This is a genomic window from Verrucomicrobiota bacterium (assembly GCA_021413925.1).
Lineage (GTDB): Bacteria > Verrucomicrobiota > Verrucomicrobiia > Chthoniobacterales > UBA6821 > UBA6821.
The window spans coordinates 1-57,671 of sequence record JAIOPL010000032.1 but is presented as its reverse complement, the minus strand read 5'-3'; the positions used below and the strand labels follow the sequence as shown (position 1 = coordinate 57,671).

Below are 57,671 nucleotides of genomic sequence, written 5' to 3'. Positions count from 1 at the left end.
TCCAACCCCTAAGCTACCGTTGATAAAAGGTCCTGCAAAAACTGAAGCACCACCATTGATATAGCCCCAATTACCAGAGATAGACATATCAAGACCTTGCCCTGTGCCAGCTGAAGCAAATAAACCAAAACCGTCTTGACTTGAATAAACCCCCAGTTCAAATGTTGCTCCACCAAATGGAATAATGCTAATATTAATTCCAAAGAATGTTGTTATATTATTTATTCCGCACTCCCCCATGGGATCAACCCAATTCACCGGATCATTCCCCACATATCGGTAGATATTAATATCCCCTGCCTCAAATCCGATCGGATCAGTCTGGAGGAATCTCCCCAACGTCGCGCTATAGACTCGATTGCGATAATCATAGAGCCCGATCTCGCTGAGGTACTCACGGCCTGTGAAGAGGAAGCGGTTGCCCACTCCTGACACCGTCAGCACATTCCCACCAGCATCGGTGATGGTCGCTGTCCCATACACATCATAGGTGTAGCGTTCCTGCACGGCCCCCGTGCTATCAGTGATGGTCGTCACGTTTTGGTTCCCATCCTGGATATAGTACACCGCACCAGTAGGAGAGATTTTAGCCAATATGTCATCACTCTGCGGCCCATGGATGTAGCGGGCTAACTCATTGCCTGCGCCGTCATAATCCTCAATGAGGTTCCATCCATCGTAGGCATAGGAAGTTGTGACTCCATTGATGGTGCGACTCACGACTCGATTGCGTGCATCGTAGCTCACGCTCATAGTGTTGGTACCGCTCCGTGCTGAAGTCAATCTGTTCTGCGCATCGTAGGTGTAGGTATTGCCATTCTGATCGCTCGTGAGGTTGCCATTGGCATCGGAACTCACCAGGAGTCCACCAATCTGGTTGTACTGGTTACACGCATTGGCCAAGTAGGGGATGACGATAGAGTTTCCTCCTGCGGTCGTGGTGACGGTGGTTCGATTACCTAGGGCATCATAGGCATAGGTAGTCCTTGCCCCACTGGCATAGTTCACTCCGGTGAGCTGGCTGATCGGGTCATAGGCGTAGCTATCGCGCTTAGCACCCTGGGGCGTGCTTTCTGAGCGGGTGGTGCGGCAACCGAGGCTATCAAGGCTGTAGCTGTAGGATGCTACCGGTGAGGAGAGCCCAGTGAGTCGGCTGGCCGTGTCATAGGTTGCGGTGGTGGTGATCCCATTTTCCAGGGTCCTACTCACGCGCTTCCCATTCCCATCGTACCGGAAGGTTGCCATGCTGGTTCCCTCCACGACGATGCTGGCAGGGAGGTTGCGGCCACTGTAGCCAAGCCCAATCTGTGAGCCGCTTGGATAGGTCTTCCCCGTTCGGTTGCCATCAGGATCGTAGCTGTAGGAGAGGGTATGGGGAGTTTGTCCGGTGACGGATTGGGTTTCACTCAGGAGTTCGTTGGCTGAGTCGTAGCTGTAGCTAATCACCGAGGCGGCATTGCTGAGGCTCAGGAGTCTGCCTGCCACGTCATAGCTCTTGGAGACCCCCTGCGTCCCATCACTCCAAGAGTAGCCGGTATTCCGATTGCGGGCGTCGTAGCTATAGGAGCAGACCTGTCCCGCCCGAGTTGTGTACGTGCTCAAGTTGCCAACGCCGTCGTAGGCCCATTGCTCGATTGTTCCGTCGGGGTAGCTCATGCTTAAGCGGCGGTTGAGGCTGTCGTAGGTGTAGGCATAAGTGCCTCCCTTCGCATCGGTCGTGGAGAGGAGATTGCCGCCACCATCATAGGCAAACACGGTGGTATTGCCTGCTTGATCAGTCGTGCTGGTCAGGCGGTTCATGGTGTCGTAGGTGCTGGAGCTCGTTTTACCATCGGGACGGGTTGAGGAGACAAGATTCCCCTCGGCATCATAGGCATAGGAGGTGGTATTGCCGAGCGGGTCCTTGGCACTTATGCGGCGGTTGCGGTTATCGTAGGTGTAGGTCCAGGCTTTCCCTGTCCCATCCACCATGCGGATGAGGTTATTGACGTTATCGTAGCTGTAACTCGTCGTCGCGGCATCGGCACTTCCTGCCCCCTCGGTCTTGCTGGTCAGGTTCCAGGCTCGGTCATACTGGAAGATGGTCTTCTTGCCACTGGGTAGGGTGACGGAGAGGGGCTTGTTTTCGATGCTGTCGGGCTGATACGCAATCGTTGTGACGCGTCCGAGGGGATCGGTGACGCTCGTGAGCCTGCGGAACTCATCATAGGTGTAGTTCCAGGTAGCACCCCGTTCGTTGCTCTCGCTCTGGACATCACCGTAGAGGGTGTAGGTGAACGATTTGCTGGAGCCGTCGGGGTTGACGCTATTGGTCATCAGGCCCCGTTCGTTGTAGGCCATGGTGGTGGTGTGGCCGAGGGCATCGGTGACCCGGTTCAAGCGGTCGGACGTGTCGTAGCCGTAGGAGGTGACATTGCCGAGAGGATCGGCCTTGGAAAGGCGAAGTCCCCGCGCATCATAGGCGAAGCTCTCGGTGCCACCACTCCGCAGGGTGTGGGTGAGAGGCTGGCCAAGGTTGTTATACGAGAAGGCCTCGCTGCTGCCGTCAGGGTAGCTGATTGCTGTCACGCGATTGCTCGCATCCCGCGCATAGGAGGTGACGTGTCCCAAGTTATCGGTATGGGAGAGAAGGGATTCTTGGGCATTGTAGCTCCATCTTTCCGTCGATCCATCGGGGTAGGTTTTGGTCAGCGGATTCCCCTGCTGTGTCCACGAGAACGAGGTGACGCGTCCGAGGGCATCCTTGCTCGTCGCCATATATCCCTGAGGAGTATAGGTGTAGTAGGTCATGCGGCCATTGGCATCGCTCTCCTGCACAATCGCCGCACCTCCAGGAAGGCCTGAATTGTAATACTGGGTCTCAACGCCACCATTGGCATAGGTGACCGAGGGCTGATGAAGATTGCCATTGAGGAGACTGATCGCGAGGATGGTTCCTCCCGTGACAGCATTCACTTGGGACTGGACAGCTCCTGCAACAGATCCTGTGGTGCTGCTCTGATAGATGGTTTTGTAACGAGGCTGGCGGAGATCATACCGGGGGTCATTCCAGTCTCTCACCAAGGGGCGCATCCCAGGAAATACCTGCGTGAGTCCATAGGTAGCTTTCGTTCCATCGCCATAAATGGCGGCTGTGAGGGAAGGAAAGGTGTAGGGAAGCGTGGGATCGACAAAGGGGGTGTATTGGTAGTTCACCGAACGCCCATCACTACTGGTGACTGAGGAGATGGCCTGCACGGTGTAGGGAGCCTGATTAGAACCAACAACCTTAGCCTGAGAGCCTCCAAATCCGGCTTTGGCGATGGCCGCTGGCTGAAGGAGATTTTCTTTGCCTGCCACAATGAGGTAGCGAATCCGACCGATCTTGCGAGCGGTGCCCAGATCGAGTCCTACGAACCCTCCTGAGGGGGAGGAGGAGACCCATCCGGTACTAGGATTGCCGCTAAAGGCGAGATCGGCGTGCAGGGGGTCAGAGCTAATGATGCTACCAGTAAGCAGGTTCCCTGTGCCTGCTTCGTAAAATTCCAGCCCCGCAATCTGACCATACGACCCATCAGCCTCGATAAGGCGAATATATCGTGCGGCAGTTGTACTCGTTACAGCGACTTCTTGCCAATTTGCAGCGGAGGGTGGCGTAGGAAGTAATGAGGGCAATAAGGTGGCAAAGGTTGACGAGCTGAGCTGAGATCCGGAGAAAGGCTTATAGGCAATGTTAAAGGAACGTCCCGCTGGCTCCGTGATGCTGGTGAGCTGGCGATTGGCATTATAAGCCAAGGACGTGGTATTGCCTGCCGCATCCTTCATTGCCGTCATGAGGCAATAGAAGGAGCTGCCAGATGTGATTTTCTGAAAGATGCAGCGCGTCGAGTCCTTGCGATCCAGTTCAAATCCGGTGGAAGTCTGGATGAGAGTGTCGGTGACTTGCTGCGTCGGCTGCCAAACTCCAGGTGCTGTCTGGACAAAGGTATATTGCGCTCCATCAGGATAGATGAGGATGAGCTGACTCCGTCCCTTTGCATCAGGAGACGTGGGCGCCAGCTCCCATTGCCAGGAATGTCTCCAATAATGGGCCATGCCAAAAAGACTTGCCCCTCCCACGGCTCTCGAATTGCTGTAGCGACTCCAGCGCATCGGGATGCCACCTACAGCTCCCCAGAGGGTGAGGTCATCAATGTGCTTATATTCATTGCCGGTGTAGGGAATGACAGGATCTCCCTTTTTAGCATCGGGGTTGGGTGGATTTATGTCTGAGGGATTATTGGGTGCCGGATTAGGATTTCCAGTTCCTCCTCCACCACCCTTATTACCATTACCGCAGGGTGATTGGCACCATGCACTGGAGGCAATCAAGGTGGAGAGGAGGAGGCTCGCGGTGAGGTATCGTAGGGTGTTCATATCAAGGATCGTGAGTGATGGATTTGTGTAGGTGGCTGTTTTAGTGGCGGTAACCCTGGCGGTCTTAAGAAGTTGTGGGAAAACGAGGAGGGAACGATACGGGAAAATGTTTTCCCAAAATTATGGGGTCTTGCTCACGACTTGCGGAGCGGGGCCGCCCCAGAGCTCGAGTCGTTTTTCTTCGAAACCTCGTCTCAGGGTGATGTGATAGATCCCTCCTTCCTGAGTACTCGTGAAATTGAATCGGAGGGTGCGCTTGTCATCCAGAGTCGCTTGGATGACTGTCTTTGATCCATTGATTTGGCCCCCATCCTCACTCTGAACAGTAATCGTGTCTCCAGCCATGGCTTCCGGATAGGAGACTGTAATTGGAGCAGTGGCTCCGAGTCCGATAGGAACTCTTGGAAATAATCCCAAGTCGTTGGGGGTGAGCCTTACGACACCTTGTCCGCCCGCGCCTACGACCGCACTCATCCGATCACTACCCTGCTCCTTACTAGCAGCAGCGGGTGACTCGAAGGGTTCTAATTTGTTGTCGGGCGACTGTTGAGCGTCCAACCCGGAGGCATTTCCTGACTCACTCAGAGCAGCACTGGTAGTTGCTATGGTTCCGGCAGATCGAAGGAGCGGATCAGGCAGCGGTCCCGCATGGAAATCATTTGCTCTGACTTGTGATGCCGAATTGTTCGCCTGCGCGATGAGGTTGGAGTGAGTGGACCCTGTATTTCCAGCACTACTCGCATTCGTTGGAGTCATACCCACAGAATGATTCGCCCCTTCCCTTTCCCCTCCCGTGGCGATCATGATCGCGAGCGCTACCATCAAAACGATCACCCCAACTCCCAGAACGATGAACGTTGCTGGCTTGTAGATCATTTGCATGAGCGGCGAGCGATTCATAAAGGGCGGACACTGACCCATCACCCCCGTATATTGCCAAACATGTTTTGCAACAATTTTGACACAATCAGACAAACACAAAGAGCTGCTGTAAGATTATATCGCCTTACTTTATTGCTCGTTATCGTTACCCGAATGTAGGGCTAGTTATCTCCAGGAGCAGATGATCGAATCCCTCTGCCAAGGTGAACCGGTGTATTTCCATACATCTTCGAGTGACCGTAGAGCCTAACAATACTACCTCCTCAGAAAGAGGGGGCAATAAGACGGGTCAGCACGTTCGCTATCCCACAGAGCAGGATGAGTGGAACGACGCCCACTTTCTTAGCCTGCAGCAAAAGGAAGGAGATCAGGGCCAGCATGAGGGGAAGCACCGCTAACTGACCGGCAGGCAGAAAGAGGGCCTCTGAAAACCAGAGTGCAAGGCAGGTGATCACGGCCGTCACCACGGCTCCTATCGCAGCCAGTGCCCCCGCCATGCGGGGATTCCGCGCAATCCCCTCAAGATGAGGAGCCAGCGAAAAAATCCAGAGAAAGCTAGGTAAAAAAAGCGACCAGACAGCCACGAGACTTCCCAAAGTGGCGGCAAGTAGAGGCGCTAGAATGCCAGGGGACTTGTAGCAGCCCAGGAAAGCCACGAACTGCAGGGCGATCAGCAGGGGGCCTGGAGTTGTCTCGGCAAGACCGAGCCCGTCCAACATCTCCCCAGAGGAAAGCCATCCCCAATCACTCGAGGCGTGCAGCGAGACATAGGAGAGGGCTGCGTAGGCTCCCCCGAAACTCAGTACCGCAACCTTGCCGAAAAAAAGTCCAACCTGAAACGGCATCGCCTTGGAGCCCAGCCAGAAAAACAGTCCGAGTATTGGAACCAGCCAAATCGCCAGGATGCTCAGTGCCATGCTTAGAGACGAAAGGCAGGAGCTTATCCAACTCCTCGACCTCGATGGGGATTTCTCGGGGGATTCTTCCAGCGCTGAAGGTTTTTTCAGCATCAGCCCTCCGATCAAACCGAATCCCAACACCACAACGGGATAAGGAATGTGTGCCAGAAAGAGAGCAAAGGAAATCATGGCTATCAGCGCAAGAGGCCAACTAGTGACTGTCCGACGTCCGATCTTGAGCAATGCGGAGGCAACGATCGCCACCACAGCAGGCTTCAAGCCATCAAAAAAGAAATGTAGCAATGGCCAGTCGCGGCCTGTCACGTAGAGCAGGCTTAGCACCCAGAGCAGCAGGACCGCAGGCAGTAGAAAGAGTACGCCGGCGGCTATCCCTCCCCGGATCCCGTGAAGACGCCATCCGAGATAGGTGGCGAGTTGTTGGGCCTCCGGGCCGGGCAGAAGCATGCAGAATTGAAGAGCCCTCAGGAACTCGGCCTCTTTGATCCATCCCCTTTTCTCGACCACCTCGGCCTGGAGGATCGCGATCTGACCCGAGGGTCCCCCGAAACCGATACAGCCGATCTTCAGCCAAAGACGCACGGCTTCACTGAAGTTGGGCTTGATTGGATCGGCAACACCCATGACTACTTTCTCTTACCCTTGATTGAATAGCGGCAGCTCCGCCGTCGCATCGGGGGCTCCCGGCATCTTGCGACGGGTTCCAGCCAGGGTCGGACGTCCCTCAGCGTTCAGTTCCGCCTTCTCCAGGTTTGTCAGGATTTCCCGGGCCCGTTCGATCACCGTGGAGGGAAGACCCGCCAAGCGCGCCACCTGGATGCCGTAGCTCCGGTCGGCTGCTCCCTGGATGATTTTTCTCAGGAAAACGATCCGGTCATTTTGCTCGCGGACAGCGACATTGAAATTCCGGACGCCCGAGCGTGTGCGGGCCAGGTCGGGAAGTTCATGGTAGTGGGTCGCAAAGAAAGTGCGGCATCCCGTGATGTCATGCAGGTACTCGGCGACACTCCAGGCAATCGAGAGACCGTCGAAGGTGGCCGTACCCCGCCCAATCTCATCCAGCAGGACAAGACTGCGGGATGTGGCGTTGTGGAGGATATTAGCCGTCTCGCTCATCTCGACCATGAAGGTCGAGTGTCCCTTGGAGAGATCGTCGCTCGCGCCCACACGGGTGAAGATCCGGTCGGTCACGCCGATGCGGGCCGAAGCTGCGGGAATCCAACTTCCCAGCTGGGCCATGACAGTGAGGAGGCCGACCTGCCGGAGGTAGGTCGATTTACCGGCCATGTTCGGTCCGGTGATGATACCCATGCGGTGGTTGGCGGCATCGAGATCGGTATCGTTAGGCACGAAGGCCTCGCCACCGGCGCGCTGGTCCAGCACAGGGTGACGCCCCTCGCGAATCTCCAGCACGGTCGAATCATCGACAATGGGACGGGCATATCCGAAAAGCCGCGCCGTCTCTGCCAGCGAACAAAGGGTGTCCAGCGCACCCGCCGACGCGCCAGTCTCCTGAAGGGGTCGCACCTGCTCTAGGACGGCAGAGCGGAGGCGTTGGAAGATTTCGATCTCGAGGGCCTTAGCACGTTCTTCAGCACCAAGAATCTTACCCTCCATCTCCTTGAGCGCGGGGGTGATGAATCGTTCCCCAGCAGCGGTGGTCTGCTTACGGGTGTAGTCGTCGGGGACACTGCCTAGATTCGCCGTGGTGATCTCGATGAAGTAGCCAAAGACGGCGTTGAACCGCACTTTCAACGATTTGATCCCGGTGCGCTGAATCTCCGTTTCCTGCAACGCGGCGATCCAGTCCTTACCCTCGGTGGAAGCATTCCGAAGTTCATCCAGTCCTGCGTCGAATCCAGAACGGATCATTCCTCCCTCGCGGATTGTGGGTGGAGGCTCATCGACAATCGCGGATTGAAGGAAAGCGGTAAGTTCCGGAAGCGGATGCAGATTCTCACTGAGTTGGCTAAGCAGGCCTCCTCCGCACGCGGCGAGCGTTTCCCTGAGGGCAGGTAATGATCCCAACGATGAGGAAAGGGTGGCCAGGTCGCGTGCGTTACCCGAATTCTGGCTGAGACGGGAGATAGAGCGCTCTATGTCACGGATGCCACCGAGGCGGTCGCGCAGGTCTCCCAACTTCATCGGTGCGGAGATCAGAAATCCTATCGCATCTTGCCTCCCGTTGATTGCTGCCGGATCGATCAGCGGGCGCAGGACCCAGTCCCGCAGAGTACGGGCTCCCATGGGGGTGATTGTCCTGTCTAGGGCTCCGAGAAGAGTCATCCCTCGTCCGGCCCTAGAGGAGACCAGCTCCAGATGTCCCTGCGTGGAGGCATCCAGCAGCAGATGCTCGGCCTGCCGATAGGCCCTGAGTGAACGGAGATGCCCGGCATCGCGGCGAAGCGTGCGCGTGAGGTAGTGAAGCAGAGCGCCGGCGGCGGTGACTCCGATGGGCACATCATTCACCCCGAAGCCATCGAGCGAATGGACCTTGAAATGGGAAAGTAGCAGCTCCTTGGAGGCCATGGGATCGAAGAGATAAGCCTCCACCTCCTCAGGCTCGGGAAAACCAAAAGGCAGACCGTTCTGCAAATCTCGGAACAACTCTTTTCTTCCCTCAGGAACCAAGATCTCAGCCGGGGCCATCCGGACCACTTCGTCGAGCACTTCCTCGGCGGACGAAAGCTCCGTGATGCGGAACTCACCCGTACTCAGGTCCGCGCAGGCAAGACCGAAGATTCCTCCCTCCTTGGCCGGCGGTAGGATGGCAGCAGTGAAATTGTGGCTTTTCTCCTCAAGACCGGCATCTTCCAGAGTGCCGGGACTCAGAATCCGCGTGATCTCGCGGCGGACCAGCTTGCCGGGCTGAACCTCTCCCACCTGCTCGCAGAAAGCGACACGGCGACCGGCGGCAAGCAGCTTCTCCATGTAGCCGCGTGCGGCATGGTACGGTACTCCGCACATCGGCACGTCGCCACGCTTGGTGAGAGCGACATTCAGGATCGCCGAGGCCTCCTTGGCATCGTCGAAGAACATCTCGTAAAAATCACCGAGACGGAAAAGCAGAAAGGTGCCCGGCGGCAGGTCACGCCGCAAAGCGTGATACTGCTTCATCATCGGCGTTCCCTCGGCGGCCATAAATTAGGTGATTAGGCTGAAGACTGAAGGCTGTTAGCAGAGAACCTATAAGGGGATCATCCTACGACTAGGAGTTAAGGAAAGCAGTCAGGGGACTGGTCGGGATGGCGTGCTCGGCAGCCATGGGCAATCCGGCAGCTACCGCCTCGGCGGCACCCTCGATCGCCATCCGGAAAGCACGGGCCATGCGGACGGGATCGCCCGCGACAGCGATCGCGGTATTCACCAGCACGGCATCAGCCCCAAGCTCCAAGGCCTCGGCGGCATGGCTGGGAGCGCCGATCCCCGCATCGACGATCACAGGCACAATCGCCTGCTCGATGATAATGGAGAGTTGATGGCGCGTCTCAAGGCCCCGGTTGCTCCCGATCGGCGAACCGAGCGGCATGACCGTCGCGGCTCCCGCTTCCTGAAGTCGTTTTGCCAAGACCGGATCGGCATTGATATAGGGCAGAACCGTGAACCCTTCGGCCACCAGCATCTCGGTCGCCTTCAGTGTCTCGATGGGATCGGGAAGCAGGTAGCGGGGGTCCGGATGGATCTCGAGCTTCACCCACTTCGGCAGACCTGCGGCGGCGGAGAGGCGGGCCAGACGAAGCGCTTCCTCGGCGGTGTTGGCACCGCTGGTGTTGGGAAGCAGCAGATATTTCTCCGGATCAATGAACTCCAGAATATTGGCGAAAGGATCACCCTTGCCGGAGAGGTCGGCACGGCGGAGCGCCACGGTGACAATCTGGGTGCCGCTGGAGGCCAAAGCCTCACGCATGGTGGCTCCCGAGGAAAACTTTCCGGTTCCGAGAAAAAGCCGCGATGAGAATTCGCGGCCGGCAATGATCAGTGGCGATGCGGCAGACATCCCCTAATGCTATTGGTGAAGAGGCAAACCGTGCAAGAAAGCCCTGCCTTTCTTGTCTGTTAGAAAGGATTTATCACGCGGAGACGCGGAGTTCGCGGAGAAAAAAGATGGCGAATTCGGGGGTATCAAAAAACAGAGTATTTTAGTTCTCTAAAGAACCACTCTGCGAACTCCGCGTCTCCGCGTGAGATAAGAAGCAGATTCTACGTGCGTCAGGAAGCGTTGAGCGTTTCCCTCAGGCCACCGAGGACCCGATCGCGACGAGCGCCTCGTCCCGCGTGGCGCAGACGGGATATGCCGTCTGAAACTGGGCGATATCAAAGATCCTTTGAACAGCTGGCTGGAGGGCGCAGACGGCCAAGCCTCCGCCGACACGCTGCAACTGACGCCCTAGCAGGAAGAACTCACGGAATCCCGCGCTACTCACGTACTCAAGCCCGGCGAGGTCGAAAACCACGCCTTTGGAACCGCTCGATTCGATCTCTTTGGCCACCGATTCCTTGATCATGTTCTGCTCCGTTGCGTCGAGGCGCCCCTTGAGTGTCACGACAAGGATGGGGCCGGTTTTTTCGAATTGGATGTTCATGATCTTCAAGCAACTCAAAATGCTCTGGGGGACGCCCGTCAAGTCTCGTTCTCACAACATATCCGCAAGCCTCGGGAAGCGCACTTCCTCATCCTCTTGGCATTATCCCTAGGATGAACTATCGCTTGCATAGGACTCAGACACCCATGCCCTCTCTGAAACATTATCTGACACCCCGATCGATCGGGCAGCGATTCGCCCTGACCATCGGGGCGGGAGCAGGCGTGATCCTGATCGTTCTGGCGGTGGCCAACTATATTAGCGGACGAGAACTGCTACTCCGGCAAACCTCCCAGGAGGCACTCCGGGCCGTGAACGACGAGATCAACGCGATGGATGATCTCGTCGAGAAGATGGCGATGTATCCCGAGATCATCGCCGCCAGCGAGCTGGCCGGGACGAATAACGAGGGAGTCAACGTTCCCTGGCTTTCCTCGCTGCTGAAACACTCACCCATGTCGGCAATCTACGGACTCTATATGGCTAGGGATGCCAAGGACTGGCGGGATCCCGACTCCGACATTTGGGTCGACCGCAAGAGTTGGCCCAATCTCTCCCGCCTCAAGTACGACTTCCATGATGAGAATCAGGACTGGTACCGGGGAGCTAAGGAGGCCAAAGACCTCCATGTGACTCAGCCCTATTTCGATGCGGGGGGCTCCGACATCGACATGATCAGCATTACCAAACCCGTTTACTCGGACCAGGGAACATTTCTGGGCGTTGCGGGCGTGGATGTGGCTCTGGATGAAATGAGGAAGATCGTCCGGAAAATCCATATCAGGAATTATGAGAGCGAACTTGCGCTCGGACAGGATGAAGGAAAGGTCACATCGTTCCCGAAGAGTCCGACTACGGGGCCGCAGGAACTGCGTGAAACGGCGTATCTCATCTCCCAAAGCGGAGCGATCATCGTGAGTCCCGAAGCATCGCGGGACAAACCAGTGCCGAAGCCTGGTGAACAGGATCCGGCTAAGGCATTGGAAGAGCTGCTCAGCAACGGACTTGTCACCAGCGTTCCCGGCATCCAGAAGATCCTTGCCTCCGACAGCGGATGGCAGCACCTCAAGGATGGAAGCAACAAGGTTATCTACTGGGCCAAGGGTAGGACCACAGGATGGAAACTGGTGCTGGAAGTGCCTTACGAACTCATCGTGGCTCCGGCCAGAACATTGGCCGAACAGTCGGCAATCATCGGTGGGGCGGGGCTTTTCCTGTTGATTGGCGTCGTCTTTTTCACGGCACGCAGGGTTTCGGGGCCCATTACCGCGCTTCAGACCGTGGCAACCTCCTTTGAGAAAGGAAGCTATGCCGGCGGCGCGGGGATCCTGGAACAGATCGAAAAACGCCCCGATGAGCTGGGTCGGTTTGCCAAAAGCTTCTCCGCCATGGCACAGGAAATCCGCCTGAGGGAAGAGCGACTCTCGGAATGGAATGCCAACCTCGAGCAGACAGTGAAGGACCGCACTGCGGCCCTCGCCACAGCCATGGAGAAGGTAGAGAAGGCCAATGCCTCCATGGAGGCGGAACTCGCGGAGGCGGCTGCGTACTCCCGCGCAGTGCTGCCCGGGAAACTGACCTCGCCGGTTTCCGCCGACTGGGTGTTCATCTCCTCCTCTCAACTTGGGGGGGATTCCTTTGGCTATCACTGGATCGACGACGACACGTTCTCCCTTTATCTGCTCGATGTCTGCGGGCACGGTGTCGGCGCCGCGTTGCTCTCCATCAGCGTGATGAACGTGCTGCGCACTTCCTCCCTTGTTGACACGAACTTCCGTGATCCGGCCAACGTCTTGGGCAACCTGAACGCAGCCTTCCCGATGGAGCAGCACAATGACATGTATTTTACAGCCTGGTATGGCGTCTACACCCTCTCCACCAACAACCTGAGCTTTGCCTGCGGAGGTCACCCCCCCGCGGTGCTGATCGCGCCGGATGGCACCGTTCGTCATCTCTCTGCCAAGGGCGCGGTCGTGGGAGCCTTCCCCATGCCCACCTACGAGACGGCTTCGACCACGGTTGTGCCAGGCTCCAGACTCTATCTTTTCAGCGACGGTACCTACGAGATCGACCGACCCGACTCCTCAATGATGACCCACGAGGAGTTCTCACTGATCCTGAAAGATCCCGTCAAGAGTGGAGCCTCCAAACTGGAAGCCATCGTGACAGAGGTGCGACGCCAGCAGGAGAAGGAAGCCTTCGCGGATGATTTCTCGCTGGTGGAGTTCCGTTTTCCGGGCGAGCAACTCCCGTCCCATGGAGTCCTAAAATTAAAGGCCGACCTAGGGGAAGTGGCGCACCTCCATCCCTTCCTTACCTCTTACTGTGAGCACGAGGGAACCCCTATGGAGCAGGTCTTTGACTTCGAGGTCATCCTGGAGGAGCTCGTCACCAATGTCATCAAATACGGCGGCGTTGATGCAGGGCAAGAGTGCTGCCTCATCGAACTCCTGCGCGAAGGGAACCAAATCACCATCCGCTTCAGTGACCGGGGCAATCCGTTCAACTCGCTTGCCCGGGACGAAGTCGATACTGATAAACCGATCGAAGAACGCGAGATCGGAGGGCTGGGCATCCACTTTATCAAGAAACTCACTGATACCCAGAGCTATGAGTACAAGGATGGAAAGAACGTCCTGACGCTCACCAAAAAATTCACCACTCCCGCTGATTTCGACGTCTGATCGCTCGAGAGGATAGCGGAGCGAGGCTTTTTAGCGGTTTAGGCTGTAGGCTTTTAGAAAACAGCCGAGGGAATGATTCGCGCAGAGGCGCAAAGACGCAGAGATCTGAAGGAATCAGAAAATTACCATATCTTCTAATCCAGCGGACTCCTCACCGCGAGGCCCGGCTTATTGAGGACATGGGTATAAATCATCGTCGCCACATCGTCGCGCAGAGCCTGATCCCACTTCCTCGGTTTCACAAAATCAATGAACTTCCTCACCCAGTTGCGAAAAAAGTCATGCTTCCCCGCAACGATGCCTCGGGAGAGCAGGCCTTGTGAAAATCTGGCCCACCTCTCATCCCACTGCGCATCGGATTTGGGAGAACTCTGTGGCCCCCTGGAATTCAACGAGTTATCAATCATTTTTTATATTAACACATGTGTTCCATTATTGCAATATAATGACATGTCATTCTAAAATACGTTAGCTTACAAAAAACTCTCACTCGCAACCTAAACCACATAATAACTATGAAAAACCGCCAAACAATCAAACATGCATTACTTGCTCTATTAACAGCTGTCACTCTCAGTGGATGCGCATTTTCGTCCGGAGTCAAAGTCACGGAAACAAAAAATGAAAGTCGACTTCATCTCAGATTTGCCAACTCCAAAGCTGCATCCAATTTTTATCAATCATTTTTCGAGAATGTTGATAAGACGAGTCCAAGCAAAAGTCTGAATGCATTTCTTAAATTTAATTTTGGAACAGAAAGTAATGTTAGCGACAACGTCAAACTCAATGATGCATTCCGTTCTGCTGACAAGAACAGGAGCGGAGTGGTATCAGAGGAAGAGGCCATTGCATACGTTCAGTCGCTTAGTAACAAATAGCTAACAAGACGATTGAGCTAACGATCCACAGCGCCGGTAGTTCGCTGAGTTCAAGCGTGGATCAATCACGCCCATGCCAGCGCGACACGCCGCCCACAGTGGATCGCGGCTCATCTTGACGTTAGGCCGCCAGAAAAACATCGTCCTTGACACGACTCTGGAGTCTGTTCATGATCATGTACATATGACTGCAATTACATACACCGCAGCGAGAGAAAATCTCGCCTCCACAATGGACAGAGTATGCGATGATCATGACCCCGTAATCATTACACGCAATCGCGACCAAGCCGTTGTCATGCTTTCTCTTGATGACTACGAATCACTACAGGAAACCGCCTATCTGCTTCGGTCACCAGCCAACGCGAAGCGTTTGCTTGCTTCGATTGAGAGTCTGAACTCTGGAAAGACAGTGAGAAAGAACATCAAAGACCTAGTGGAGGCATGAATCTTGTTTTCTCTCCCCAAGCTTGGGAGGATTACCAGCACTGGTTGCAAACGGATAAGAAAATGATCAGACGAATCAACGAACTGATCAAGGACACTCTCCGAAGCCATTACGATGGGATTGGGAAACCTGAACCTTTGAAGCACACCCTTGCGGGTTTCTGGTCTCGCCGAATCACGGATGAGCATCGTCTGGTTTACCGAATTGCTGCGAAGAATGTTGAAATCGCACAACTCAGATTCCACTACGCAAAATAATGCGAACAGGGCGATGGACCTAATCACCCTCCCTTCGGCACTTTTGTCATGGGGAACGTTAGACATCCTCTTCTGCAAAGGCTTGGAAGATCGGATGGAGAGCAAGGCGTGAGAGCGAAGCGGTAGTAGTTCTACCGCGAGTGAGCAACAACGCTGCTATCCGCCGATACCCCAAGCCTTAAGCGATGCAGCAGGCGCCGTCGTGGTACCCCTGTTGCAAATGCTGAGCGTAATCAGCGCCCCCTCTTGCCTCGATGGAAGCGATGAACTTGTTCCGCTGCTCGAGGGTCATCGGGCTGGCGACCAATGCGGCGGCAACAGCCTGCTGCGCGAAGGCCATGGAATCGATTCCGATGCACTGGGTGGTAACTTCAGAGTAACTGAGCGCGTAATTGATGACGTCGTTGATCGTGACCAGCCCATGCAGATTCGCCCGCTTGCTTCCGCCGAATCCCTTCATGCCAATTGCAGCGATCCCCTTCTCCTTCATCAAGGGCAGGACGATCTTGTCAAAGTCCTTTGCTTGGAGCGTGTTTCCCAAGACGGAAACCGGAAGGAGTGATGCGTCCCACTGGTAACCGCTCTCGATCATGCGGATATGAGCCTTGGGGCTGGAGTGACCAGTGAAACCGACATAGCGCACCATGCCCTTGCGCTTGGCCTCATCAAGGGCCTCCAGGATCCCGTCCTTGCCGAGATGAAAATCAACGTCTGCGTCCTGGATCTCGTGGATCATCCAGAGATCGATGTAGTCGGTCTTGAGCCTTTTCATCTGGGCTTGGAGCATCTGAAGGGCCTTCTCCTTATCGGTTCCGGTGAAGGGAATGTCGTATTTCTTGGCGTGATGGATGCAGGCCTTTGTCATGATAAAGGCCTTCTCGCGCCAGCCTCCCGATAGGGCCTGACCCATCCAATCCTCGGCGCGTCCGTTGTGATACTCCCAGGCGTTGTCGAAGAAATTGACCCCTTGGTCGATCGCGTAGTGAGCGATGTTGGTCGCCTCCTGAACCGTCGGGGCAAGGGCGAGCGTATGGCCACCAAAGCCGATGCAGCTGAGGGTTTCCTGGTGACGTCCGAACTGGCGGCGCGGCACGGTGCCGGCAGGAACGGTATCAGCATTGACTGAAGAAACGCGGAGAGCTTGTGCCGCAGGCAGGAGGCCAAGCATTCCAAGGAAGGAGCGACGGGTGAGGGACATAAATGAAGGATGAAACTTGAAATCGGAAACTTGAAACCTGAGTGGGCAATAGAGTTCCCTGTCTTTTTTCAGGTCTCAGGTCTCAGGTTTCATCCCTCTCCGCCACCTCTTCCTCGTACCCCCGGCTGTAGCGGACGAAGACTGAAAACGACGTCGCGTAGGCGATCCAGAAGCCAGGGAATCCATCGAGGAAGCCGAGTCTCAGGAAATAGGCCCTGATGAAACGCCAGAGCGGACGCAGGAGATTGGCCGCAAGCGACCAATGCTTTCCCACCGCGGATTGGCGCTGCGCAAACTCGTTGGCAAAGGGACCTATCTTGTCGAGATAGCTCTGAATGGTCGGATAGGAATCATGGAGCAGATCACCCTTCAGGTGCTTCACGGCCCCCTCCACCAGCACGGTGTCATGGGCAGCATTTCCACCCATACTGGCCTTGTCACGTCGGACAAGACGAAGCTTGGTGTCGGGATACCAGTCTCCGTGCATGATCCAGCGACCGAGAAAGCAGACCTTGCGGTTGAACCGGCATCCGTGAAACCAGTCGACATCACCGCTGGCGAAGAACGCGCCGATCGACTGTCTCAGCTCCTCTGAGAGTTCCTCATCACAGTCGAGAATCAACACCCACGGCTGGGTGCAGTTATCCAGCGCCACCTGCTTCTGGGCGCTATGGCCGAGCCACTCCTGATGGATGACATGGGCCTTCTCCGCCTCGGCGATGGCCAAGGTCCCATCAGTAGAACCGCTATCCACAACCACGATCTCACGCACGAGCCCCCGGGCGCTCACGAGGCATTTGAGGAGGCGGGACTCCTCATTGCAAGCTGTCACAGCAAGGGAAATCGGAGGGATCTGGAAGGGATCGGTCATACGGAGCGTTCGGATTCTTTGGCCGCTTCCCAGAGCGCGTTCATTTCATCGAAAGTGAGCTCCTTGAACTCCCTGTCAGCCGGCACGGCCAGCTCCATAGTGCGGAATCGCTTCTCGAACTTACCTGTTGCAGCCTGAAGAGCGGATTCGGCATCGATCGAGAGAGCACGTGCGAGATTCACTACGGCAAAGAGAAGATCACCCACCTCTTCGGAGAGACGCCTTGCGACAGCAGGTTCCTTACGCAGAGGCATCTCGGCCTCCACCTCCAGGATTTCCTCGCGAATCTTCTCCACGACGTCCTCGGGACGCTCCCAATCGAAGCCGAGTCTGGCTGCCTTTTTCTGAATTTTCTGTGCACGGACGAGGGCGGGGAAGGCACGCGCCACGCCGTCGAGCAGCGAGGCATCCACTGTCGCATCGAGTCCCTTCGCCCTCCGTTCTGCCCGCTTAATCTCCTCCCATTGACCCAGCACGGCATTGCTTGTCTCCACGGAAGCATCGCCGAAAACATGGGGATGGCGCCGGACAAGCTTCTCGGCCGCCGTGGAGGCGATGGAGTCAGCGGTGAATCCCCCCTGCTCTGCGGCGATCTCGGCCTGCATGAGGATATTGATCAGCAGATCACCCAGTTCCTCCTCCAAATCGCAAGAATGCTCACGCTCGATGGCATCGACGACCTCGTAGGCCTCTTCGATCAACGAGGAGCGAAGAGACGAAGGCGTCTGCTCACGATCCCAAGGACATCCGCCGGGAGCCCGCAAGCGCGTGATGATTTCCCTGAGCTGATCGAGTGCCTGGCTCATCGCAAAGAAGGAAGGAGCGTTACTTGGAGTTCCTGCCGCCACGCTGCAGGATCGCCTGCCTTGCCTGTTCGAGCGAGGCACGCTCGATTGCAGTCAGACTGTTCATTCCCTTCCGGCTAATCTTCTCCAAGAGACGGTCCATCTCGAGTTCGGGATCGACGCGCGTCGCTCCTTCGGAGGGGGATGGCTGTCCCGTAGCCCCGCGATTCCCGGCAACTGAAGCGCGGAGACCGCCCGGCATGGCCGAGAACTTGGACTTGGGAGACTTGAGTCCGGGAAGCGACCATTGAAATCCATAACCGAACAGCGGTTCCTCGAATCCCGCGCGGCGCATCAGCATGACTGCCAGAATACTGGAAGAAATCAGCACAAGAACCTGCGGCGGCTGATGATCTGCCAGACGTTGAAGCGAGGAGATGGCGAGCAGCCCGAGAAAGACCCACCGGGCGGCCAACCCGAAGAAGAACTGGGCGCCGGGATGCATGGCCACAAAGGCAGCGAAGACCGCAAAGTTCACCTCCTGCGCCCCCGCAAACGTCTGCGGGATCCCCCCATAGCCAAAGGCCTGAAGAAGCAAAGGGCCGAGCAGGATCAGACCCCCGTAAAGAATCCCGAAACGCTTCCATCCAAGTCCATTCTCCACCTCGCGACCGAAGTAATAGAGCATGACCATCTCCAAGAGGAACCAGACCGAGGGAGAGGCCACGAACGCATAGGTTGCGAGCCTCCAGATCTGGCCGTGTGCGACTGCTGTGCTGCTGTAAATGAACAGATCCATCAACGCACCGTGACCCGAGGCAATCAGGAGCGAGGCCGTGATCATGGCGGCGCTATGAAGGGCCACCAGCAAGGTGATCAGGCGCACGGGAAATTCCCCAAGGTAAAAGAGGGGTTCGTTCTCCCCGGCAAGAATCGCTACGGACATGCCATAAAGTAAAACCAGTGGCACACAGCGACAAGCAGGAAGACTCGGGGGCTGAGTGAGGCCCTAGCCCTCCTCAGTCCAGGTGCCTGGAGACCTCAATCCTGAGCGCTCTGAGCGAGAGGTAGATATCGGCGAGCAGGAAGCTCATCGAACCAAGGAGACTCATCAGATTCAGGAAAAACAGCACGATAACCAAACGCTCCAGATGCATCCCTCCAAAACTCTTGAAGTAGAGGAAGAGAATCATCAGGCAGGAGAGGAAAATACTGCCGACCAGCAAACTTACTGAGTAGCGCAGTAGCGAGGCCCGCCTCACAAGAATCACCAACTGACATCGCATCTCACTTCTGGCGGTCTCGTTATTGAGGTTGTGATCCAGCTCCTTGACGGTCAGGCGCGAGCGGTCAATGGCCCTTCCAAGGCGATTGGTAACAGAGAGTAGCAGCAGACCGACCGCCGAGATAAGCACTGCAGGCGATACCGAAAGCTGCATGAGCTTGGAGAGTGATTCGACATTGAAATCATCCATGAACGAACACGAGTTTACGGGACATTCTTGCCCTTGTCTCCCAAATATCCGAAACTGTCATCATGAGTATGACAAAAGGAAATGCTGACTCACTGGGAAATCTCGAACCTTCAATTCCTGAGGTGATGAGATGGGTGAAGGAGATCGCCGCCCTAACACAACCCGATGCGATTTTCTGGTGCGATGGTTCCGAGGCGGAGGACAAGCTCATGAGAGAACGCATCGTCGAATCGGGGGCTGGCCTCTGGCTCAACGCTGATAAGCGACCGAACTCCCTGCTTGTCCGTAGCGATCCCCGCGATGTGGCCCGCGTTGAGGAACGCACCTTCATTTGCTGCAAGTCGAAGAAGGATGCGGGTCCGACAAACAACTGGCGCGAACCCTCCATCATGAAGGCCAAGTTGAACGGACTTCTCCAGGGGTGCATGAAGGGCAGGACCCTCTATGTGATCCCTTTCAGCATGGGACCCGTCGGCTCTCCGATCGCCCAGTACGGCATCGAGATCTCGGACAGTCCCTATGTCGTCGCTAATATGCGCACCATGACCCGTATGGGATCGAAGGTGTACGATGAGATCGCCAAGACCGGCACTTTCGTCAAGTGCCTGCACTCCGTCGGTTCGCCGCTCATCGCTGGGAAACAGGATGTCGCGTGGCCCTGCGATCCCGAGAATACCTACGTCACTCACTTCCCTGAGGAGCGACTGATTATCAGCTACGGCTCCGGCTACGGCGGGAATGCCCTGCTTGGGAAAAAGTGCTTCGCACTTCGTATCGCCTCGGCCATGGGACGTGACGAAGGGTGGATGGCCGAGCACATGCTCATCCTCGGCGTTAAAGATCCCAAGGGAGAAAAGACCTATGTCACCGCGGCCTTCCCGAGCGCCTGTGGCAAGACGAACTTCGCCATGATCATCCCTCCCAAGCACCTGAAGGAAGAGGGCTGGGAAGTCTCCTGCGTCGGCGACGACATTGCTTGGATCAAGCCGGGACCCGACGGCTGGCTCCGTGCTATCAATCCCGAGGCCGGTTTCTTCGGCGTCGCCCCCGGCACCTCCTACGAGAGCAATCCGATGGCCATGGACTCTATCAAGAAGAACACCATCTTCACGAATGTCGCCCTGACAGACGACGGCGATATCTGGTGGGAAGGCATGACTAAGGAACCCCCTGCCCATCTTATCGACTGGAAGGGCAAGGATTGGAGCCCCGGTCAGAACGATGCGGAGGGTAAACCCGTCCTCTCGAGCCATCCGAACAGCCGCTTCACAGCCCCTGCGCGCAACTGCCCCATCATCGATCCCGATTGGGAGAATCCGGAGGGGGTAAAGATCAGCGCCATGATCTTCGGAGGCCGACGCGCCACGACGATGCCGCTTATTTTCCAAGCCTTCAACTGGGTCCACGGCGTCTACCTCGGCGCAACGGTGGGCTCGGAGATGACTGCCGCAGCGGCGGGAACGATCGGCCAGGTGCGGCGTGACCCGATGGCGATGCTTCCCTTCTGCGGTTACGACATGGGGGATTACTTCGCTCATTGGCTGGAGATGCGCCGCCTCGTGAAGCACGTCCCCCGTGTCTTCCATGTGAACTGGTTTCGCAAGAGCACCGAGGGGAAATTTCTCTGGCCCGGCTTCGGTGACAACATGCGTGTCCTCAAATGGATCGTCCAGCGTTGCCAGCGCGGCGCCCATGCCCTAGAGACCTCGATCGGTTGGGTTCCGGAATATGCAGATCTCGACATGACGGGGTTGGAGGGCGTGATCACGCCGGAAGCCTTCGAGGAACTCCAGAAGATCGATCCTGCCGAGTGGCACCGCGAGCTGGTCCTTCAGGATGAGCTTTTCATGAAACTCTATAGCCACCTGCCTAAGGAACTCGTCTTCCAGCGCGAACTCCTGATCTCACGATTGTAAAACCGCAAAGCTTAAGGGTTCTCCCGCAGCCGTAACGCAGGCCAATTGGCCGAGGCCGGGCAAGCAATCGCAGGGGCGCAGAGATTTTTACGAAAATTACAAGCAGGCCGAATTTCTAATCAGGAATCTTCTCGCGAATGTTTGTACTTTGATTGTTTTTCCTCCGCGTCTCTGCGCCTCTGCGGGAGTTTATTCCTGATCCAATCCACTTCAGAGGGATGGAGTAACCTTCACCAGCTCGGCGAAGACTGAGCCGATAAAGACATCGACCTCGGCCCGTAGGGGCAGTCGGCGGTTGTCATCCGACATCCAGACGCGGCCGGAGCGGAATTTCTTATGCCGGGCCAGGTGGCCGATATTCGGGCCCATCGTCTCGATGGTCTGGATACGGAGATCGAAGCGGATCGCCTTCACCTCCCTACCCATGACTTTGATCCTGTCATGCCCGGTCACCGTGAGATCCACCAGATAAGGATTCCGGTCAGGAAAGGTGGTCAGGCGGAGATGATCCTTGGTGTTGAGGGGTTGACTGCGGACAAAGAGCATTGCGGCGAAGAGATCACGGATTCCGGGGAGTGGCGTGTGCAACCAAGGCTTCGATTCAGTCGTGAAGCGGTGACACGCAAAGACTGCTCCCGGAGTGAAGAGGGCGTCACTCACCATCATCTGCTCTGCAATCGACTCGTCCATGTGGAACCAGGAGGGAACCTGGCCGTTGATTCCTGCCTCCCCCTGGTAATTGGCATGATAATTCCACAGCTTCCGCACCCATTCATTGGGGCCGCCGCTGGCCACGATCCGGCGTCTAGAGGAATTAGTGGGATTAGAATTCCCCGAGTGATCGGTGCCAACAACACGGACGCTAGCCCCTCCTGCGGAAACCCCTTCCCAACCGAAACGATAGGTCGCCTCAAACGGATCGATCGGGGCAAAGGGAACGCTCGCTACGGGCGTGAGGCTGGCATCCCAGGCTGCATAGGGATCAGTAGTGGCGGCCTGGAGAGAAACTCCGCACTTACCCGCGACAAGAAGAAGCAGAACGAGGCCTATGAGGATCCCTTGGAGGATGAAAGCAGGGGGGTGGCGGCGTTGGAAGGGATCCATCCTTGGAGGGCTCCGGGACCAGAGCCAGTAGAAACATACCACCATGCTCCGTTCCGGGATAGGATGCTGATGAGGCACCCCGGGTCGAGTTTCCCAGATTCCGTAGCGCTATCAGCAGGGGTGGCCCGCAGGGTGGGGGCCGTCTTTGCGGTGATGACTGCCGAATTACGGGCCGTCCTGCGTGGATCGACAAGGGTTCCCAGCACGGAAGCTCCATGTCCGAAAAGAATCAGGAGCAGAGAGAGGAGGATCAGCCCCTTCCTCCGGCTAGCTTGGAAAAGAAGAACGATCAGACCAAGCGCCCCGATCCAGCCGATCACCGCACCCGTCACGACCATGGTCTCGGGGTGGATGGACTGCATCGTACGCTCCCTCCATCCGGTCGGCACGGGAATGCCTAGCAACCCAAGGGTCTTGGAAAGCTCCACTCGGGCCGGCGCAAGAGCCGGATCCAGCAGCAGGGTCCGGCGGAAGGAAAGGGAAGCGGCGACCGTATCACCTGTCTGCATTTCGGCCAGGCCCCGATTGTACCAGATCTCAGCCGATCCCGAGGTCTTGAAATCCGGATAGGTCAGCAGCGTCTTGTAGGTGGAGAGGGCCTCATCTGCATGACCAGAGGCAAGGTTGGCATTGGCTGAAGCGAATTCCTCCGGCAGTCCGGCGTGCAGAGAAACCACTACAGGCACTGCCAAGAGAAGACTAAGTGCAAGGATTCGGGGAAAAATGCGTTTCATCACGGGGCTTTGGTGGTGGTGAGTTCCAACGATTCCAGAAGTTTCCTGTGCTCGATCGCCGGAAGAGGAAGCGAACCGCCGGAGCCGTACTTCAGCACATCACGGCGCTCTGTCAGTCCCGAGATCAAGGCATCCCGTTTTTCCGAAGGGGGAACCACCAGTTCCGCATACTCGAGAGCCGCCTCATAGAAGGATCCCGCATCGACGGTTCCCCCAGTAAGAAGTGAGCGGAGTTGGGCAATATGTTTTCGACGACGGGAGGCTAGCGTACCCCCCTGGGATTGGATCTTCCAATAGGCCAGAATCGCGGCCAACGCCGCTGTGGCCACAAGCATGGCGAGCGTCGCGATCAGGAATTCGCTTCGTTGCATCGGTGTGGTCCAAGAACGCAGGTTGATTCCCAATAGCGGCTGACCTTCCTTCGGCGGCATGTTCTTGGTGGGGTTCTGCCCCGGGGAAGGAACAGGGGTTGGCGATAATGTCGTAGAACCAGAGATAGCAGGAGAGGCCCCCCCGGGAGAGGCCACCAGAGGAAGCGACTTGGAGGTCAGGGTGACATACTTGGCCGTGGTGGGATCGAAGTACGAGAACTCGCATCCCGGCGACTCTTTCTGAGGTTGCTGGGCGATGAGCGTGAAGTCGAAGGACTTCACCCCCGTGTAGGAGAGCTCGTCGGAGCTGTCAAATTTGTCACTCGGCGGATAGCTCCTCCAACCCTCGGCATGAGTCAGGACAGGTGCGCCCATCCCCTTGAAATTCCCACGCCCTCCGATTTTCACGACAAGATTGGCAGGATCACCCGCGGCGGGATGGGGGTTGCTGACGATCGAGTCGATGTCAAACTGGCCCACCGCGCCGGCGAAGGATTCGGGCCGGCCTTCTTTGGGCAAAGGAAGAACCTCGAGATGCAGGCCGAATGTCTTGACGGTCACCTGCTTCTGCTGGCTGACACCCGCCCGACCTCCCATCAACTGCCGAAAGACGGGGTCATCAAATCCGGGGGGTAGCGCGCCAGCCATCTCGATCTCGCAATCGAGCTTGGCGGGGGCGACATCCAGAGAACCGGGCTTCACCGCGGAGAGCAGGGAATGGAACGTCAGGACATTGTACGTGATCCCGTCACGGTCCTCGCGGGTTTGCTTCGGGTCGGGGAAACGCTCCACAAGAATTCCTTCGCATCCGAAGTCTACCCGTCCACGCACCTGCACGGGATATCGGGCGTCGAAATAATAGCGAATTTCAACGGGCGTCATCTCGCCGGCATAGAGCGTCTTCTTGGGGCAGTTGATCTCGCCGAAGGCAAGCCGTCCCTCGTCAGGGCGCTGCTGAACCGGACGAGCCCGCTGCTGCTGAAATCCAGGCATCGGAATCCCCGGGGGCTGGGTTCCTTGGGCAGACTGGGGAGACCCAGCAGATGGATCGACAGACTGGGCCTTGGCATCATCGACCTTGAAAGAAAGCTCCGGAGTTCGGAACTGGCGTCCATCGGCCGTTATTGAGGCGCCGGGGATAATGAAACTCCCCGTACGAAGGGGCATCACGATGTAGCTGTAAACGACGGATGAGAAGACCTTGAAGTTCACCATCTGAACCTGGGTTGATTGACCCGTGAGACGGATCTGGAGTCCGTCCGCCTGAATCTGCTGGGGCACATCGGCCTGCTGGGCTCCGGAGACCTTGATCTGAAGCTCCGCCATCTCCCCCTGGCTGATCTGTGCACGGGAAAGCACGGAACTCACCGAGACATCCGCCGCGTTGAGACGCGCGGAGAACAAGGCCTCCGTAAGCAGAAGCAGTGTGACTGCAGCGCGGCTGATAAATCGGAAAGGCTTCATGGACGATCTCATGGCAGTGCCGTTGCTTGTGCTCATGCTACCAATCGCGCAGCGGTTGTTCCACCGCTCGATTTTGCTGGTTGCTCAGCTGGTGCGCCTCCTCGTCCTGTACAGAGCGCAGAAGGGCCCGAGCCTGATTCGGGCTCATCTTGCCATCTTTCCCTTCCTCGGCGGCTGAAGCCTCGGCAGCTTGCTTCTCCTGCTCGGTTTTTTTCTGCTCCTGTGGGGAAGATCCATTTGTGCCCTGCTCTTTTCCGGGAGAGGAAGCAGGGGCTGGAGTAGGAGTAGGAGTCGCTTGCGCCCCATGCCCCGCCTGCTTTTCGTTACCCGGTTGTTGGGACTGGCCTGACTGTTGCTGGGAAGAAGGAGTCGGCGTGGGAGTGGGCTGACCCTGGTCTTTCTGCTGATCCTTGCCGCCGTTGGACTGATCATTCTTCTGCTGCTGATCTTTCTGATCCTGACCTTTGCCTTGGTCGTTCTTGGAGTCCTTAGGGTTGTTGGAGTCTTTTGAGTCCTGGGGCTTGTTCTGATCGTTGTTTTTTTGATCCTGATTCTGCTGATCCTTCTTATCGTCTTTACCGTCCCCTGTGGACTGATCGCTCTTCTGATCCTTCTGATCTTTTTTATCGCCCTGACCTCCCCCTTCACCCTGAGACTGGTCGCTCTTTTTCTTATCCTTGTCCTTATCCTGATCCTTCTGGTCTTTATCGTTTTTCTTTTCCTGCTGCTTCGGAGGAGGTTGCTGCCGGTTAAGATCGACGATTAGTTTGCGGACAATATCGCGGTTTTCCTTGGCCCTGGCATCAGAGGAATGATCCTTCAGCACTGTCTCGTAATGCTGCAGGGCGTTATTCCAGTCGGAAAGCTTGGCCTCTTTTCCATCGGCGCTTTCACCGGATCGGACCAGTGAATTCGCGAGATTGTAGGTCGCGGCATCCCGGATCTTAGGAACCGTGGAGGTCATTGCGGCTGAGAAATACTCGGCAGCCTTCTTGAAATCACCCGCCTTGTAGGCGGCGGCTCCGGCATCGAAACGGATTTCCGGGGTGGTTGCCCCTGATTGCAGGCGTTGTTCGAAATCCTTGAGTGCCCCCTGGTAGTTGCCCTGCTGATAGTCACTGATACCCGATGAGGCGGCCTCGACTCTTGTGCTTCCCTGCAGGAAAAGGCCCAGCATCATGAGAACTCCGGCCATCGGTAGCGCTTTGTGCCTGCGACCTTCGCCAAGAATGGACCAGAGGGAGAGCAAGAACAGGGCCGCTCCAACCGGCCAGGCATAGCGCTCGATCGGCTTGTGGGCGCTCAACACGCCAGTCTCCTGCTGGTCCATGGGGACGATCCCTTTCTCGTAGATGATCGAGGCGGCATCCTGACCATAAGGAAGAGAAAAGCCTCCTGTTTCTTTCGCGATCGCGGTGAGCCGTGGCGCATCCAGCTTGGAATTCACAGGACGCCCGTTCTCATCCCGGACAAAATCATTCCGCCCTTCCTCCGTCTTGATCGGGATCAGCGATCCCGCAGCCGAACCAAATCCGATCGTGAAGATCCGGACCCCCGCGGCCTCCGCTTCCTTGGCTGCTTCGACACCGCTCTCATCCAGCTCCTCTCCATCCGTCATCAGCACGAGTGCCCGACTCATCGTCTCCCCCTTGCCGAAGGCTGCGATCGCGAGCCTGATCGCCGAAGCGATATCGGTGCCTCCCTTCGGGATCGTGTTCGTATCGAGATCGTCGATGGAGGTCAGGACAGCCCCCTTGTCTAGGGTTAGGGGGGCCTGAAGGAAGGAGGTTCCCGCAAAGGCGATCAGCCCCACCCGATCACCCCTCAGCAAGTTGAGGAGATCCTGCGAGATCAGCTTGGCACGGCCGAGCCTAGTCGGAGCAGTGTCCGTGGAGAGCATGCTGCGGGAGGTGTCGATAGCGATGATGACGTCGCGACCGCGGGATTTTATCTCCTGATCGATGGATCCGTAGCGCGGCTTTGCTATTCCCGTGATCGCACAGGCGATCGCAAGGAGCAGCGAGGCGATCCGGAGGTTGCGCTTGAAGGGACTCACCTGACCGGCAAGCGACTGCTGCAAGCGAGGCGCCAGGATTCTGGCCAGCAGAGCCTCCCTCTTGCGACCCGCATCAATGAAAACCCAGAGCACGGGAGCCAGCAGTAGGAAAGCCCAGAACCATTCGGGTGATGCGAATGTCAACCTGTCATCGAGCGCCGTCAGAAGAAAAGGATACATGGGAAGAGATGAAAATGCGCGCGTTAGGGCAGGCGGCGCCAGATGGTCTGCGAGAGAACGGCCTCGGCGATCAGAAGGCAGGCGGCGATCAGAAGGAAAAGCGTGAAGTAATCGTGGTAGTCGGAGCTCTTCTCGACCTCGACCTTGGTCTTTTCCATGCGATCGATCTCGTGGAAAGTACGTCCCATCGAATCCGTGTCCGCCGCTCGAAAATATTTCCCCTCCCCGATCCTCGCGATCTGGTCGAGCAGCTTCTCGTCAAAGTCGAAGATCACCTTCCTGTAAACCGACTTGCCCATCATATCCTTGCCGACAGGGACGGGAACAGGCCCGGTGCTTCCCGCTCCGATCGAATAGATCTTGATGCCCAGCGCCTTGGCGGCTTCCGCGGCCGTAAGAGGCTGCACCTTCCCTGCGTTGTTAGCGCCGTCGGTCAGCAGCACGATGATTCTCGTCTTCGCATCGCGGTCTTTGAGCCTGTTCGCTGCGGAGGCGAGAGCCGAACCGATCGCAGTGCCATCCTCTACCAGACCGAGTTGGATGCGGTCGAGATTGGTGATCAGCCAATCGTGATCAAGGGTCAGCGGACTCACGAGATAGGGTCTCCCGGCAAAAGCGATGATACCGATGCGGTCGTTGGGTCTTGCCTCGATGAACTCGCGTGTGACTTTTTTGACCACGTCGAGGCGGTTAACTCTTGAAGATCCGATCGTGTAATCCTCTGCTGTCATCGATCCCGAAACATCCAGAACCAGCATGATGTCGACGCCGCTTGCGGTGATATGTTCGAGTGTGTGGCCGATCTGCGGCCTGGCGAGCGCCACGATGAGACAGGCCATCGCGCCGTAGACCAACGAAGAGATAACGGCTCCGGCTCTGGAGCGGCGTTTTTTCCCAACGGCGATCACAAGCTTAGTGGAGGAAAAGAGGATTCCGGGCGTCCCGCCCAACTTACCGCGTAGCAGTGCCAGTAAAGGAAGGGCCAGCAGTCCCAGCAGCAGCCAGGGATGCGCAAAGGAAAAAAACGTTGCCGAGGCCAGAATCATGGGAGCCATCATGCAGTAGAGGGTGCAGCAGCTTCCGGGTTGTTCTTGTCGATGGGTTGCTCACCGCTGCGGACAAAGGATTCTGCGGCTTCAATCAGGCTCAACCGTTGCTCGAATGTCGCCTCACCCTGGGCAAATTTCAGATAATCGGAGCGGTGCAGAAACTCCGCGAGAGCTTCCTGCTCGGCGGGGACAAAGCTGAGCGCGCCCTGCAACGAGACAAGAAATTCTTCGGTAGTCTGGCGCGGCGCAGCGAGTCCCAGAGCCTCACCCAGGAATCGACGCAGCACATCGGAGACCCCGACGCCGAAGTCATGATCACTCCCCTCCGAGACTTTTCCGCGCAAGCTCGTCAGGGCATCGAGAGCGGCCTCCCGGGGCGTAATCAACTTGGCCTTTCTGCGGCCTAAAAACCACCAGACGGCCCCAGCAATCAGAACGACGGCAATAAATACGGCAAGGATCAACCAGACCGGTCCCGAAAAAAACGGGAGTGGACCCACGATATCATGGATGGGGGCCGGCGTAGGGCCGGCGGCTCCCGGGGCAAAGCTCAGACCGGGAGTGGGAACTGGTGCTTGGGCCGCATTCGTCATGCCGCCATCCTCCTTCCGCGCCTGTCGAAGAAATTACGCAACACTGGAAGGTAATCCTTGTCCGTCCGCAGGGAAACCATGTCGATACCGCGTGATCCGAACATGCTCGTCAGTTCCTTGGTCCGGAGCGCGGAGAGCTCGGCATAATTGCGTGTGATGGCGCTCCTTGAGGTGTTGACCTCGATCTGTTCGCCAGTTTCCGGATCCTCAAGAAGGATGACTCCGACATCGGGCAGCTCCTCTTCGGCTGGATCCACAATTGGAAGAGCCACCATGTCATGGCGCTTGGCGGAGACCGTCAGGGGACGGCTGAAGTCGCCTGTGAAGAAATCGGAAATCACGAAAACCACCGCACGGCGGGTGATAAGCTTGTTCATGTACTCCAGCGCGCCCGCGAGATCGGTGCCGCGTCCCTTGGGTTGGAAATAAAGCATCTCGCGGATGAGCCTGAGAATATGGTGCCGTCCTTTCTTGGGCGGGATAAAAAGCTCCACTCTGTCACTGAAGAGGAGCAATCCGACCTTGTCGTTGTTGTGGATCGCACTGAAGGCCAGGATCGCCGCCACCTCGGCAGCAAGCTCCCGCTTGCTTTCCTGGACGCTTCCGAAGTTCCCCGAAGCGCTGACATCGAGAATGATCATCACCGTCATCTCACGCTCCTCGGTGAACTTCTTGATATAGGGCTCCCCGGTGCGGGCGGTCACATTCCAGTCAATGGCACGGATCTCGTCGCCGGGCGAGTAGGGGCGAACCTCCTCGAAGTTCATCCCACGTCCCTTGAAGACACTCTGGTACTGACCTGCGAATGAAGACTCCACGAGTCGGCGCGTGCGCAACTCAAGTCGCCGGATCTTACGTAGGATTTCCCGTGTGTCGTTCATCGGTGGGACGAAAGGTAAAAAAAGACTCTTGGGCTGTTAGGCTATTAGGCTGTTCGTTTTCAAATAAGACTCCGTGGCTCTTCCTGCCAATGGGCCAAAAAGCCAATAGCCTTGTTGCTTTGTTACTTTGACCTAGGGAACGGGCATTCCCTCGAAGACGCGATTCACGATCTCCTCTGAGGAAATGGACTCGGCCTCTGCCTCGTAGCTCACGGCGACGCGGTGGCGCAGCACCTCGATACCGATGGACTTGACGTCATGTGGGGTCACATAGCCGCGGCCGTTCAGGAACGCATGAGCCTTCGCCGCGAGGGTAAGATAGATCGTGGCGCGCGGGGAGGCGCCGTAGCGGATCAGACCGTCGAGCTTCAGGTTGTAATTGGTCGGTTCGCGCGTCGCCCAGACAAGGTCGACAATGTAATCCTTGACCCTGTCATCGACAAAGATCGCGTTGACCACATTGCGCGCCTCGAGGATCTGCTCGCGGGTAACAAGCGCGTCGACATGAGTCTTGGGCGAAGAGGTTGCCATCGCGTCGAGGATGGCGCGCTCCTCACTGCGGGTCGGATAACCGACCACGACCTTCAGCATGAAGCGGTCCAGCTGGGCCTCGGGAAGGGGGTAGGTTCCCTCCTGCTCCAGCGGATTCTGCGTAGCAAGGACAAGGAAGGGGTCAGGGAGCTTGAAGGTCTCGTCGCCGATAGTGACCTGACGCTCTTGCATCGCCTCGAGCAGCGCGCTCTGGACCTTAGCCGGGGCGCGGTTGATCTCGTCGGCCAGGATGAAGTTGGCGAAGATAGGACCCTTTCGTGTGGTGAAGACTCCCTCGCGGGGGTTGTAGATCAACGTGCCGACCAGATCTGCAGGCAGTAGATCCGGAGTGAACTGGATGCGAGAGAAATCCCCGTGAATGCAGGAAGAGAGCGTCCGGACAGTCAGGGTCTTGGCAAGGCCCGGAACTCCCTCGAGCAGGACGTGACCGTTCCCCAGAAGTCCAATAATCAGGCTGCGGACCAGCCCCTGCTGGCCGATGATGACGCGGCTCATCTCCTGGGTGAGGGGTTTGACCCAGGCACTGGCTTCCTGGACGCGGCGATCGAGTTCTTGGACGGATGGATTCATAAATCGGGGTTAATGAGACTAATTCTTCTGCTGGTTGGTTCTTACTTTAAGCGGGTTTCTAAGCTGATTCCTTTTAGCTACAACATTTTTCAGACAAGTAGGAATCAAATGCGTTCAAAGGTTTTTTCATAAGAGCCTGTCTGAGTATGCTCCAGACTTCATCAGCTCGCGCAATTCGATCGCCCTCTCGGCGACTGTGGATGCTTCTTCTTGAGCAGAGAACAAGGTGAAGTGACCCATCTTACGGCCAGCCTTTGGCTCCCGCTTCCCATAGAGATGCAGGAAGAGTACCGGTTCGCGCAACAGGAGCTCCCAGTCTGGTTCGCCTGACTGCCAAAGATCGCCCAGAAGATTCACCATCACTCCCGCGGAGCGGAGTTCGACCGGTCCGAGCGGCAGACCGCAGACCGCCCTGACATGCTGGGCGAACTGGCTGGTGAGTGTGGTCTCGAGCGTGTGGTGTCCGGAGTTGTGGGGACGCGGAGCAAGCTCATTCACAATAAGGTCGCCGTTCTCCATCACAAAAAACTCGGCAGTGATTAGGCCGATGACGCCGAGCTTCACAGCGATCGCCGAGGTGATCTCCTGGGCTTTTACGAGCACGCCGGGATCCAATGGCGCAGGAACAGTCGTTACATCGAGGATGCCATTCCGGTGGACATTCGCCTGGACAGGGAAACAGAGCGTTTCCCCTCCGAAAGTTCGAGCGCAGATCACAGAAGCCTCGGAAGCAAAAGCGATTCGTTGTTCCAGCACAGCCCGAGGTGCGGCCAGTTGCTTCCAGGCACTTGCGGCATCATCACCCGGTTTGAGCGAAATCTGTCCCTTGCCATCGTAACCGAGGGCCGCGGTCTTCAGAATGCAGGGGGAGTTCATTTCTGACAGCGCTGAGGCAAGCTCCTCCGCAGAGTTGATGACCCGAAAGGGAGCCACGGGAAACCCGTTGTTCTGCAAGAACTCCTTCTCCAGCACGCGGTCCTGGCAGGTCCGCACGACCGAGGCGGAGGGCCTTACCGGAACGCGCGTCTCCAGAAACTCCAGCGCGCCGATCGGGATATTCTCGAACTCCACGGTCACGACATCGACCGCCTCGGCAAAGCGGGCCAGTGCATCGAGATCGTCGAAAGCTGCGGTGATGGAGAGATCCGCACAAGAGCAGGCCGGACCATCGGCAACTTCATCCAAGACCGCCACGCGGTAGCCGAGACTCTTAGCCGCCATGGCTGACATCCGGCCCAGCTGGCCGCTGCCCAGGATGCCGATTGTCGTTCCGGGAAGGAAGATCGCCGCGCTAACGGGGGATTTGCCTTCCGAAGCCGCAGGGGCCCCGTTAGTGTTGTCTCCTTCGATTTTGATCATGGATCGTCTTCTGTATCTGCTCGCCTTATCGGTTGTCACCCTTATCCGATTGCTCCCCATCACGGTCTGTTTCGTCCTGGGACAGGCAATCGGACTTCTGGTGTGTATGATTCTGCCCAGCTACCGCCGTCTCTCCAAACAGAATCTCCAGATCGCCTTCGGCCCCTCGCTGACCAATCGTGAAGCCTCCCGGATTACCCTGACTCATTTTCTCAATCTCGGGGCCAATATCGTCTGTTCGGTCAAGATTCCGGCCATGAGCATGAAGCAGCTTCGCTCCCGACTCAGCATGGAGAAGGAAGAGAACTGGATCGACTGGGTCATCGGGAAAAAGGCCGGTCAGCAAGGCACCGTGATCGCTCTCAGCCACTCGGGCAACTGGGAGATCAGCGCCCAGATCGGGGAATCCATCAAACCCCGCCCGGCGGGCTGTATCTATCAGGCGCTCCGTAACCCCCTCATGGATGATCTGGTCAACGGGGATCGCCGCAGCCGCGGGGTTGTCACCTTCGATCGCAAGAAGGAGATGCAGGCTGCCGTGACCATGCTCAAAGAGGGAGGCGCTGTCGGCGTCCTGACCGATCAGCATGCAGGGAATGCCGGGATCTGGATGCCCCTCTTCGGCAAACTCGCCTCCACCTCCCCTCTGGCGGCAAGCCTAGCCCAGCGCACCGACTCACTGCTTGTTCAGGCAACGGTCCGAACAGTGGGCTTGGCACGATGGGTCCTCCATACCAGCGATCCGATCCCGACCGAGGGGCTAACCGTCGAGGAGGTTACGATGAAACTCAATACACTGCTCGAGCAGGAGATCCGGCGTTCTCCCGCCGACTGGTTCTGGGTTCACAATCGCTGGAAAACCCCCCACCCAAACTTCCTGCTCCGCGGAGTGAAGCGCGGAATCTATCTGCCTCCTGAGATCAAGCCCTCCGATCTCCAGCCCTTCAAGATTCTACTCCGCTCACCGAACTGGCTCGGCGACGCCTGCATGGCTGTTCCTGCGATTCGCGCAATCAAAGAGGGACGCCCCGACCTCCGACTCACGATCCTCTCACCTGAGAAACTCATGCCGCTCTGGAAGGAGATTCCCGAAGTCGATGCGATCCTTTCCATCCCGCCGAAAGCCTCCCCATGGGAGGTTGCCAAGCTGATCAAGTCAGCCGACTCCTTCGATGTGGCGATCCTGCTGCCGAATTCCCTACGCAGCGCCCTAGAGGTCTGGCTGGCCGGCATACCGCGCCGGGTCGGCAGGGAGATCCACCGGGGCAAGCGTCTGCTGAACCAGACCTTCCCTCCCAACCGGCAGCTTCACCCGACACTTCATCAGACCAGTGAGTTGCTAGCCAGCGTACGCCACCTCGGAGGCCCGGAACCGACAGCACGCCCCCCCCGTCACGCTCCCCAGGGCCCGATCCGCATCGCACTCTGTTCCGGCGCAGAATACGGACCTGCCAAGCGCTGGCCGATCGAGCGCTACCGATCAGTCATGGAGGAGATATCGAAGGATCATGACCTCACCTGGGTTATCGTCGGCACGGCCAAGGAAGCGGATCTCGGAGAGGTTCTCTCACGCAATTTTCCCGGAAAGGTGGAGAACCTCTGCGGCAGAACCACGCTCCCGGAACTCATCGACGAGCTCAAGGGCTGCACCCTAATCCTGACCAATGATACCGGCACCATGCATCTCGCGGACCTTCTAGGTCTGCCGGTCGTCGCGATCTTCGGCTCGACCGAACCTGCCCTCACCGGCCCGGGCCATCTCGGCAGCATCACCAAACCGCCTCACCGGATAATCAGACGCAAGGTCGAATGCAGCCCCTGTTATCTCAGAGAATGCCCGATCGACTTCCGCTGCATGAAAGAGATCACCGTCCAGATGGTGACTTCTGCAGTGCTCGAATCGCTGCGGGAGGTTGAAGCTTTTTAGGGGGTTAGACTGAAGACTGTTAGGCTATAAGGTTCCAAATCCATTCCACATCTTTTCCAAATTAGAATCCCAATTACCCATCACCCATTCCCGATTACCTAATCCAATGCTCACCATTAAAAAACTCAAAAAAACCATCGGTGGCCGCACTCTCTTCGAGGAGGCCGACATGCAGGTCAACTATGGCGAGCGCGTCGCACTGGTCGGCCCGAATGGAGCCGGAAAATCGACCCTCTTTTCACTTCTCCTGAAAAAGGATGAGGCGGATTCAGGCACGATCGAGCGGGACGAGTGGACCATGATCGGCCATCTCGCCCAAGAAGGTGAGGCCACTGGCGATGAGACCGTCCTCGATGTCGCCACAGGTCGGGCCGGAGAGATTCCGGCTCTGGAAAAACGCCTCAAGGAACTCGAGGAGGCCGGCACTGTCGATACCCCGGAGTACAGCGAGGCCTCTTCCAAGCACGCGGCCCTCAGCGACCCCAAGGTCGAGGCCAAAGCCAAGAAGATCCTCGGGGGTCTGGGCTACCAGCAGGAGGACTTCGAGCGGAAGGCCAAGGAACTGAGCGGCGGCTGGGTCATGCGCGCCCATCTGGCCCGCCTTCTCGTCATGGAGCCCGACCTACTTTTGTTGGATGAGCCGACCAACCATCTCGACCTTGTCTCACTGCTCTGGCTCCAGAATTATCTGAAGACCTATCCAGGCGCCGTGCTTCTGATCTCCCACGACAGGCAATTCATGGATGAGATCATCCAGACAGTTTATGAGATCGCTGAGTGCCGCCTGCACTCCTACTCGGGGAACTATAGTGCCTTCCTGGAGGAGCGTGATTCCCGCTACGAGCGGCATAATGCAGCCTACAAGAACCAGCAGAAGGAGATCACCGACCTACGCGAGTTCTATGATCGCTTCCGACAGGTCGCCTCCAAGGCCTCTCAGGCCATGAGCAAGCTGAAGCAGATCGAGCGACTGGAGCTGATCGAGAAGCCGCTTCCTCCCCGCAAGCCATTCCGCTTCCAGATCCCACAGCCTCCGCGAGGCGGCCAACGAGCCGTCATCCTTGAGGAGATCCATATGGCCTATCCCACCTCTCAAGGTGAGCGGAAGGTCTACTCGGGCCTCGACCTCACCATCGAGCGAATGGAGCGCACCGTCCTTGTTGGACCCAATGGCGCCGGCAAGTCGACCCTGCTCAAGATCTTGGCCGGTGCACTCGAGTTCCAGAAAGGAAAGCGGATCGAGGGACCAAATGCGAAGATCGGCTACTTCAGCCAGCACAGAGCCGCCACCCTTGATCCGAACAAGTCGATCCTGGAAGAGGTCAGGGCCTCGAACGGGGAACTCTCAGAGAATGACGCCCGCGGTATCCTCGGCTCCTTCCTCTTTCGCAAGGATGACATCTACAAGAAGACCCCCGTCCTGAGCGGCGGCGAGAAGACACGCCTGAATCTCGTCAAGTTCCTAGTCGACCCCCCGAATCTCCTGCTGATGGACGAGCCGACTACCCATCTCGACATCCACACCGTCGAGTCGCTCATCATGGCGCTGAGCGCCTACGAGGGAACGCTTGTCTTTATCAGTCACGACGTCCACTTCATCCGGAAGCTGGCCACCAAGGTCCTCCATGTGAATGACGGCAAAGTCACCTCCTATCTCGGAACCTACGACGACTTCTTGGAAAAGGTCGGAGCGCTGGGGAATGAGCGCGAAGCGCTTACCGCTTAGCGGCCCTTTGGGCGGCAGGGGTTTAGTGGTTTAGACTGAAGGCTGTTAGGTCTGACGCTGAATCTCGCGCAGAGACGCAGAGACGCAGAGGAGTTTTTGAATCAGCAGCCCAGGAAAAGAGACGGGGGTAATATCTAGCCGACTGGCTCTGTTTCCCCTATTCCGATAGGTCTGTAGTAGTGGGAGCGCGAGCCGTACTTGTGGTGGCTTTTGCCGGGATGGAAGGGATGGGATTGTGCCAGGTGTTGCTTCCAACTGGCCGCATATTGCTCGGCCAGGGGTGGGTCATTTGATATGACCAGTAGGTTCTCTGCGTTGTAGTCTTCGGCGCTTTTGGTGAAGTTGAAGGAACCGGTGATCACTTTGCTCCCGTCGATCACCATCACCTTGTCATGGGCGATCCGGTAGGCTGAATCGATATAGGTCGGGATACCGCTCTCGGCATCAGCTTCCGTTCCCCGTGCCTGCTCCTGGCTCTTATCCAGGATCACCTCCACATCGACTCCCCGCTTCCCACAATCAGAGCCACAGCAATCGGCTCAGACGTGAAAGAATAAGCCTCCACTAGCACCTGCTTCTTCGCACTATTCACAGCTCTCACCACCGCCTCCGTTCATCCCCCATGGGGACTGAAATAGACTTTGATATCAGGAGTGTTGGTCTGGGCTTGGAGAATGGTAATTGAAAATAATGCGATAATAGCAAAGGCAGCGCGCCCGTGGCTCATTGGGATTTTTTTCTTTTATCTTCGAGCTCCATAAGCCTTTTTTTTAAAAAAGCCTCCGTCGTCACTCTCAACTCATTACCATCCGTCAGTAGCGCGTAAAACGTGTGGTCGAAGGTCTTGAAATGGATCTCTTTTGGAATGTCGCTCTCATCCACGAGCCAAGCCCGTCCTCCTGAGTTCACGCCCAAGGTTGCGGAGACCCAGTGATCAGTAAATTTACGCTTCTTTTCAGAAATATAGGTGATGCTTTTACAGACTCCGTGGTCAAAGCGGGCGCGTATGATCAAATCACCGTCCCGATAGATCCTAACGTCCTTGTCCAAAGTTGGATGGCCCAGCTTTTTGGACATGGCAGCCTCCGTCTCGCCGATCCAGACCAGTGAACAAGGGTTCATTTTTGCCGCAGGTGGTTTTTTGAGTAACTCCCTCTTGCCATTTCCTGAGTTAAAATTGGGGTCGTAGTCCCATTTATAAACGAGCAGGGTTTTTCTATCCCTCATGTCAGCCAGAAGGTCACTATGGGGTGTCCTGTAGTAAATACGATTTGGCCTAGTGAATGATGGGACGATCCACGCCCGATTTCCCGAGTTGTTAGCTAGAAGTCGTGATACCCAGCAGTCATTGAGTCTCTTGTAATTGTCAGCCTCATAAAGAACCGCATCAGCTACACCCGCCTTGTAGTGCGCAAAAACCGTCTGACATCCATCGAAGTAGAGTTTGGCCAGGTCGCTCTTATTTTTGTTTATTTTGTATTCTGGCCCGTAATTCCGGACGATGAATGATTCAGTATCACCAATTTTGGCAATCGTGTGGTCTGGTGCGAAGATGCATTCCGGAAGGCTATCCACGTGGATAGTTTTACCGGGCTGATGGAGTGCCTTCTGGAAGAAAGAGTCTGTATCAACCATCAACTGATTCCCTTTGCTGACAAAGGCATGGAACTTTCCATCCTGTGAGCGATAAACTTTACGGCTCGAGGCGGAGCTTTCTTCAAGAACCCAAGATGTACCCCGTGAGTTCAGCTTTAGAACAGAGGAAAGCCATGGTTTGGAGATCTTCCTGTCAAAGGTGAAGTAGAAGAGAGAGTCGGCTTTTCCTGCCTTAAAATGCGCCTGCACCTCGTTGCCATTGTCGTGAAATAGGTCAAACCCGTTCATGTAGTGGGCGGTCGGAGCTCCTAGTTCTTTGATGATTTGAGACTTGCTCTCCCCCAGTGCTGCCAAGTGAGGGGCGGTGGGTTTAGGGCATACAGTGGTGCATCCATTTAATAGGAGAGGCGATATTAAAATGAATGGCAAAGGGACTAGGTATAATGCGAAATGTTTCATGTTCAGTAGTTTTCAGAATGATTTAGATGCTCATGCCAGTTTTGAGAGTACTTGGCGGCAAGTTCAGGAGCGTGGAGTATCAGAAGTACATTCTCAGCATTCCCGGTCTCGGCTGCTTTCGTGAAATTGAAGCTTCCTGTTATTACTTCTTGATCGTCGATCACCATCACTTTGTTGTGGGCGATCTTATGGGTGGCGTCGATAAAGGTGGTAACTCCTCCATTAGTAAGAAATGTCGCACCGGAGTAGCGCTCAGTCCGCTGACTTCTGTCGAGGATGACCCTAACATCGACCCCACGCTTCTTCGCATCTACCAAAGCTTTTGCGATTGGTGTGGAGGTGAAACTGTAGGCCTGAACTAGAATAGTCTTTTTTGCTCCGTTGAGTGTTTCTACTACGGCTTGGGTGCAACCACCATTTGGGCTAAAATAAGCCTTGAGATCCTGTTGACCTTGTTGCCCTTGCAAGGTCAATGGAACTGTCAGAATTAGTATTAGAACAGCCCGTTTCAAGGTCTTTTATGGCGAATGTCTTCCCGAAGTCGCTTTACAGCGGGATGTTCTTGTTCAGTTGGGTCGATCTTTTTCAATTCCCCCTCGGCTTCAACGAACATCGAAAGTTCAATATAACCAATTGCAGCACGGCAATGACGCATAAGACTCTCAGAACCTGTAGTATAGTTACTCAGTGTTGGAATGGATGGATGCTTCAGTCCCTCTGATGAGGGCAGCTTCTTTGCTATCTGCCGTAGTACTGAAGAAACCGGAAAACTAACCATCAACAAGGCCCTATCAAGATCTGCATCATGTTTTTCAAGTAGTGCAATCAGAAGATGAAAAGGCCTGATGGTCGGCTCTTCTGATGAAAGATGGCCTTCTGCATTTGAAAAAATGCTTTTGGAGAGCTTACTTCTATGAATTATTCCGTTTTTATAAACTACATTGTGAGCTTGATTAAATGATTCACGTCTCAATCGTCGTCTGATTTTGGCGGGAACAAGTCCAGAGTTAATAAAGATCTGTTCTATCTCAGTTACCTCATCCTTAATCTCGAGCAACTCAATAGGCTTTGGACTGTGAATGATCTTTTCAAGCACTACATCAACAATCTTTAGGAGGCCAAGCATTAAGTCTAATGGATCAATCTCTTGATGATTAAGATTTTGAGCCTCAATCGCAGCAATCTTCCAAACTAGATTTATTCCATCAGAATATTTGCTCATATTCCTACGCAGAATCAGACTTAATGAATTTCTTCCTGGGCTTCATCTTTTCAACAGAAGGAGATGGGACGGGAGATGCAGTGACGCCGGGACAAGGTATGTTGACAGGAACGATCGATTGAGAAGGCACCGGGGCTGTGGTCGTAGTTTCGGATGTAACCTGGGTGGCTGGTCTTTTTAAGTCTCTGAAGACCTTCGAGGCCTTAGGATATAAAAAGGAAGCTATAAGAACCAACAATGTTAGTAAGAGAACGGATAATACCACCCGATAAATCAGTCTATTCCTTGATTCAATTGCATGTTTCCACGTCCCAAGTTCGTCGATCTCTTCTTGATAAGATCTATTTCCTAGCTTTGAAGCCGCAGTCCATAGTTGACTAGCAATTTCATAATCGCCTAACTGAACCTTTATTCGTGCCAGTAAATCAAGTTCTTGATGAGACTTTGGAAGGAAGCCACGAGGCATCAAAACCCCTTCTGCGCTTGCAAAAGCACCTAAGAGGGCAAGCTCAGAGGCTCTCGCCAGTCGATTCTGGAGTGCAAACTTGGAAAGTAGATTTGTCAATTGAAGATAACTCTTTTGTTGCTTTTATCGCGCCAGATTTGCTCCAAAACCCCTTTGTGCATTATTGACAACATCATCAGGCGTTAGTGTCCATAGTTGTTGAACAATCTGTCTAAGTCCTTCCGTGTTATTCTGGGATATGTAGTTACGTCCCATGTCCAAAAGACGTAAAGCCTTCGCTTGATCCGTCATTTTTGTTTTTTCCGATTCAAGGTACCTAAATTGATTTACCCAGAAAGAAGGTTGAGCAAATAAAATGCCGAAATATAAAGATTCAACGTCTTTTTGTCTCTTCTCAATACTATCAGCATCCTTACGCTTGATTGAGTCATCAACCTGAGATGAAAGGTCAGATGCTTTCTGCTTCTGTGAGGAAGTCCCGTGATCCGCTGCAACTGACTTAAGGTCTTTGAGCCAATCCTGAATCTTTGCTACAATTGAAGGCCAATGGACAAGAGTCTCAATAGCATCAACTTGAATTTTAAACTCAAGCATTCTCGATTGTCCTTTATTAGCAGCAACTGCATCGCCTTCAGAAGCTGCTATCGATGATCGTATTTCCTGGAGTAGGGCGGACGATCTTAGCTCATCAATCTTTGAGATGATGTCACTTTGGTCGGCCGCTTTAGCTTCCGCTTCAAGTTTTTGTAACCTTTCAATCTCGAAGCTTAAATCTGTTTCTAGATCTTTTTTTGTGATTGACCCCTTTCGTAGATCAAGATGGAAGTCGTATTCTTCATCAAAGATAGGAATGTAAATATTGATTGTGATAACTCGCGATTCATCAATCCTTAAAGTGATTTCAACATCAGATCCCGCTGGAAGGTCCCTTTTAATCTGTTTTGATGTGATCTCATAGATACCAATCAACAGATTTCTGTCTGCCTTTTCATTTTCACCTTCGACAATTGGAATCACAATCCCTGAACCTTCCTCCCCAACCTTAATAGTACTTATTGTCTTGAACGGTCTGTCTCCCTTCTTTTTTAAGGGAAGACCATCGCCCTTCTTGAAGAACACTTCCTTCTCGTTGCCACTAAGAGCAATTCCAAGTGAATGGATCAAAGGTTGTTCTTCGATTGCTGCGCCTACAGTATATACGAGATTGTCTGGAGAAACCTTTTTAAGGGTACCGACGGAATCAAACAATTCGATGTTAAATAGGTTTCTTTCCCCTTTTTCTGCGTGAAGGTTTAGGATGAATGACCCATCAGATTTAAGGGGGATTTTCCCACTCTTCCATTGACTCTTTTGATTCGTAACCTCGATTGAAAATCCGTCCATTGAGGAGTTTGCTGAGGACGATACCCTTCCACCAACCATGGGATCCGTTTCAATACCGACAGCTTTGTATTTCAGGTCTACGTGATACTCATCGGCAGCCATATTTGCAGATTTCTTGACCTCAATCTTTTGAGTCCCTGCGAATACGGCAGCTCCTTTAGCAACAACTGTAAGCGGGTCCATCGAATGATCAATCGCTATGGGCAAAGCGTTCTTGATAATCTCTCTGAAGTAGGGGGCTTTTGTGGGTCCTCCCACCAGTACTAGTTTAGTGATTCTATCCTCCGGGATATTTGATTTTTTGAGTGTGTCCTTACATATATCAATCGACCTACGTACGATTGGTTCAGCAATGCTGATTACTTCTGATTGAGTTAGTTGAATGTCCTCACAGTCAACCAGATTACCATCCTCATCTTCAAAGGAACATCCAAGCAAGGAGGTCGACGATTTTGTTGAGAGTTCGATCTTGGCAGCTTCAACGGCATGTTTGAGTTTTCGAAGTTGCCATCCCCACTTCTCATTTCCTCTTTGAAAACCGGGCAGATTGTAACCTCCCTGAAGCTTCGGAATGATAATTTTTTGTACAATATCCCAATCAATATCTGACCCACCGAGCCAGTTATCTCCACCATGGTTAACAACATTTATAAGCCCTTCTTCTGCTTTAATAATGGCTGCATCAAATGTTCCTCCACCGAAATCATAAACGAGCCAGTATTCACGTTCTGATTCTACTTGGAAGCCGTAAGCAAGCGCAGCCGCTACGGGCTCTTGTACCAGGGGACTAAGTGTAAATCCGGCAAGTTGTGCAGCTTTTCTAGTTGCATCACATTGGTGCAAACCAAAGGCTGCAGGTACTGTTATCACTGCGGAGTTAATCTCTTCTCCTCTTACTCTAATTACGTCTGAGCGGAGTCCTTTCAAGATTTCTGACGAGAGCTCCTCAGGAGACTTTGAAACACCGCTTTGCTTGAATTTGTAGGAATGATCGGTACCCATTTGCCGCTTGAACTCGGCGTATGCATCGTCGGGCTTATCGATTGTACCGTTTTTTGCTCTTGAGCCAGTGTAGACTTGGCCGTTTTTCCCAAACATAACCGCCGAGGAAGTTACATCTCCATCATCGTTATTTTTAATAATAGTTGTTGAAACACCTGTTAGCTCTGCAATAGCGCTATTAGTAGTTCCAAGATCGATTCCGAAATCAATAGTAGTTCTTGTCATATTATTCAGCTTTTGGGGTTTCAGGTGTTGCAATAACAATTTCTCCACGCTGAATGGTTTTATTTTGGAAATATATCGTTGGCATTAATGTTTCGATGACTGTTTCATGAGTGAGGCCGGGCTGCGGTTTGGTAGCTACGACATTCTCCGGAAGTCCATAATTGAATTGCTCACCTAAACGATCTTTTATCTCAAATCCCATGGATTTCAGTTTATCAATGATCTGTTCTGTATACTTGGAGAGTTTTTTTAATTCTTCTACAGATATGGATTCTTTTGCATCCATTGTATGTTTATCAATTATTCGATCCTGTATACGCCAAACATAAGTAATTATAGCCATTAAAGCTTCAAGAGGTTTTCCTGTAATGAAAAACTCTTTTCCAGCATTGTCATTACTATCTTGTTCATGCTTCTGTGAGCTCACAAGTACTTGTTCTATAATATCCTGCAATTGCTCTACTGCAGGATATTCGTGCTTAACTAGGACTATTTTTTTTGGTATTTTCATTTTTAACTAGGTTTTAATCCAAACTTCCATCCAGTTCTTTGAAGTTCCTGAATTCTTGAATAGGTAGACTTCGCTTTTCTAGGACTTGCGAAATCAAGAATCTGATTGAGCACTCCCCAGATAACTAGACCGCCAATAGCCCAGATAGCAATAGCTCCAGGAATAATTGCGGTAGCGATTCCGAATGCAATAAAGCCAATAATGAATGCAATCCATGATTCTTTGTTTTTGGCCTTCAAGCATTGAAGGCATCTAGGAACCTTGACAGAAAAATGCCTGTATTGTTGAGCTCTACCAAAAAGGTTGCGTGAAGTTACCTCATGCATGTCAACAGACATAGCGTGAGCTTCTAGGGAGGGATTCTTACCACAGAAGTGGCAGGTAGATTCTTTCACTGCTTCCTCTACAGTCTTAATATCCGCAGCTATGAGTTCTTTAAGCTTTTGATCACGAGCAAGTAGCGTTGCGAGTTTTATCGCATCTGATGCCAATGTGTAGTTCTTGTCTTTGTTATATGCATCGACAGAAATTGAGCGAAGGGACCTTGCTGCTTCATCGGATAGATCTTTGATTGATTCAGCATTTGATCCTTCTCTTTCAACAAAATCACAGAACATGGGCATAAACTCTTGTTTAAATTCTTTAAGCCTTGCTGCAATTTGCCCTTCGTCTTTATCGATCTTATCGAGGATTTTATAAGCCGAAGATAATCTCTCTTTGTTAAGACCGCTATTCCCACTTTCAATATTGATCGTTATTCGATCTTTAACCTCATCAGAAGTCGCAAGCGGCTGTAATTCTTTAAGAATTCTTACAAACTCAGAATTATTCTCGGTTTTTCTTACAAATAAGACTAATCCATTTATGCATGTCATCAAGACAGGATCGAACAGGTCTCCTATCTGACTTCTTTCATCTGAATAGAATAGTGAGAAAATCTCATTCTCATTTTTCAGTGTGGCGAGTGCTTGAGTAACAATCTTTGCTCCCGATGATGGATCAGCTTTGATACTTTCCGGCATTGCTGCAACAGATTGTTTAACTCTATTTTTGTGCGTAAGAAGTGCTTTGGTATAGACCAACTCTCTTTGTTCTGATTTCGGACAACACAACTTTAACCAGGAGACATGTTCCAATGCGATTCTTCTCTTCCCTTTTGAATTGAAGCGTAGGGCAAAGTCGGCATGAATAGATGCCAATGCAATTTGGAATGTTTCTCTGATTCTTCTTACAAATCCAGAAGTGAGCATTGGCTCATTTAGAGCTTCGACTCTATCTTTGAAGGCGGTCCAAAACTGGTCGTTTTGCCTGAGAAGCTGCAATCGCTCGTGCGCCTCTTTCCAGTAGTTCAGAATTTTTTCTGTCCTCTCTGGAGAGACATCTTCCACAAGCTGATAATTACTCCAGTCCATTGCAGTCAGGTGGAACATTACTGCTAGGTTGTGAGTGGCTATTCCTCTATTTAAACCAGAGACATCGTTATTCCATTGAGTGTAAGCGTCGTCAGTCTTACCTTTTAAGAAGGCCATATAGGCTGGATCTTGATGGCTTTCGTCCATGGGCCAGAACCAGAATAACTCGTCAATAACTCTAGCCTCGGGCATTTTCAGCCTATTCATGGCTGTTTTAATTGCATCTGCAGACGGTTGATTTGCTAAAGCAAAAGGGGTTGTTGTAGTTTCATCTTTAACCCCTAACTCATCTAACATTTTCTGCTTTTCGGCAGCACGTTTGATCTCTTTCTCAGTTGCGTAAACGGGAAGCCCGGTTATACGAAATACGTTTCCATTGTATAAATCAGGAGTACAGGCTTCTAAGAGAGGTTGTGATAAAGTGCGTTCCATGGGTCTTCAGTTACATGCTGATTCCGCAACGCCAAAGTTTAACAAGATTGTTATACTTGGACCTGAGACCAGGTGCTTTATTGAATGCCTCCTCCATCGCGTCTGCTGCTTCAGCGAGTCTTCCTTCCTTTTTGTATCTCAATGCTAGCTTTACAATCTCATTGCCTTTCTCTTGATCTGGGGAGCTAAGTCCTGAGCCAAGTGCAGTCTTAGAGTAACCGTCCTTCGCTTTTACATTGTGCCCCGCCGGATTTAAATGACCTGGCTTCCATTTTTCCAGAGCTTCAAGTATTTCCGATGCACTCTGGTATCTGTTAGCTGGATTAAATGAGAGGGCTTTTCTAATAATTTTGTCCAATTCATCATTAGCGTCTGGATTGATCAGCGATGGAGGCTTAAATGTGTCTTGTATCTCTTCAGCGCCTCCCCAGCCAAACTCCGTTGGCATCTTGAATGGAAGACGATCGGTCAGGAGTAAATATAGTGTTGTACCTATTGCCCAAATATCCGCGGAGCAAGAATCCCCTTTTGACGCTGTAAAAGCTTCAGGTGGTTTGAATGCAGGTGTTCCCGCTGCTGTAGCAAGAAACGTGAGAGGGTTTACAGATTTGGCTAAGCCGAAATCGCTGATGCGTGCTCTAAGACCATCTGTTTCATACCCTACCAATATGTTCTGAGGTTTGATATCCCGATGAATAATGGGTGGAGTCTGCCTATGGGCTATTGCTAGGCCACGACATACCTGTTTAATGAGGTCTATCGTGATATCAAGAGGAATTAGGCGAGTCCCATAGGAGTGCCAGAATTTTTCAAGGCTTCCACCTGATACATTCTCCATCGTGAAATACCCCTGGAGCCCTTTTTGCGATTCAAACACATTGGCATCAAATACTCGGACAATATTTGGATGACCAATACGCGAAAGCATTATTGCTTCACCAAGCATTTGCTCAATCTCCTCAACCGTCATTCCTGCCCTTTTAAAGACCTTCATGGCCTGCCTCCCCAAAAACCTGTGCTTTACTCTGTAGACCTCAGCAAATGCACCTTCTCCTAGAAATCTTTCGACTTCGTAGGTTTCTTTTATTGTTTCTCCATCAGATAAGAGTCTCATATTCTCAATTTCTAGCTGGAGTTCCAATTCTATGAAGTTCAGCGTTGAACTGATCAACGGCTGCATTCATATCATCAATTGCAGAATTATATCGCAACCGTAGATCGTTATATCTGTCTATTTTGTAATTAAACTGATCAACAGAGTTCTGGCTACTATGGTCAATGTAAGGTCGTTCTGCCTTTATTTGAGCATTAATGGCATCCATAGATTGTTTGCATGATGCCACCACCCCTTTCTTTTCTCTAACAACCTGATCCAATTTGTTTAGTGTGTAAGCCTGCGATTGCCGGTATGTATATGTAGTTCCACGGGTATCATTAAATGAACTCTGGGAAAGACTCGAGTTATAGGAGGAAGGTTGCGTATATGTAGGTCTGGGCGTGCTTTGGAAAACTGGAGTAAATGGTGCAATGTTGGCCGTACTTGAAGTACTAGGAGTCGGTGAGGGAAAAATCGGGAAGGCTCCTTCAGAATATTTTGAAATCTCAGGAGAGGATAACTCAACTGCGTCGGAATCGAGCCAATCTTTAAATCCTGAATACCCACCGGGAAGATAACCAAAATACTTCTTAATTATATTGCCATCAGGCTTGATTAAAACAAATGATGGAAAACCATATATCTGATAGACTTTTTTCAATGAAATAATGTCGCTACTTGGATATTTTCCATACGGAAAGTCAACTTGTAGGAGAACTAGATTATTAGCAGCATAATCTTGGAATGAGCTTGTGTTCAGAAGTTCGTTTTTTTGTTTCTGGGACCAAGAGCTCCAGTCGCTTCCTGAAAAATATATTAGAATATTTTTGTGGCTTTGCTCAGCTTTCTGAACCGCAATTTTATAACTTTCGTTCCATCCTTCAAATGTAGCACTTGTCGTTTCGCTTTGATTAATTGGGGATAGAGTCGAGCTTTGAACGGGGATAATCGGAGTAGATACGGGTTTTGGCGTGGATGCTACGATTGGAGGTGGGGTCGAGTAATTGGCAACTGAAGCGCTAGTATTCTTATTGCTGGTAGTTTCAGTTGTTGAATTTGCAGCCGCTATTAGAATGACTAGGCCTAAACCTGCCGCTCCAACTATTCCCAGTACAATGTTCTTATTTTTATTACTAGAAGAAGAGGGGGCTGCATTACTGCCTGGATTTAATTTTGGACCCCTAACTACAGGCGCTGAATCTATTCGCGTCCAATCACTTTGTCCGTTCAAACTTATCTCAATAGTTGTGCTAAAGTGCCCTGAGAGGATCATTGCATCAATAAAATCACGCAAAAAAGGGCCTCTCACTCTTCCTTTATCCTTCACATAAAGAAGGGCGCTTTCAGGTTTTTGTGAAATGACCATAGGATGCTGTTTTATTTACCATACGGATAAGCCCGAAAAACGTCAGCCAATTGTCTTCACTCTATTACCTTTGAGCAGCCCCTCAGTGTCCAATCCCGTGTAACCTATTTCCTCTAAATAGCTTTTAAGTTTTCCAAGTGCAATTGTGGCAATTTTGTGAGCGCTTTGTTTGCTGATTGAGAGTTTCGTTCCAATTTCAGCAAAGCTGTGACCTGACCTTATTGCATCAATCACCACTCGCTCCCTTAAATTGAGTCTCTCCAATACTTGCATAAGTATTGTGGTAGTCTCCTCCCATTGAACCACTTTTCTCACATCCTGCTTCTGATCCTTGATCTTAGACTTGGGTGAAGCGTCAAATGTGGAGCCAGAGGAAAGTCCAGCGTTCCCCCATTTAGGACTTTCATCAAGACTCTGGGGAAATACCTTCGCCATCTTGAGCTGTTTTGCATACAGGGTGTTGAGAGAATTCCGTATGGCTCTGGAGGCATACGGAGGAAACTCGCCACGCTCTGGATTATACGCATTGGCTGCCCTCCAGAGAGCCAATTGAGCCTCTGCCAGAGCCTCATCAGGAAGTGCCCTAGGAATATTGAAATACTCAAGTGCGATGACCTGAGCTAGTGCCAGATGGCCCTCAAACCTCGCTTCAGCTTCTTCCTTTTGGGTGTTTACCTCCATGTGGTCAAGTTCTGTCAGAGTTTTCTGGGTGTTGCAAGATCGACTACAACTGTATGACGAAAAAAACTCGCTGCAGTAGTAATCCTGTAAACAATGGAAAAAACTCTCATCCCCATGCCCCTTGAATTGCTTGATCTAGTAGAAGCAACAGCAGCTATCAACGAGCTCTCAACAGAAGAGCTGGTGCTAGCTGCTGTAACAAGGTTTTTGGAGAATCAAAAGGACTGGAACTGATGAACCGGATAGCATTCATCTCTGACATCCACGGTAATATTGATGCCTTGGATGCCGTGCTTCAGGAAATAGATCGACAAGGTATTGATGAGATTTATTGCCTTGGGGATATTGTTGGCTATGGGGCATCCCCTGCTGAATGCGTTCAACGAGTAAGAGACCGCTGTAGGGGAGCTGTTCTGGGAAATCACGATGAACTTGTATTAAGCGGCCCCGAGAACAATGCCCTCAGCGAAAGGGTTGCTGCTGGGATCCGCCATGCGCAGAAGGAATTATCCCAGGAAGACCTGAAATGGTTGAAAAAACTACCACTTTCAGTGTCCAAATCAAAATTCACCATTGTCCATGCCAGCCTCTACAACCCAGAGTGCTTTAACTACCTTACAAACCATGTTGATGCACGTTTACATTTTGAGAATCAAAAAACAGTTATTTCTTTCTTAGGCCATACGCATGTACCGATGATTTCAGAGGAGGGAAAAGGAGTGCACTCTCTGCAAGAAATCAAAGAGGGAGAGAGATTTTTAAATAGATTATCTCGCTATGCTATCAATGTGGGGTCTGTAGGTCAGCCAAGAGATGAGGATCCAAGGGCTTCTTTTTGTATTTTTGATCCTATAGAATACTCGATGATTATCCGCAGAATTCCCTACGATATCGGGATAGCTCAATTACGGATTAAAAATGCGAAACTTCCGCTCGTAAACGCTGCCCGTCTGCAAATAGGCAGCTAGAATAATAAACTCTTTGGATCGCATACTTGGATGGAAAGCAACGCGGTCAAGGGAACCAAGCCTCTAGGAATAGGAGCGGAGGAGTTGCCCTTAGGCAAACCCAAAAGGGCGGCACGGCTTTGCGGGAGCAAAGTGCCGTTCAGGCCGTAGTAGTCATACGGCGACCGCAAACCAACGCCGCTCTCCGCCAAGATCGCGAGCCTTGGCTGAGAAAAGTGCGGCAGACAGAAAAAGGCTCAGATCTTCTGAACCAGATCCCCCTCGACGAACTGGTGGATCAGGCCCGAGATGAGGGTCTGGTAGGGAACCCCCTTGGAGGCTGCCACACGCTGGATCCCAACCATGTCGTGTTCGGAGAGCCGGATATTGATCCGACGATCCTTTCGGAAGGTATTATCCGCGGCGGAGGCCAACTTGTTCAGCATCACCCTCCCGGGCTTTTGCAGCACAACTTTCCCAGCTTCGTACAGTGATTCAACTTCTTGTTCTTCCTTAGTCAGTTTCATTGTTTTTTTCCTCTAGATAGTCCCGGGTAGCCTTACGGCTGGGAATGATGGTGATCAGCCAAATGACTTCCCCTCGCTGCTCATAGGGAATGATGTGGATATAGTCCTCAATGAGAACGAAGAAGAGCTTCTGCCCAGGGTAGCGTGCCTGATCGGGGTGATCCGCAATTCTCCAGAGATCCCCAAGTCCCAGATGGACCACAATGGCCTCGAAAGAAATATCACGGGTGGATTTGAGAAGTTCATTTTTGTGAGGATCCCATTCAAAACGCATCTTTGTTCAGGATGCCTTATCGGCACACGCCACTCAAGCACATTCACCCGATCAAGACCGCGTTAGCTCGTTCAAAAAATCTCCGTAAAGACTGCTGCGTGCTTCCCGGCACTCGGCGTTGCGAGCTCAGCAGAATCTCGCGTAGAGGCGTAAGGATTTTAGATGCAGAGCAAGGCGTGAGAGCGAAGCCGTATCTATGAATACGGCGAGCAAGCAACAACAAAGCTCTGCGCTAAAAGCGCAAGCACTCAACCATTTCGCGCGTCGCCTGTTCCAATCCCACAAAAAGTGCGCGCGAAACGATCGAGTGGCCGATATTCAGTTCCACAAGCTTGGGGAGGGTTAGGATCGGCTGGACATTGGTGTAGTTCAGACCATGGCCGGCGTTCACCTGGATTCCGGTATCAGCGGCTTGACGAGCGGCCTCGATCAGGCGAGCTAGCTCAGCCTCTCGTGCAGCTCCTGCGGCCTCGGCATATGCTCCGGTATGGAGTTCCACGACGGGAGCGCCCAGGGAGGAGGCAGCAGCGATCTGGTCTGGCTCGGGATCAATGAAGAGACTGACACGGATGCCTGCATCGCGCATGGACTTGAGGGTCGGCTCAAGGGATGCCCTATGTTTGACACAGTCCAGCCCGCCCTCGGTGGTCACTTCTTCACGACTCTCTGGGACAAGGCAGACATCGGCAGGAAGAACCTTCAGGGCAATCGCCACGATCTCGGGGGAGTTCCCCATCTCGAGGTTGAGCTTCGTACCGATCGCTTCCTTGAGTCGAAAAATATCGTGGTCGACGACATGGCGACGGTCCTGACGGAGATGCGCGGTGATTCCTACAGCCCCTCCCCGCTCGGCGGCCAGAGCCGCTTCGACAGGATCAGGTTCGACGTTGATAGAGCTAGCGTTTTTAGCATAGCGAGCCTGTCGCACGGTGGCGACATGGTCGATATTAACGCCGAGCAGAGCTCCCACGGTTATTAAAAAATGCGGATTAGTGACGGAAGTGGCGGGTGCCGGTGAAGACCATGGCGACGCCACGCTCGTTGGCAGCGGCGATCACCTCGGGATCACGGACGGAACCGCCCGGCTGAATGGCAGCGGTTGCTCCCGCTTCAGCGGCGGCAATAAGACCATCAGGGAATGGGAAGAAGGCATCGGAGCAGACAACACTTCCCTTCAGGGAGAGACCGGCCTCGCCGGCCTTCCAGACGGCTATACGCGAGGAATCGACACGCGACATCTGACCGGCACCGATACCGAGGGTGCGGTCCTTGCCTGCATAGACAATGGCGTTGCTCTTCACATGCTTGACGACCTTCCAGCCGAATTCCATCGCCTCGATTTCATCCTTGGTTGGAGGACGGCTGGAGACGACATGATGCTCGATGCTTCCGGGGCCCTCTTTCGGGGAGACATCGGCATCCTGGACAAGCATGCCGCCGATCACGGAACGGATATCGCGATCTGTGGCGGGAATTTCCTGGAGCAGACGCATGAGTCGGAGATTCTTCTTTTTCTGCAGCAAGGCGCGGGCATCGACGGAAAACTCAGGAGCGATAATCACCTCGCTGAAGATCTCGGAAATGGCGCGGGCGAGCGCCTCGTCAACCGGGCGGTTCACGATGATGATGCCTCCGAAGGGTGCGGACCGATCGGTCGCAAAAGCTTTCTCCCATGCCTCGGCGAGATTCTCATCACTGCCGACACCGCAGGGATTGGTGTGCTTCAGGATGGCGACGGTCGGCTTCTCGAACTCGCTGATCAGTCGGGTGGCCGCCGTGATATCGAGGATGTTATTGAAGGAGAGTTCCTTGCCGTGGAGCTTCTCGAAATAGTCGAAGAAGCTGCCGTAGAGTTCGGCTTCCTGGTGAGGGTTCTCGCCGTAGCGAAGGCGTCCGGCCAGAGGAAACTCGAGGGAAAGAGTCTCTCCAGGAGCACTCTCGTTATCGAGATAAGAGCTGATGGCGCGATCGTAGGCGCCGGTGGTGGCGAAGGCCTTAACCGCAAGGCGGGCGCGCAGCTCGGGCGTGGTCTCGCCATTGCCGGCCTTCATCGCCTCAAGAACACGGGGATAGTCATCGGGATCCACAACGACAGTGACGGAGCGGTGGTTCTTAGACCCGCTGCGGATCATGGAGGGACCGCCGATATCGATCTGCTCGATGGCTTCTTCCAGGGTCACGCCCTTCTTGGCCACGGTCTCCTCAAAGGGGTAGAGATTCACGCAGACCAGGTCGATCGGCAGGATGTCGTGCTCGGCCGCCTGGGCCTGGTGCTTCGGATCATCGCGAAGGAAGAGGAGTCCTCCGTGGACCTTCGGGATGAGTGTCTTCACGCGGCCATCCATCATCTCGGGGAAGCCGGTGTAGTCGGAGATCTCCCGGACTGGAATGCCGGCGGCGGCGATCGCCTTGGCAGTGCCTCCGGTGGAGAGGAGTTCGACATTCTGCTCATGCAGGCCGCGGGCGAAGTCAATGAGTCCCGTCTTGTCGGAGACGGAGAGGAGGGCGCGTTGGATTTTCATGCTTAAGAAATTAGAGTGCTGTAATTCGTCAGGCGGCGTGGGTGAACTGGAGACGATAGAGATTGGAATAAAGCTCGGAGGAGTTCAATAACTCGGCGTGGGTGCCGGAGGCCACGATCTGCCCCTGATCCATGACGACGATCATGTCGCTGCCGAGTACTGTCGAGAGTCGGTGGGCAATCGCGATCACCGTGCGACCTTCCGAGAGACTCTCGAGGGCGGACTGGATCATCTTCTCCGATTCGGAGTCGAGCGCCGAGGTCGCCTCATCGAGCAGGAGGACAGGAGCTGCCTTCAGCAAAGCCCGGGCGATCGCCAGTCGCTGCTGCTGGCCGCCGGAGAGAAGACATCCCTTGTCTCCGACCACCGTCTCGTAGCCTTGAGGCTGGGCCATGATGAAGTCGTGGGCATACGCAAGCCGGGCAGCCTCCTCGATCTCTTCCTTCGTGGCATCGAGCCTGCCGAAGCGGATATTCTCATAGATTGAATCGTGGAAGAGGAAACTCTCTTGGGTCACGATGCCGATCTGCTCGCGCAACGAATCGAGAGTCAGCTCGCGCAGATCATTCCCGTCGATCAGGACGCGGCCCTGCTGAGGATCATAGAAGCGGAGCAGCAGTGAGAGGATCGTGCTTTTCCCCGCGCCACTGGCTCCGACTAGGGCGACCTTCTGGCCCGGTTCAATCACCAGATTCAGACCGGTTACGGCATTCTCCGCCATACCACCGGCGGCACTCGGAATGCCGTATGAGAAATTCACTCCCTCGAAGGCCAAATGACCGCGTACGGCTCCAAGCGGCCGGGCCCCCGGCAAGTCGTGGATCGTCGGCTTGGTGGCCAGCAGCTCGATGATGCTCGTGGCCGCGCCGAGGCAGTTCTGGATGGTCACGTGGATCTTGCTGATGTTCTTGATCGGATCGTAGAGCAGGAACATGCCGCCGAGCAGGGCAAGGAAACTCCCGATGCTCAGGTGCGCAAAATAGACATAGAAAAGGGCCAGCGAGACTCCGAAGGCGGAGACGGTCTCGATCATTGGCTGGACGATGGCGCCGCTCTTACTGGCCTTCATGCTGGAGCGAAACTGCTCCTCGCTCGACTTGTCAAAAAGACGCAGCTGGAAGGCCTCTCGGGCAAAGGACTTGATGATGCGGACACCGGCGAAGGACTCCTGCAGGATCACGGCCATGACACCCGCCTCATTCTGCATGGCGCGGGAGGCCTTGCGGACGCGACGCCCGTAGACGATGACCGGCACCAGGCAAATAGGGAAAAGAACGAGTGAGAAAAGGGTAAACTTCCAGTCGATGTGCAGTAGAACGATAATGGCCCCGATGGCGGTCAGTGGCTGTTTCACCAGATCGCCAACGATCGTCACCATCGACTGTTGGGCGACCATCGTGTCGTTCAGAACGCGGGAGAGCAGGCGACCGGACTGCGACTTGTTGAAGAAATCAAGGGACTGACCCATGAGATGGCCGAAAACCCGGCGGCGCATGTCGCGCAGGGCTCGCAAACTGACCCAAGTGAGGCAATAGACATTCGCATAGGAGAGCAGGCTGCGCAGGATCATCACACCGGGGATCAGCAGGGCCATCCATAGGAATGCATCGATTTTCGGCCCCTGGCCCAGGGTCGCCCCCTTCATCATGTCCGCCTGGCTGAATTTCCCCTGGAAAGCCGTGTCGCCGATCCATCGTATCAGCAGAAGCATGGAGCTGTTGACCGCCGCAAATCCAATCCCGGCCAGCAACCCAAGCGCGATGCGCTGCTTGTAGGGAGCGAGATAGCCCACCAGCTCGCGGAACGGCCCCCAGCTCTTGGGGAGATACTTGAAAAGAAATAGTGCGGGCTTCCCCTCGTGATTCTGGTGCGACTGCTGGTATTGCGACATGAAGCTTTGAGATTACAGCGAGGGATGGCGTAGCAGGAGAAAAAAACCGCCCCCCGTGACCCAGTTTGCGTAGAGATCAATTAACTCGGGTCCTACAAAAACCCAGAGTAGGGCTCCTAGAGCCAGATAGGGACCGAAGGGTATCCTTCCTCCAGAGCGACCCCGGGTGGCGGCCATCATTGCAACACCGATTAGGGCCCCAACAATCGATCCGGCAAAGAGGGAGAAGAGCACTCCTTTCCATCCTAGGAAGGCTCCGATGCAGGCCAGGAACTTCACGTCGCCGAAGCCCATCGCCTCGCGGGGTAACATGATCGAGGTGACCTCAGTACGAAGCGGCATAAGCTCGGAGATTCCTTCGTAGGCCCAGAAGCGTGAGCCATATGTTACGCCACTCGGATCCAGGATCAGTGACTCTGCCTCGATACCTTGGAGTCGTTCCCCATCGATCTCAAGCCATGCACAGGAGGCCTCTACCCGGTCCTTCTCGCGGTAAAACAGGTCGGCCAGAGGGATACTCTCCTGACCGAAAATCAGCAGAGGCTCGGCATCGGTTCCCGTGATCTCGAGCGTCGTCGGTTCATTTGTCCGGATCTTGCGGCGCCCAAAGGCCAGCTTTCCCACCTCCACAACACCCCAGAGCAGGAAGAAACCGAGTGCGGCTCCAACAAGCGAGAGCAGCAGTCCCTGCCACCAGACAAGAACCCCCATCATTCCAGGAATCAGCAGTGAGCAGACCAGACCCGCAACGATGCCTCCCTTAGTGATCTCATCCGGGATGATCAGATGGTCGAAATCAATAAAGGTCGCCGCCACAAGCAGCGAAAGGAAGAGCCAGAAGACTGGAGCCAGAGGCAGGCCGAAGCGTTCCCAGGCCAGCAGATAAAGGCCGGCAGTCAGAAGCTCGACAAGGGGATAGCGGATCGCGATCGGCATGGCGCAACCCGAGCAGCAACCCCGCAAAAGCACCCAACTGGCCACCGGCAAATTCTCATGCCACGGGATCGTTTTACCACAACCAGGACAGAAAGATCGCTTGGGATGCAGCAGTGAGATGCCGCGGGGAAGGCGGTGGATGACCGCATTCAGAAAGGATCCGTTAATCAGACCGAGCATCCCGACGGCGATCCAGGCGACCATGGAAAACTGAGGTCCGTTCAAGTGTCGCAGCCCTTAGTGTTCACTTGTGTTCAACCCTTAACGTTCATCAGGGCTCATTACTGATGACTATCGAGGGAGCCTCTCTTCGACAATCTCGCAGAGGACATGGAGCAGAAACTTCTGCGCCTCCTGGATCCGCGCGGTCTCGATCCCAGGAACGATCAACTCGACATCAGCAGCACCCTTGGTGAAGCCACCCCCTTTGCCAAGGAACGCGATCGTATGCACCCCTTGCCTGCGGGCCTCCTCAAGAGCCGTAAGGATATTCCGGGACTTGCCGCTCGTGGTGAGAACGATGAGGACGTCGCCCGGCTTGCCAAAGGCCGCTACCTGACGCGCGAAGACCTCGGTGAAGTCATAGTCGTTACCGATCGCTGTCATCAGACCGGCGTCGACCGTGAGGGCCATGGCTGGATAGGGCCGGCGATCCTCCTTGAAGCGGCAGGTGAACTCAGTCGAGAGATGAGCGCTGTCGCTGGCGCTCCCACCATTGCCGCAGAACATCAGCTTATTCCCGGCCAGCAGGGCATCGCCAGCCATAGAGGCAGCCTTTTCCAGATCTGCCTGCAAGGGGGGCAGTGCCTGGAGAACTTCTTGAAGGGATTGGAGGGAATCTTGGAACTGGCTCATCAAGGGGACATTGGAGAGGAGGGCGAAGAGCGTCAAGAGTGGCATGGATGAATTGGGCTGGCATAATTCGACGAGCCCAAGGCGCATTGACACCATGCAGGCCAACCGCTTTGATCGCTAGCTCATGAGCCACCAGATAGCAGCTCTCTTTTGCCGGTGCCGGCTTGCCGCCCTGGCCTTTTTTGTCGGGGCCTCCATGTTCCTGATCAGCGGATGCGCCGCCCCTGAACCACCTCAGGTGAAGCTTGAGAAAGCGAATATCCTCCCGCTTGCTATCGACCCGCACTTCGTTTTTAGGAAGAAAACCCAGTTCCTGAACGATCCCAAGACCTTCATTAATAGCGGACCTCCGAATGAAGCCATCAGCTTTGAGAGGCGCTACTATATGTGGCCAGCCACCACCTCACTTGACAAGGATGAGCTCAAGGGGAATTACTTCAACATATTCTGGTGGAACCACGGCTCGCCGGCCGACGTAACTATCCGCCTCGAGTACCGCCAGGCCAACCTAGGCAACTTCGTGATGGCTCGTGAAAAGAGCTACACCAACGTGAAGGGCTCTATTGCCACTCGGTTCTCTATCATCGGCGACGATTACCTTGAGAACGGCCAAGTCACCAACTGGCGCTGCATCCTGATTGTCGACAACAAGATCGTCGCCCTCACCCAGTCCTACCTCTGGAAATAGAGGTCCTAAAAGAGGTCTTAACTCACCTTCCCCCTACACAGCCTTATGCTCCCCTCCGTCGAAAAACTTCTCATCCTGCAGGATCGCGACCAGAAGCTCCGGGCGGTCCTCACCGAGCTTGCGGCGCTGCCCGGAGAAAAAGCGGCGCGGGACCGGGAGCTTAAGGCCGCTGACGACCGCCTCGAAGCGGCACGTGGACGCCAAAAGGAAATCGAGATCGATCGCAAAAAACTCGAGGTCGACGTGAAAGCAAAGCAGGATCAGATCGCGCGCTACAAGAACCAGCAGCTTGAGACCCGCAAGAACGAGGAATTCTCCGCCCTACGCCACGAGATCGAAATGGCTGAGAAGTCCATCGTGGAGATCGAGGACCGCGAGCTGGTCCTGATGCAGGATGCCGAAAACCTGAAACCCGCTCTGCAGGCGGCTCAGGAAGCCCATGTCGCCGAGAAGAAGAAGGTCGAAACCCACATGGCCTCTCTAGTCTCCCGCAAGGAGAACCTAGAAGCCAGGAAGAAGGAGCTCGAGTCAGAGCGCCCACACTTCACCGAGGGCATCGATGAGGATCTACTGGACCGCTACAACCGCCTCTTCAAGAGCAAGAACGGCATCGCGCTTGTCACCGTCGAGCACGGCGTCTGTGCAGGTTGCAACATGCAGGTTACCAACCAGTCCGTCCTCGAAGTCAGGGCTGAGAAGGAAATCGTCGGCTGCCCGCAATGTGGGCGGATACTCTACGAGCCCCAGTAGGCGCCACGCCGCAGCGCGGCGAGTTGAAAGGTTAAAGAGTTGAAGTGTTAAAAAAGTTGAATAGGAAAGGCGGAGGAAAAAGGAAATCGTCGGATGCTCGCAATGTGGGAGGAGTTTTTTAAGAACTCCATTAGCTGCCAACTGACAGTAGCGAGTAAGACCGATTAAGCTCGAGAGTCTTAAAGCAGACTGTAGGCCGAGCAGGCTAGCAATCTAGCCTGTATGTAACTCAAGGCGAATGCCCCAATACAGGAGAGCTTTGCCTTGCATGACAATATCATTTGCCGCTAAAATATGATATAGTGAATCGCGTTCTATACAGCATCGTTTGTTATATTTTCCTAGTTTTAGGGGCTCTTTTTGCAGAGGAATTCACAAGCGTCCGGTTATAAATTCCACAGCGTCAACTGGTTATTTTTATTAGGCATATAAGATTGCCTCTTCGTCAAACGGCTTGGGAAGAGAGGTGAGGATGATAAGGGGAGAGATGTAATTTACCCATATGGAAGAGGATGGCGATTCGCCAGTTTTTTGGGTTACGGAAGCCCCTGGCGGAGCTTTTTATGACTTGGATT

General features: G+C 54.1%; 47 protein-coding genes and 1 pseudogene (1 of these 48 running past the window's edge). 10 read left to right on the top strand and 38 right to left on the bottom strand.

Annotation, left to right across the window (positions count from 1 at the left end; all coding sequences use genetic code 11):
* The 6 genes from K8R57_11275 to K8R57_11250 all read right to left on the bottom strand — a co-directional run.
* On the bottom strand, positions 1 to 4,395 hold the 5' portion of the coding sequence (locus K8R57_11275; protein ID MCE9588879.1) for a DUF6531 domain-containing protein. It extends 141 nt beyond the left edge of the window; only the first 4,395 of its 4,536 coding nucleotides appear in the window; the start codon lies at positions 4,393 to 4,395; its stop codon lies off the left edge, out of view.
* Between the two features lie 120 nt (positions 4,396 to 4,515).
* The gene (locus tag K8R57_11270; protein MCE9588878.1) at positions 4,516 to 5,295 is read right to left on the bottom strand and encodes a hypothetical protein; all 780 of its coding nucleotides are present in this window, start codon (positions 5,293 to 5,295) and stop codon (positions 4,516 to 4,518) included.
* A gap of 245 nt (positions 5,296 to 5,540) precedes the next feature.
* The gene (gene chrA, locus K8R57_11265) at positions 5,541 to 6,818 is read right to left on the bottom strand and encodes a chromate efflux transporter (GenBank protein MCE9588877.1); all 1,278 of its coding nucleotides are present in this window, start codon (positions 6,816 to 6,818) and stop codon (positions 5,541 to 5,543) included.
* 12 nt (positions 6,819 to 6,830) lie between these two features.
* On the bottom strand, positions 6,831 to 9,335 hold the full coding sequence (mutS, locus tag K8R57_11260; protein MCE9588876.1) for a DNA mismatch repair protein MutS: 2,505 nt from the start codon (positions 9,333 to 9,335) through the stop codon (positions 6,831 to 6,833).
* 67 nt (positions 9,336 to 9,402) lie between these two features.
* The gene (locus K8R57_11255; GenBank protein MCE9588875.1) at positions 9,403 to 10,191 is read right to left on the bottom strand and encodes a thiazole synthase; all 789 of its coding nucleotides are present in this window, start codon (positions 10,189 to 10,191) and stop codon (positions 9,403 to 9,405) included.
* 235 nt (positions 10,192 to 10,426) lie between these two features.
* Complete coding sequence (locus K8R57_11250; GenBank protein ID MCE9588874.1) at positions 10,427 to 10,777, bottom strand: STAS domain-containing protein; 351 nt, start codon at positions 10,775 to 10,777, stop codon at positions 10,427 to 10,429.
* Between the two features lie 146 nt (positions 10,778 to 10,923).
* Here K8R57_11250 and K8R57_11245 point away from each other — a divergent pair, with 146 nt between their 5' ends.
* The 3 genes from K8R57_11245 to K8R57_11235 all read left to right on the top strand — a co-directional run bounded on the left by K8R57_11245 (position 10,924) and on the right by K8R57_11235 (position 15,044).
* Entirely contained in the window at positions 10,924 to 13,461 is a 2,538-nt protein-coding gene (locus K8R57_11245) for a SpoIIE family protein phosphatase (GenBank protein ID MCE9588873.1), read from the top strand.
* A gap of 1,062 nt (positions 13,462 to 14,523) precedes the next feature.
* Complete coding sequence (locus K8R57_11240) at positions 14,524 to 14,787, top strand: type II toxin-antitoxin system prevent-host-death family antitoxin (protein ID MCE9588872.1); 264 nt, start codon at positions 14,524 to 14,526, stop codon at positions 14,785 to 14,787.
* Positions 14,784 to 15,044, top strand: coding sequence for a Txe/YoeB family addiction module toxin (locus tag K8R57_11235; protein MCE9588871.1), 261 nt, complete (start codon positions 14,784 to 14,786; stop codon positions 15,042 to 15,044). Before K8R57_11240 ends, K8R57_11235 begins: the two co-directional genes overlap by 4 nt.
* A 178-nt stretch (positions 15,045 to 15,222) precedes the next feature.
* Here K8R57_11235 and K8R57_11230 read toward each other — a convergent pair whose 3' ends face one another.
* The 5 genes from K8R57_11230 to K8R57_11210 form a co-directional block, all read right to left on the bottom strand.
* Complete coding sequence (locus K8R57_11230) at positions 15,223 to 16,242, bottom strand: aldo/keto reductase (protein ID MCE9588870.1); 1,020 nt, start codon at positions 16,240 to 16,242, stop codon at positions 15,223 to 15,225.
* 82 nt (positions 16,243 to 16,324) lie between these two features.
* Positions 16,325 to 17,095 carry a glycosyltransferase family 2 protein gene (locus K8R57_11225; protein ID MCE9588869.1) on the bottom strand — a complete coding sequence of 257 codons (771 nt, stop codon included), beginning with the start codon at positions 17,093 to 17,095 and terminating at the stop codon, positions 16,325 to 16,327.
* A 14-nt stretch (positions 17,096 to 17,109) separates the two neighbouring features.
* Complete coding sequence (gene mazG / locus K8R57_11220) at positions 17,110 to 17,919, bottom strand: nucleoside triphosphate pyrophosphohydrolase (protein MCE9588868.1); 810 nt, start codon at positions 17,917 to 17,919, stop codon at positions 17,110 to 17,112.
* Between the two features lie 19 nt (positions 17,920 to 17,938).
* Complete coding sequence (locus K8R57_11215) at positions 17,939 to 18,844, bottom strand: rhomboid family intramembrane serine protease (protein ID MCE9588867.1); 906 nt, start codon at positions 18,842 to 18,844, stop codon at positions 17,939 to 17,941.
* A gap of 73 nt (positions 18,845 to 18,917) precedes the next feature.
* The gene (locus K8R57_11210) at positions 18,918 to 19,373 is read right to left on the bottom strand and encodes a DUF2721 domain-containing protein (protein MCE9588866.1); all 456 of its coding nucleotides are present in this window, start codon (positions 19,371 to 19,373) and stop codon (positions 18,918 to 18,920) included.
* A gap of 68 nt (positions 19,374 to 19,441) precedes the next feature.
* On the opposite strand from K8R57_11210, the gene K8R57_11205 reads away from it, so the two are divergent.
* Positions 19,442 to 21,289, top strand: a complete 1,848-nt coding sequence (locus tag K8R57_11205) for a phosphoenolpyruvate carboxykinase (GTP) (protein MCE9588865.1) — start codon at positions 19,442 to 19,444, stop codon at positions 21,287 to 21,289.
* Positions 21,290 to 21,499: 210 nt separating this feature from the next.
* Here the strand turns inward: K8R57_11205 and K8R57_11200 are convergent, their stop codons facing one another.
* The 9 genes from K8R57_11200 to K8R57_11160 form a co-directional block, all read right to left on the bottom strand.
* Positions 21,500 to 22,393 carry a DUF3108 domain-containing protein gene (locus K8R57_11200; protein MCE9588864.1) on the bottom strand — a complete coding sequence of 298 codons (894 nt, stop codon included), beginning with the start codon at positions 22,391 to 22,393 and terminating at the stop codon, positions 21,500 to 21,502.
* A complete protein-coding gene (locus K8R57_11195; GenBank protein ID MCE9588863.1) occupies positions 22,336 to 23,127 on the bottom strand; it encodes a hypothetical protein in 792 nt (263 codons plus the stop codon). The genes K8R57_11200 and K8R57_11195 overlap by 58 nt, the downstream gene beginning before the upstream one ends.
* A complete protein-coding gene (locus K8R57_11190) occupies positions 23,127 to 24,998 on the bottom strand; it encodes a BatD family protein (GenBank protein ID MCE9588862.1) in 1,872 nt (623 codons plus the stop codon). The genes K8R57_11195 and K8R57_11190 overlap by 1 nt, the downstream gene beginning before the upstream one ends.
* Before the next feature lies 1 nt (position 24,999).
* Positions 25,000 to 27,198, bottom strand: coding sequence for a VWA domain-containing protein (locus K8R57_11185; GenBank protein MCE9588861.1), 2,199 nt, complete (start codon positions 27,196 to 27,198; stop codon positions 25,000 to 25,002).
* A gap of 23 nt (positions 27,199 to 27,221) precedes the next feature.
* A complete protein-coding gene (locus K8R57_11180) occupies positions 27,222 to 28,244 on the bottom strand; it encodes a VWA domain-containing protein (protein MCE9588860.1) in 1,023 nt (340 codons plus the stop codon).
* A gap of 8 nt (positions 28,245 to 28,252) precedes the next feature.
* The gene (locus tag K8R57_11175) at positions 28,253 to 28,840 is read right to left on the bottom strand and encodes a DUF4381 family protein (GenBank protein MCE9588859.1); all 588 of its coding nucleotides are present in this window, start codon (positions 28,838 to 28,840) and stop codon (positions 28,253 to 28,255) included.
* Complete coding sequence (locus tag K8R57_11170) at positions 28,837 to 29,721, bottom strand: DUF58 domain-containing protein (protein MCE9588858.1); 885 nt, start codon at positions 29,719 to 29,721, stop codon at positions 28,837 to 28,839. Before K8R57_11170 ends, K8R57_11175 begins: the two co-directional genes overlap by 4 nt.
* Before the next feature lie 132 nt (positions 29,722 to 29,853).
* On the bottom strand, positions 29,854 to 30,843 hold the full coding sequence (locus tag K8R57_11165) for an AAA family ATPase (GenBank protein MCE9588857.1): 990 nt from the start codon (positions 30,841 to 30,843) through the stop codon (positions 29,854 to 29,856).
* Positions 30,844 to 30,969: 126 nt separating this feature from the next.
* Complete coding sequence (locus tag K8R57_11160; GenBank protein MCE9588856.1) at positions 30,970 to 32,202, bottom strand: 5-(carboxyamino)imidazole ribonucleotide synthase; 1,233 nt, start codon at positions 32,200 to 32,202, stop codon at positions 30,970 to 30,972.
* Here K8R57_11160 and waaF point away from each other — a divergent pair.
* Positions 32,201 to 34,129 (top strand): lipopolysaccharide heptosyltransferase II, encoded by a 1,929-nt coding sequence (gene waaF / locus K8R57_11155; GenBank protein ID MCE9588855.1) that lies wholly within the window; start codon positions 32,201 to 32,203, stop codon positions 34,127 to 34,129. The two genes, K8R57_11160 and waaF, sit on opposite strands and share 2 nt — an antisense overlap.
* A 106-nt stretch (positions 34,130 to 34,235) precedes the next feature.
* Positions 34,236 to 35,855, top strand: coding sequence for an ATP-binding cassette domain-containing protein (locus K8R57_11150; protein ID MCE9588854.1), 1,620 nt, complete (start codon positions 34,236 to 34,238; stop codon positions 35,853 to 35,855).
* 134 nt (positions 35,856 to 35,989) lie between these two features.
* Here the strand turns inward: K8R57_11150 and K8R57_11145 are convergent.
* The 11 genes and pseudogenes from K8R57_11145 to K8R57_11095 form a co-directional block, all read right to left on the bottom strand.
* A pseudogene (locus tag K8R57_11145) lies at positions 35,990 to 36,582 on the bottom strand (phospholipase D family protein).
* Complete coding sequence (locus K8R57_11140) at positions 36,579 to 37,910, bottom strand: hypothetical protein (GenBank protein MCE9588853.1); 1,332 nt, start codon at positions 37,908 to 37,910, stop codon at positions 36,579 to 36,581. Before K8R57_11140 ends, K8R57_11145 begins: the two are co-directional and overlap by 4 nt.
* Positions 37,911 to 37,912: 2 nt before the next feature.
* Entirely contained in the window at positions 37,913 to 38,422 is a 510-nt protein-coding gene (locus K8R57_11135) for a phospholipase D family protein (GenBank protein ID MCE9588852.1), read from the bottom strand.
* Positions 38,419 to 39,132 (bottom strand): hypothetical protein, encoded by a 714-nt coding sequence (locus K8R57_11130; protein MCE9588851.1) that lies wholly within the window; start codon positions 39,130 to 39,132, stop codon positions 38,419 to 38,421. The genes K8R57_11135 and K8R57_11130 overlap by 4 nt, the downstream gene beginning before the upstream one ends.
* A 4-nt stretch (positions 39,133 to 39,136) precedes the next feature.
* On the bottom strand, positions 39,137 to 39,697 hold the full coding sequence (locus K8R57_11125) for a hypothetical protein (protein ID MCE9588850.1): 561 nt from the start codon (positions 39,695 to 39,697) through the stop codon (positions 39,137 to 39,139).
* Between the two features lie 24 nt (positions 39,698 to 39,721).
* On the bottom strand, positions 39,722 to 42,208 hold the full coding sequence (locus tag K8R57_11120) for an Hsp70 family protein (GenBank protein MCE9588849.1): 2,487 nt from the start codon (positions 42,206 to 42,208) through the stop codon (positions 39,722 to 39,724).
* A gap of 1 nt (position 42,209) precedes the next feature.
* A complete protein-coding gene (locus K8R57_11115; GenBank protein ID MCE9588848.1) occupies positions 42,210 to 42,719 on the bottom strand; it encodes a hypothetical protein in 510 nt (169 codons plus the stop codon).
* A 2-nt stretch (positions 42,720 to 42,721) separates the two neighbouring features.
* Complete coding sequence (locus K8R57_11110) at positions 42,722 to 44,563, bottom strand: hypothetical protein (GenBank protein ID MCE9588847.1); 1,842 nt, start codon at positions 44,561 to 44,563, stop codon at positions 42,722 to 42,724.
* A 10-nt stretch (positions 44,564 to 44,573) separates the two neighbouring features.
* Complete coding sequence (locus K8R57_11105) at positions 44,574 to 45,677, bottom strand: serine/threonine protein kinase (GenBank protein ID MCE9588846.1); 1,104 nt, start codon at positions 45,675 to 45,677, stop codon at positions 44,574 to 44,576.
* 4 nt (positions 45,678 to 45,681) lie between these two features.
* The gene (locus tag K8R57_11100; GenBank protein ID MCE9588845.1) at positions 45,682 to 47,025 is read right to left on the bottom strand and encodes a thioredoxin family protein; all 1,344 of its coding nucleotides are present in this window, start codon (positions 47,023 to 47,025) and stop codon (positions 45,682 to 45,684) included.
* Positions 47,026 to 47,067: 42 nt separating this feature from the next.
* The gene (locus K8R57_11095; GenBank protein ID MCE9588844.1) at positions 47,068 to 47,706 is read right to left on the bottom strand and encodes a sigma-70 family RNA polymerase sigma factor; all 639 of its coding nucleotides are present in this window, start codon (positions 47,704 to 47,706) and stop codon (positions 47,068 to 47,070) included.
* A 93-nt stretch (positions 47,707 to 47,799) separates the two neighbouring features.
* Here K8R57_11095 and K8R57_11090 point away from each other — a divergent pair, with 93 nt between their 5' ends.
* Together K8R57_11090 and K8R57_11085 are read left to right on the top strand one after the other, a co-directional pair.
* On the top strand, positions 47,800 to 47,940 hold the full coding sequence (locus K8R57_11090; GenBank protein MCE9588843.1) for a hypothetical protein: 141 nt from the start codon (positions 47,800 to 47,802) through the stop codon (positions 47,938 to 47,940).
* Positions 47,940 to 48,674 (top strand): metallophosphatase family protein, encoded by a 735-nt coding sequence (locus K8R57_11085; protein MCE9588842.1) that lies wholly within the window; start codon positions 47,940 to 47,942, stop codon positions 48,672 to 48,674. The genes K8R57_11090 and K8R57_11085 overlap by 1 nt, the downstream gene beginning before the upstream one ends.
* Before the next feature lie 236 nt (positions 48,675 to 48,910).
* Here K8R57_11085 and K8R57_11080 read toward each other — a convergent pair whose 3' ends face one another.
* The 7 genes from K8R57_11080 to K8R57_11050 all read right to left on the bottom strand — a co-directional run bounded on the left by K8R57_11080 (position 48,911) and on the right by K8R57_11050 (position 55,658).
* Positions 48,911 to 49,180: a hypothetical protein gene (locus tag K8R57_11080; protein ID MCE9588841.1), complete on the bottom strand. Its 270-nt coding sequence runs from the start codon at positions 49,178 to 49,180 to the stop codon at positions 48,911 to 48,913.
* Positions 49,167 to 49,454, bottom strand: coding sequence for a toxin (locus K8R57_11075; GenBank protein MCE9588840.1), 288 nt, complete (start codon positions 49,452 to 49,454; stop codon positions 49,167 to 49,169). The genes K8R57_11080 and K8R57_11075 overlap by 14 nt, the downstream gene beginning before the upstream one ends.
* A 232-nt stretch (positions 49,455 to 49,686) precedes the next feature.
* On the bottom strand, positions 49,687 to 50,424 hold the full coding sequence (locus K8R57_11070) for a pyridoxine 5'-phosphate synthase (GenBank protein MCE9588839.1): 738 nt from the start codon (positions 50,422 to 50,424) through the stop codon (positions 49,687 to 49,689).
* A 19-nt stretch (positions 50,425 to 50,443) separates the two neighbouring features.
* Entirely contained in the window at positions 50,444 to 51,976 is a 1,533-nt protein-coding gene (gene purH, locus K8R57_11065) for a bifunctional phosphoribosylaminoimidazolecarboxamide formyltransferase/IMP cyclohydrolase (GenBank protein MCE9588838.1), read from the bottom strand.
* A gap of 28 nt (positions 51,977 to 52,004) precedes the next feature.
* Positions 52,005 to 53,867 (bottom strand): ATP-binding cassette domain-containing protein, encoded by a 1,863-nt coding sequence (locus K8R57_11060; protein ID MCE9588837.1) that lies wholly within the window; start codon positions 53,865 to 53,867, stop codon positions 52,005 to 52,007.
* Between the two features lie 12 nt (positions 53,868 to 53,879).
* The gene (locus tag K8R57_11055; protein ID MCE9588836.1) at positions 53,880 to 55,007 is read right to left on the bottom strand and encodes a prepilin peptidase; all 1,128 of its coding nucleotides are present in this window, start codon (positions 55,005 to 55,007) and stop codon (positions 53,880 to 53,882) included.
* Positions 55,008 to 55,094: 87 nt separating this feature from the next.
* Entirely contained in the window at positions 55,095 to 55,658 is a 564-nt protein-coding gene (locus K8R57_11050) for an SIS domain-containing protein (GenBank protein ID MCE9588835.1), read from the bottom strand.
* 124 nt (positions 55,659 to 55,782) lie between these two features.
* Here K8R57_11050 and K8R57_11045 point away from each other — a divergent pair, with 124 nt between their 5' ends.
* A complete protein-coding gene (locus K8R57_11045) occupies positions 55,783 to 56,346 on the top strand; it encodes a hypothetical protein (GenBank protein ID MCE9588834.1) in 564 nt (187 codons plus the stop codon).
* Positions 56,347 to 56,391: 45 nt separating this feature from the next.
* Positions 56,392 to 57,096 carry a hypothetical protein gene (locus K8R57_11040; protein MCE9588833.1) on the top strand — a complete coding sequence of 235 codons (705 nt, stop codon included), beginning with the start codon at positions 56,392 to 56,394 and terminating at the stop codon, positions 57,094 to 57,096.
* The last annotated feature ends 575 nt before the right edge of the window (positions 57,097 to 57,671 follow it).

What these genes read in the sequence shown, in the direction of transcription:
- K8R57_11080 (MCE9588841.1), bottom strand. Translation starts at nt 49,180, where the DNA reads ATGAAACTGACTAAGGAAGAACAAGAAGTTGAATCACTGTACGAAGCT.
- K8R57_11075 (MCE9588840.1), bottom strand. Translation starts at nt 49,454, where the DNA reads ATGCGTTTTGAATGGGATCCTCACAAAAATGAACTTCTCAAATCCACC.
- K8R57_11235 (MCE9588871.1), top strand. Translation starts at nt 14,784, where the DNA reads ATGAATCTTGTTTTCTCTCCCCAAGCTTGGGAGGATTACCAGCACTGG.
- K8R57_11045 (MCE9588834.1), top strand. Translation starts at nt 55,783, where the DNA reads ATGAGCCACCAGATAGCAGCTCTCTTTTGCCGGTGCCGGCTTGCCGCC.
- K8R57_11250 (MCE9588874.1), bottom strand. Translation starts at nt 10,777, where the DNA reads ATGAACATCCAATTCGAAAAAACCGGCCCCATCCTTGTCGTGACACTC.
- K8R57_11230 (MCE9588870.1), bottom strand. Translation starts at nt 16,242, where the DNA reads ATGTCCCTCACCCGTCGCTCCTTCCTTGGAATGCTTGGCCTCCTGCCT.
- K8R57_11050 (MCE9588835.1), bottom strand. Translation starts at nt 55,658, where the DNA reads ATGAGCCAGTTCCAAGATTCCCTCCAATCCCTTCAAGAAGTTCTCCAG.
- purH (MCE9588838.1), bottom strand. Translation starts at nt 51,976, where the DNA reads ATGAAAATCCAACGCGCCCTCCTCTCCGTCTCCGACAAGACGGGACTC.
- K8R57_11150 (MCE9588854.1), top strand. Translation starts at nt 34,236, where the DNA reads ATGCTCACCATTAAAAAACTCAAAAAAACCATCGGTGGCCGCACTCTC.
- K8R57_11040 (MCE9588833.1), top strand. Translation starts at nt 56,392, where the DNA reads ATGCTCCCCTCCGTCGAAAAACTTCTCATCCTGCAGGATCGCGACCAG.
- K8R57_11170 (MCE9588858.1), bottom strand. Translation starts at nt 29,721, where the DNA reads ATGAACGACACACGGGAAATCCTACGTAAGATCCGGCGACTTGAGTTG.
- K8R57_11195 (MCE9588863.1), bottom strand. Translation starts at nt 23,127, where the DNA reads ATGAAACGCATTTTTCCCCGAATCCTTGCACTTAGTCTTCTCTTGGCA.
- K8R57_11200 (MCE9588864.1), bottom strand. Translation starts at nt 22,393, where the DNA reads ATGGATCCCTTCCAACGCCGCCACCCCCCTGCTTTCATCCTCCAAGGG.
- mutS (MCE9588876.1), bottom strand. Translation starts at nt 9,335, where the DNA reads ATGGCCGCCGAGGGAACGCCGATGATGAAGCAGTATCACGCTTTGCGG.
- K8R57_11140 (MCE9588853.1), bottom strand. Translation starts at nt 37,910, where the DNA reads ATGAAACATTTCGCATTATACCTAGTCCCTTTGCCATTCATTTTAATA.
- K8R57_11215 (MCE9588867.1), bottom strand. Translation starts at nt 18,844, where the DNA reads ATGTCCGTAGCGATTCTTGCCGGGGAGAACGAACCCCTCTTTTACCTT.
- K8R57_11185 (MCE9588861.1), bottom strand. Translation starts at nt 27,198, where the DNA reads ATGTATCCTTTTCTTCTGACGGCGCTCGATGACAGGTTGACATTCGCA.
- K8R57_11105 (MCE9588846.1), bottom strand. Translation starts at nt 45,677, where the DNA reads ATGAGACTCTTATCTGATGGAGAAACAATAAAAGAAACCTACGAAGTC.
- K8R57_11255 (MCE9588875.1), bottom strand. Translation starts at nt 10,191, where the DNA reads ATGTCTGCCGCATCGCCACTGATCATTGCCGGCCGCGAATTCTCATCG.
- K8R57_11085 (MCE9588842.1), top strand. Translation starts at nt 47,940, where the DNA reads ATGAACCGGATAGCATTCATCTCTGACATCCACGGTAATATTGATGCC.
- K8R57_11090 (MCE9588843.1), top strand. Translation starts at nt 47,800, where the DNA reads ATGGAAAAAACTCTCATCCCCATGCCCCTTGAATTGCTTGATCTAGTA.
- K8R57_11160 (MCE9588856.1), bottom strand. Translation starts at nt 32,202, where the DNA reads ATGATCAAAATCGAAGGAGACAACACTAACGGGGCCCCTGCGGCTTCG.
- K8R57_11130 (MCE9588851.1), bottom strand. Translation starts at nt 39,132, where the DNA reads ATGAGCAAATATTCTGATGGAATAAATCTAGTTTGGAAGATTGCTGCG.
- K8R57_11120 (MCE9588849.1), bottom strand. Translation starts at nt 42,208, where the DNA reads ATGACAAGAACTACTATTGATTTCGGAATCGATCTTGGAACTACTAAT.
- K8R57_11240 (MCE9588872.1), top strand. Translation starts at nt 14,524, where the DNA reads ATGACTGCAATTACATACACCGCAGCGAGAGAAAATCTCGCCTCCACA.
- K8R57_11100 (MCE9588845.1), bottom strand. Translation starts at nt 47,025, where the DNA reads ATGGTCATTTCACAAAAACCTGAAAGCGCCCTTCTTTATGTGAAGGAT.
- mazG (MCE9588868.1), bottom strand. Translation starts at nt 17,919, where the DNA reads ATGAGCCAGGCACTCGATCAGCTCAGGGAAATCATCACGCGCTTGCGG.
- K8R57_11060 (MCE9588837.1), bottom strand. Translation starts at nt 53,867, where the DNA reads ATGTCGCAATACCAGCAGTCGCACCAGAATCACGAGGGGAAGCCCGCA.
- K8R57_11205 (MCE9588865.1), top strand. Translation starts at nt 19,442, where the DNA reads ATGACAAAAGGAAATGCTGACTCACTGGGAAATCTCGAACCTTCAATT.
- K8R57_11180 (MCE9588860.1), bottom strand. Translation starts at nt 28,244, where the DNA reads ATGATTCTGGCCTCGGCAACGTTTTTTTCCTTTGCGCATCCCTGGCTG.
- K8R57_11190 (MCE9588862.1), bottom strand. Translation starts at nt 24,998, where the DNA reads ATGAGCACAAGCAACGGCACTGCCATGAGATCGTCCATGAAGCCTTTC.
- K8R57_11115 (MCE9588848.1), bottom strand. Translation starts at nt 42,719, where the DNA reads ATGAAAATACCAAAAAAAATAGTCCTAGTTAAGCACGAATATCCTGCA.
- K8R57_11175 (MCE9588859.1), bottom strand. Translation starts at nt 28,840, where the DNA reads ATGACGAATGCGGCCCAAGCACCAGTTCCCACTCCCGGTCTGAGCTTT.
- K8R57_11110 (MCE9588847.1), bottom strand. Translation starts at nt 44,563, where the DNA reads ATGGAACGCACTTTATCACAACCTCTCTTAGAAGCCTGTACTCCTGAT.
- K8R57_11270 (MCE9588878.1), bottom strand. Translation starts at nt 5,295, where the DNA reads ATGAATCGCTCGCCGCTCATGCAAATGATCTACAAGCCAGCAACGTTC.
- waaF (MCE9588855.1), top strand. Translation starts at nt 32,201, where the DNA reads ATGGATCGTCTTCTGTATCTGCTCGCCTTATCGGTTGTCACCCTTATC.
- K8R57_11055 (MCE9588836.1), bottom strand. Translation starts at nt 55,007, where the DNA reads ATGGTCGCCTGGATCGCCGTCGGGATGCTCGGTCTGATTAACGGATCC.
- K8R57_11165 (MCE9588857.1), bottom strand. Translation starts at nt 30,843, where the DNA reads ATGAATCCATCCGTCCAAGAACTCGATCGCCGCGTCCAGGAAGCCAGT.
- K8R57_11245 (MCE9588873.1), top strand. Translation starts at nt 10,924, where the DNA reads ATGCCCTCTCTGAAACATTATCTGACACCCCGATCGATCGGGCAGCGA.
- K8R57_11210 (MCE9588866.1), bottom strand. Translation starts at nt 19,373, where the DNA reads ATGGATGATTTCAATGTCGAATCACTCTCCAAGCTCATGCAGCTTTCG.
- K8R57_11095 (MCE9588844.1), bottom strand. Translation starts at nt 47,706, where the DNA reads ATGGAGGTAAACACCCAAAAGGAAGAAGCTGAAGCGAGGTTTGAGGGC.
- chrA (MCE9588877.1), bottom strand. Translation starts at nt 6,818, where the DNA reads ATGGGTGTTGCCGATCCAATCAAGCCCAACTTCAGTGAAGCCGTGCGT.